At 70.1% G+C, this 56144-nt stretch carries 53 protein-coding genes; 16 read left to right on the top strand and 37 right to left on the bottom strand.

Features of this window, described 5'->3' with window-relative positions; translation table 11 throughout:
- Positions 1 to 396: 396 nt before the first annotated feature.
- The 3 genes from ABZT06_RS22800 to ABZT06_RS22810 form a co-directional block, all read right to left on the bottom strand.
- Positions 397 to 1185, bottom strand: a complete 789-nt coding sequence (locus tag ABZT06_RS22800; protein ID WP_355743656.1) for a methyltransferase domain-containing protein — start codon at positions 1183 to 1185, stop codon at positions 397 to 399.
- A gap of 109 nt (positions 1186 to 1294) precedes the next feature.
- A complete protein-coding gene (locus ABZT06_RS22805; RefSeq protein WP_355743659.1) occupies positions 1295 to 2167 on the bottom strand; it encodes an LLM class flavin-dependent oxidoreductase in 873 nt (290 codons plus the stop codon).
- Between the two features lie 41 nt (positions 2168 to 2208).
- A complete protein-coding gene (locus tag ABZT06_RS22810; RefSeq protein ID WP_355743662.1) occupies positions 2209 to 2790 on the bottom strand; it encodes a dihydrofolate reductase family protein in 582 nt (193 codons plus the stop codon).
- 99 nt (positions 2791 to 2889) lie between these two features.
- On the opposite strand from ABZT06_RS22810, the gene ABZT06_RS22815 reads away from it, so the two are divergent.
- Positions 2890 to 3252: a DUF192 domain-containing protein gene (locus tag ABZT06_RS22815; RefSeq protein WP_355743665.1), complete on the top strand. Its 363-nt coding sequence runs from the start codon at positions 2890 to 2892 to the stop codon at positions 3250 to 3252.
- Between the two features lie 273 nt (positions 3253 to 3525).
- Here ABZT06_RS22815 and ABZT06_RS22820 read toward each other — a convergent pair whose 3' ends face one another.
- From ABZT06_RS22820 to ABZT06_RS22830, 3 genes are all read right to left on the bottom strand, one after another.
- Complete coding sequence (locus ABZT06_RS22820; RefSeq protein WP_355743668.1) at positions 3526 to 5031, bottom strand: S1 RNA-binding domain-containing protein; 1506 nt, start codon at positions 5029 to 5031, stop codon at positions 3526 to 3528.
- 1 nt (position 5032) lies between these two features.
- Positions 5033 to 5527, bottom strand: a complete 495-nt coding sequence (locus tag ABZT06_RS22825; protein WP_355743671.1) for a recombinase family protein — start codon at positions 5525 to 5527, stop codon at positions 5033 to 5035.
- Between the two features lie 134 nt (positions 5528 to 5661).
- Positions 5662 to 6282: a hypothetical protein gene (locus ABZT06_RS22830; protein ID WP_355743674.1), complete on the bottom strand. Its 621-nt coding sequence runs from the start codon at positions 6280 to 6282 to the stop codon at positions 5662 to 5664.
- 260 nt (positions 6283 to 6542) lie between these two features.
- On the opposite strand from ABZT06_RS22830, the gene ABZT06_RS22835 reads away from it, so the two are divergent.
- Positions 6543 to 6884 (top strand): DUF4333 domain-containing protein, encoded by a 342-nt coding sequence (locus tag ABZT06_RS22835; RefSeq protein WP_355743677.1) that lies wholly within the window; start codon positions 6543 to 6545, stop codon positions 6882 to 6884.
- A 42-nt stretch (positions 6885 to 6926) separates the two neighbouring features.
- Here ABZT06_RS22835 and ABZT06_RS22840 read toward each other — a convergent pair whose 3' ends face one another.
- The 17 genes from ABZT06_RS22840 to ABZT06_RS22920 form a co-directional block, all read right to left on the bottom strand.
- On the bottom strand, positions 6927 to 7433 hold the full coding sequence (locus ABZT06_RS22840) for a hypothetical protein (protein ID WP_355743680.1): 507 nt from the start codon (positions 7431 to 7433) through the stop codon (positions 6927 to 6929).
- A gap of 48 nt (positions 7434 to 7481) precedes the next feature.
- The gene (locus ABZT06_RS22845; RefSeq protein WP_355743683.1) at positions 7482 to 7979 is read right to left on the bottom strand and encodes a hypothetical protein; all 498 of its coding nucleotides are present in this window, start codon (positions 7977 to 7979) and stop codon (positions 7482 to 7484) included.
- A gap of 75 nt (positions 7980 to 8054) precedes the next feature.
- On the bottom strand, positions 8055 to 9386 hold the full coding sequence (locus ABZT06_RS22850; protein WP_355743686.1) for a hypothetical protein: 1332 nt from the start codon (positions 9384 to 9386) through the stop codon (positions 8055 to 8057).
- 771 nt (positions 9387 to 10157) lie between these two features.
- Entirely contained in the window at positions 10158 to 10790 is a 633-nt protein-coding gene (locus ABZT06_RS22855; protein ID WP_355743689.1) for an OmpA family protein, read from the bottom strand.
- Between the two features lie 8 nt (positions 10791 to 10798).
- Positions 10799 to 11380, bottom strand: coding sequence for a hypothetical protein (locus ABZT06_RS22860; RefSeq protein WP_355743692.1), 582 nt, complete (start codon positions 11378 to 11380; stop codon positions 10799 to 10801).
- A 16-nt stretch (positions 11381 to 11396) separates the two neighbouring features.
- Positions 11397 to 11948 carry a pilus assembly protein TadG-related protein gene (locus tag ABZT06_RS22865; RefSeq protein ID WP_355743696.1) on the bottom strand — a complete coding sequence of 184 codons (552 nt, stop codon included), beginning with the start codon at positions 11946 to 11948 and terminating at the stop codon, positions 11397 to 11399.
- 56 nt (positions 11949 to 12004) lie between these two features.
- On the bottom strand, positions 12005 to 12166 hold the full coding sequence (locus ABZT06_RS22870; protein ID WP_167368204.1) for a hypothetical protein: 162 nt from the start codon (positions 12164 to 12166) through the stop codon (positions 12005 to 12007).
- Between the two features lie 112 nt (positions 12167 to 12278).
- Positions 12279 to 13079, bottom strand: a complete 801-nt coding sequence (locus ABZT06_RS22875; protein ID WP_355743700.1) for a response regulator transcription factor — start codon at positions 13077 to 13079, stop codon at positions 12279 to 12281.
- A 29-nt stretch (positions 13080 to 13108) separates the two neighbouring features.
- Entirely contained in the window at positions 13109 to 14302 is a 1194-nt protein-coding gene (locus ABZT06_RS22880; protein WP_355743872.1) for a histidine kinase, read from the bottom strand.
- 167 nt (positions 14303 to 14469) lie between these two features.
- The gene (locus ABZT06_RS22885) at positions 14470 to 15357 is read right to left on the bottom strand and encodes a DUF5936 domain-containing protein (protein WP_355743875.1); all 888 of its coding nucleotides are present in this window, start codon (positions 15355 to 15357) and stop codon (positions 14470 to 14472) included.
- Between the two features lie 16 nt (positions 15358 to 15373).
- Positions 15374 to 16318: a type II secretion system F family protein gene (locus tag ABZT06_RS22890; protein ID WP_355743703.1), complete on the bottom strand. Its 945-nt coding sequence runs from the start codon at positions 16316 to 16318 to the stop codon at positions 15374 to 15376.
- Positions 16319 to 16339: 21 nt separating this feature from the next.
- Complete coding sequence (locus ABZT06_RS22895; protein WP_355743706.1) at positions 16340 to 17677, bottom strand: CpaF family protein; 1338 nt, start codon at positions 17675 to 17677, stop codon at positions 16340 to 16342.
- A gap of 14 nt (positions 17678 to 17691) precedes the next feature.
- Positions 17692 to 18063 carry a TadE/TadG family type IV pilus assembly protein gene (locus tag ABZT06_RS22900; protein ID WP_355743709.1) on the bottom strand — a complete coding sequence of 124 codons (372 nt, stop codon included), beginning with the start codon at positions 18061 to 18063 and terminating at the stop codon, positions 17692 to 17694.
- Position 18064: 1 nt separating this feature from the next.
- Positions 18065 to 18388, bottom strand: a complete 324-nt coding sequence (locus ABZT06_RS22905; protein WP_355743878.1) for a pilus assembly protein — start codon at positions 18386 to 18388, stop codon at positions 18065 to 18067.
- A gap of 80 nt (positions 18389 to 18468) precedes the next feature.
- On the bottom strand, positions 18469 to 19719 hold the full coding sequence (locus ABZT06_RS22910; protein WP_355743712.1) for an AAA family ATPase: 1251 nt from the start codon (positions 19717 to 19719) through the stop codon (positions 18469 to 18471).
- Positions 19720 to 19728: 9 nt separating this feature from the next.
- A complete protein-coding gene (cpaB, locus tag ABZT06_RS22915; protein ID WP_355743715.1) occupies positions 19729 to 20436 on the bottom strand; it encodes a Flp pilus assembly protein CpaB in 708 nt (235 codons plus the stop codon).
- A gap of 67 nt (positions 20437 to 20503) precedes the next feature.
- Positions 20504 to 21385, bottom strand: a complete 882-nt coding sequence (locus tag ABZT06_RS22920; RefSeq protein WP_355743717.1) for a hypothetical protein — start codon at positions 21383 to 21385, stop codon at positions 20504 to 20506.
- A gap of 256 nt (positions 21386 to 21641) precedes the next feature.
- Here ABZT06_RS22920 and ABZT06_RS22925 point away from each other — a divergent pair, with 256 nt between their 5' ends.
- Entirely contained in the window at positions 21642 to 23342 is a 1701-nt protein-coding gene (locus ABZT06_RS22925) for a glycoside hydrolase family 18 protein (RefSeq protein WP_355743720.1), read from the top strand.
- Positions 23343 to 23855: 513 nt separating this feature from the next.
- On the opposite strand, the gene ABZT06_RS22930 is transcribed toward ABZT06_RS22925, so the two are convergent.
- Positions 23856 to 24287 carry a hypothetical protein gene (locus tag ABZT06_RS22930; RefSeq protein ID WP_355743723.1) on the bottom strand — a complete coding sequence of 144 codons (432 nt, stop codon included), beginning with the start codon at positions 24285 to 24287 and terminating at the stop codon, positions 23856 to 23858.
- A 126-nt stretch (positions 24288 to 24413) separates the two neighbouring features.
- Between ABZT06_RS22930 and ABZT06_RS22935 the strand changes: the two genes are divergently transcribed.
- Complete coding sequence (locus ABZT06_RS22935; RefSeq protein ID WP_355743726.1) at positions 24414 to 24920, top strand: SigE family RNA polymerase sigma factor; 507 nt, start codon at positions 24414 to 24416, stop codon at positions 24918 to 24920.
- Positions 24921 to 24972: 52 nt separating this feature from the next.
- Positions 24973 to 26220 (top strand): hypothetical protein, encoded by a 1248-nt coding sequence (locus tag ABZT06_RS22940; RefSeq protein WP_355743729.1) that lies wholly within the window; start codon positions 24973 to 24975, stop codon positions 26218 to 26220.
- Here ABZT06_RS22940 and ABZT06_RS22945 read toward each other — a convergent pair.
- From ABZT06_RS22945 to ABZT06_RS22960, 4 genes are all read right to left on the bottom strand, one after another.
- Entirely contained in the window at positions 26217 to 27533 is a 1317-nt protein-coding gene (locus ABZT06_RS22945) for an Nramp family divalent metal transporter (RefSeq protein ID WP_355743732.1), read from the bottom strand. The two genes, ABZT06_RS22940 and ABZT06_RS22945, sit on opposite strands and share 4 nt — an antisense overlap.
- 57 nt (positions 27534 to 27590) lie before the next feature.
- The gene (locus ABZT06_RS22950; RefSeq protein ID WP_355743735.1) at positions 27591 to 27998 is read right to left on the bottom strand and encodes an ATP-binding protein; all 408 of its coding nucleotides are present in this window, start codon (positions 27996 to 27998) and stop codon (positions 27591 to 27593) included.
- A gap of 162 nt (positions 27999 to 28160) precedes the next feature.
- Entirely contained in the window at positions 28161 to 29051 is an 891-nt protein-coding gene (locus tag ABZT06_RS22955) for an MEDS domain-containing protein (RefSeq protein WP_355743738.1), read from the bottom strand.
- Positions 29052 to 29095: 44 nt separating this feature from the next.
- Entirely contained in the window at positions 29096 to 32167 is a 3072-nt protein-coding gene (locus ABZT06_RS22960; RefSeq protein ID WP_355743740.1) for a LuxR C-terminal-related transcriptional regulator, read from the bottom strand.
- A 342-nt stretch (positions 32168 to 32509) separates the two neighbouring features.
- On the opposite strand from ABZT06_RS22960, the gene ABZT06_RS22965 reads away from it, so the two are divergent.
- Positions 32510 to 33853 (top strand): M14 family metallopeptidase, encoded by a 1344-nt coding sequence (locus ABZT06_RS22965; protein ID WP_355743742.1) that lies wholly within the window; start codon positions 32510 to 32512, stop codon positions 33851 to 33853.
- Between the two features lie 13 nt (positions 33854 to 33866).
- Here the strand turns inward: ABZT06_RS22965 and ABZT06_RS22970 are convergent, their stop codons facing one another.
- The 5 genes from ABZT06_RS22970 to ABZT06_RS22990 form a co-directional block, all read right to left on the bottom strand.
- Entirely contained in the window at positions 33867 to 34406 is a 540-nt protein-coding gene (locus tag ABZT06_RS22970; RefSeq protein ID WP_355743745.1) for a hypothetical protein, read from the bottom strand.
- Positions 34407 to 34636: 230 nt separating this feature from the next.
- Positions 34637 to 36121, bottom strand: coding sequence for a gluconate:H+ symporter (locus tag ABZT06_RS22975; RefSeq protein WP_355743748.1), 1485 nt, complete (start codon positions 36119 to 36121; stop codon positions 34637 to 34639).
- 112 nt (positions 36122 to 36233) lie between these two features.
- Positions 36234 to 36644: a RidA family protein gene (locus ABZT06_RS22980; RefSeq protein ID WP_020119606.1), complete on the bottom strand. Its 411-nt coding sequence runs from the start codon at positions 36642 to 36644 to the stop codon at positions 36234 to 36236.
- Complete coding sequence (locus ABZT06_RS22985; protein ID WP_355743752.1) at positions 36641 to 37411, bottom strand: IclR family transcriptional regulator; 771 nt, start codon at positions 37409 to 37411, stop codon at positions 36641 to 36643. Before ABZT06_RS22985 ends, ABZT06_RS22980 begins: the two co-directional genes overlap by 4 nt.
- Positions 37408 to 38613 (bottom strand): sugar kinase, encoded by a 1206-nt coding sequence (locus ABZT06_RS22990; protein ID WP_355743755.1) that lies wholly within the window; start codon positions 38611 to 38613, stop codon positions 37408 to 37410. The genes ABZT06_RS22985 and ABZT06_RS22990 overlap by 4 nt, the downstream gene beginning before the upstream one ends.
- A gap of 112 nt (positions 38614 to 38725) precedes the next feature.
- Here ABZT06_RS22990 and ABZT06_RS22995 point away from each other — a divergent pair, with 112 nt between their 5' ends.
- Positions 38726 to 40009: an amino acid deaminase gene (locus ABZT06_RS22995; protein ID WP_355743758.1), complete on the top strand. Its 1284-nt coding sequence runs from the start codon at positions 38726 to 38728 to the stop codon at positions 40007 to 40009.
- Between the two features lie 35 nt (positions 40010 to 40044).
- Positions 40045 to 41655, top strand: coding sequence for a D-aminoacylase (locus ABZT06_RS23000; RefSeq protein ID WP_355743761.1), 1611 nt, complete (start codon positions 40045 to 40047; stop codon positions 41653 to 41655).
- A 58-nt stretch (positions 41656 to 41713) separates the two neighbouring features.
- Here ABZT06_RS23000 and ABZT06_RS23005 read toward each other — a convergent pair whose 3' ends face one another.
- Both ABZT06_RS23005 and ABZT06_RS23010 read right to left on the bottom strand, forming a co-directional pair.
- A complete protein-coding gene (locus ABZT06_RS23005; protein WP_355743764.1) occupies positions 41714 to 42646 on the bottom strand; it encodes a serine protease in 933 nt (310 codons plus the stop codon).
- A 201-nt stretch (positions 42647 to 42847) separates the two neighbouring features.
- The gene (locus tag ABZT06_RS23010) at positions 42848 to 43528 is read right to left on the bottom strand and encodes a hypothetical protein (protein WP_355743768.1); all 681 of its coding nucleotides are present in this window, start codon (positions 43526 to 43528) and stop codon (positions 42848 to 42850) included.
- A gap of 126 nt (positions 43529 to 43654) precedes the next feature.
- Here ABZT06_RS23010 and ABZT06_RS23015 point away from each other — a divergent pair, with 126 nt between their 5' ends.
- The 3 genes from ABZT06_RS23015 (at position 43655) to ABZT06_RS23025 (ending at position 46859) form a co-directional block, all read left to right on the top strand.
- Complete coding sequence (locus ABZT06_RS23015; RefSeq protein ID WP_355743771.1) at positions 43655 to 44866, top strand: pyridoxal phosphate-dependent aminotransferase; 1212 nt, start codon at positions 43655 to 43657, stop codon at positions 44864 to 44866.
- An 85-nt stretch (positions 44867 to 44951) separates the two neighbouring features.
- Positions 44952 to 45374: a hypothetical protein gene (locus ABZT06_RS23020; RefSeq protein WP_355743774.1), complete on the top strand. Its 423-nt coding sequence runs from the start codon at positions 44952 to 44954 to the stop codon at positions 45372 to 45374.
- A gap of 210 nt (positions 45375 to 45584) precedes the next feature.
- Positions 45585 to 46859 (top strand): glycosyltransferase, encoded by a 1275-nt coding sequence (locus ABZT06_RS23025; RefSeq protein WP_355743777.1) that lies wholly within the window; start codon positions 45585 to 45587, stop codon positions 46857 to 46859.
- Positions 46860 to 46983: 124 nt separating this feature from the next.
- Here ABZT06_RS23025 and ABZT06_RS23030 read toward each other — a convergent pair whose 3' ends face one another.
- Entirely contained in the window at positions 46984 to 47955 is a 972-nt protein-coding gene (locus ABZT06_RS23030; RefSeq protein ID WP_355743780.1) for a hypothetical protein, read from the bottom strand.
- A gap of 615 nt (positions 47956 to 48570) precedes the next feature.
- On the opposite strand from ABZT06_RS23030, the gene ABZT06_RS23035 reads away from it, so the two are divergent.
- The 4 genes from ABZT06_RS23035 to ABZT06_RS23050 are packed head-to-tail and all read left to right on the top strand — an operon-like array spanning position 48571 to position 52980.
- Positions 48571 to 49635: a hypothetical protein gene (locus ABZT06_RS23035; protein WP_355743782.1), complete on the top strand. Its 1065-nt coding sequence runs from the start codon at positions 48571 to 48573 to the stop codon at positions 49633 to 49635.
- A gap of 15 nt (positions 49636 to 49650) precedes the next feature.
- Complete coding sequence (locus tag ABZT06_RS23040; protein ID WP_355743784.1) at positions 49651 to 50826, top strand: toxic anion resistance protein; 1176 nt, start codon at positions 49651 to 49653, stop codon at positions 50824 to 50826.
- Complete coding sequence (locus ABZT06_RS23045; protein ID WP_355743787.1) at positions 50823 to 52379, top strand: VWA domain-containing protein; 1557 nt, start codon at positions 50823 to 50825, stop codon at positions 52377 to 52379. The genes ABZT06_RS23040 and ABZT06_RS23045 overlap by 4 nt, the downstream gene beginning before the upstream one ends.
- Positions 52366 to 52980 carry a hypothetical protein gene (locus tag ABZT06_RS23050; RefSeq protein WP_355743790.1) on the top strand — a complete coding sequence of 205 codons (615 nt, stop codon included), beginning with the start codon at positions 52366 to 52368 and terminating at the stop codon, positions 52978 to 52980. Before ABZT06_RS23045 ends, ABZT06_RS23050 begins: the two co-directional genes overlap by 14 nt.
- 187 nt (positions 52981 to 53167) lie before the next feature.
- Here the strand turns inward: ABZT06_RS23050 and ABZT06_RS23055 are convergent, their stop codons facing one another.
- Positions 53168 to 55009, bottom strand: a complete 1842-nt coding sequence (locus ABZT06_RS23055) for a phosphoenolpyruvate carboxykinase (GTP) (protein ID WP_355743793.1) — start codon at positions 55007 to 55009, stop codon at positions 53168 to 53170.
- A gap of 337 nt (positions 55010 to 55346) precedes the next feature.
- Here ABZT06_RS23055 and ABZT06_RS23060 point away from each other — a divergent pair, with 337 nt between their 5' ends.
- Positions 55347 to 56060 (top strand): hemolysin III family protein, encoded by a 714-nt coding sequence (locus tag ABZT06_RS23060; RefSeq protein ID WP_355743796.1) that lies wholly within the window; start codon positions 55347 to 55349, stop codon positions 56058 to 56060.
- The last annotated feature ends 84 nt before the right edge of the window (positions 56061 to 56144 follow it).

Genomic DNA, 56144 nt, shown 5'->3' on the forward strand with positions numbered 1-56144 from the left:
CTCCGGAGTCGGGCGGCGACGGCGCGGTGGTCGGTCGAAGCCCTGTTCATGGGGGTTTCGTGGCCGAATCGCGGCGGAACCATGGGGACATGGGGCATCGCCCGCGTGGGTGACTCCGGGTCGGAACGTTTCTTTGACGCCGGGAAGTGGGCGCGGCACAGCGCAGCCCCCTCCTCTGCGCGGTGCCACCGCGCAGCTTTGCTGGCGCGAATTGCCTCGCCTTGAATTTACGTCAGCCGAGACCCGGATACGAGCCGCCTGGGATAACAATGTGGAAACCCCGTGAAGACCATGGATATGCGGGGCAGATCGGCCCATGATGCGCTCATTGTCCGCTTTACAGCTGTCTGGGGCCTCACCCGCGGGCACTCCTCGGAGGGCCCGCGGGTGGGCACGTCAGGCGAGCGGCTTGCGGGCCTCGAAGAGATGGCGGCTGGTGTGGGCGACGAAGGCACCCTCGGCCTCGATCCGCTCGTGCAGCGACCGCAGTCGGGGTTCGTACTTCTCCACGGTGAAACCGGGGACCATCCACACCACCTTGCGCAGGAAGTGCACGACGGCCCCGATGTCGTGGAACTCCATCCGCAGCCGCTCGGCGCGCAGGTCGACGATCTCCAGACCGGCGGCCTCGGCGGCGGCGCGTTCGCGGTCGGGATGGCGGTCCGAACTCTGTGCCGCGGGCTGCGGGCCGAGGAAGTGCTCGACGAGTGCGAAGACACTGCGCGCGCCGACGTGCTGGGCGAAGTACGTCCCGCCGGGCTGCAGCACGCGCGCGATCTCCGCCCACTGGGGGCTGACCGGGTGCCGGCTGCTGACCAGGTCGAAGGTGGCGTCGGCGAAGGGCAGCGGCGCGTCCTCCGCCGCGGCCACGACCACGACGCCGCGGGGGCGCAGCAGGGCGCTGGCCTTGGTGACGTTCGGCGGCCAGCCTTCGGTCGCCGCGGCGAGCACGGGTGTCCTGCCCCCCTGCCCGAGGGCGAAGTCCATGACCTCGCCACCACCGGTCTGGATGTCGAGCGAGGCGGCGGCGTCGGCCAGCCGTCCGGCCAGTGAGCGCGCGTACCCCCACGAGGTCCGCGCCTCGGTGGCCCGCCCCTCGAACCACGAGAAGTCCCAGCCCTCGGTCGGCACGGCGGCGCCCTCGGCGACGAGGTCCTCGAATGTGCGGGTGCGGTGGGAGGTCATGCGAGTGATCGTCGCAGAGGGATGCGGGCGAGCGCCGCTCAATATTTTCCGCCCCCTCCAGAATTCCGGCCGCGTCAGGATGACCCGCGGATCCACTCCCTCCAGGCGGTCAGAGCACCAGCGGCCGGACGTCCTCCGCGGCGAACCGCACGAAACCCTCCGGGTCGGGTTCGTCGGCCGTCGGCTGGAGGACGACCGTGTCGGCACCGGCGTCGGCAAGCCGCTGGACGGCCTTGGCGACCGCCCCCGCGTCCCCGGCGACTCCGAGGCCGGGGACGTCGGCGAGGCCCTCGCCGGTGAGTTCGGCGCGCAGCCTGGCGGCCGCGTCCGGCCCGGTGGCGGTCAGGAGGTAGACGATGACCCGGTGCGGATCCGTCCGCCCCGCCTTGTGCCGTCCCTCGTCGATGAGCAGGCGGGCCCGGCGGACACCCTCGGGCGGGGTGCCGGCGGTGAGCACCGTGCCGTCGGCGGCCTCGCCGGCCAGGCGGAGGGTGCGCGGGCCGGTGGCCCCGGTGAGCACCTCTACGGGACCGTCGGGCGGCCAGTCGAGGGCGACGTCGTCCAGCGAGACGTACCGCCCCCGGGTGGTGACGCGTTCGCCGCCCAACAGGGCCCGCAGCGCGGCGAGATACTCGCGCAGCAGGGCGAGCGGCGACTCCGCCCGCGCTCCCACCTGTCCCATCCAGTCCTGCACCCCGTGGCCGACGCCGATGACCGCCCGCCCCGGGAACATCCGGTGCAGGGTGGCCGTCTCCATGGCCGTGACGGCGACGTTCCGCAGGGGGACCGGAAGCAGCCCGACACCGATCCGCACCCGCTCGGTCCACGCCAGGGCGGCAGCGGCGGTCGAGATCCCGCCCTCCAGGAAGCAGTCCTCCCACAGCCAGAGCTCTTCGAGCCCCGTCTCGTCCGCGAGCCGGGCGAGGGCCCGCAGCCGCTCGGGAGGGAGCTGGGGACGGAACACCGCGCCGAGTCCGGTCATGCCGTCCTTCCTACCCATGGGGCAGGCGCGGGACAACTTCTTTACGTCGCCGTGCTGCTGTCCGTTTCCGGTTGGTACCGCAGCAGTACGACACCGTTGCCGAAGGTGTGCGACTCGACGAGCCGGAGCGAGGTCAGCGTGTCGATGTGCGGGAAGAGGGGCCTGCCCCGGCCGACGAGCACGGGGTGGACGTAGATCCGCAGCTCGTCGACGAGGCCGTACCGCAGAAAGGACTCCCCCAAGCCGGCCCCGCCCAGCGCGAGATCACCGCCCGGCTGCTCCTTCAGCGCGCGCACCTCTTCCGGTACGACCTCACGGACGAGGGTCGAGTTCCAGTCGACGTGTGTGAGGGTCCGGGAGTAGACGACCTTGGGGAGGTCCCGCCAGATCGGGGCGAACTCCCTGACGGAGGCAGGGGCGTCGGGGTCGGCGTCGGCGGTGGGCCAGTAGTCGGCCATGAGCTCGTAGACGACCCGGCCGTGGAGCAGCCCGCCCATGGACGCGATCGTGGCGTTCATGTGCGTGTGCAGCTCGTCGTCGACCCTGTGCCAGCTGATGTCGCGGTCGGGGCCCTCGATGTAGCCGTCGAGGGACATGCCCATCATCAGGACGATTTTCCGCATCGGACACCTGACCTCGGCAGTGGAGAGACGATCGACTCCCACGGTAGCGGGGACGACGGGGACGGCGTGGGAACGCCATGACGGAAAGGTGGCTCCGGGATGGGGCGTTGGCAGGACGGTCGCGGAAAGCTGGTCGTGCACGGCGAGCGGGGGGAGGTCGCCGTACCGCTGGAGATCGCCTCCTCCTACCGCGCCCGGACGAAGGGACTGCTCGGCAGGGACTCCGTCGACGGGGCCCTGCTCCTCTCCCCCGCGGGCAGCGTGCACACCTTCCGCATGCGGTTCCCCATCGACGTCGCCTACCTCGACCGCGGGCTCCGCGTCATCGCCGTACGCACGATGAAGCCGGGACGGCTGGGGCTGCCGCGGGTGCGGTCGCGGCATGTGCTGGAGGCGGGGGCGGGGGTGATGGAGGGGTGGGGGGTGGGGGTGGGGGTGCGGGTGGAGGTTGTTGTGGAGTGAGGGTGCGTGGCGTGAGAGTGGTGGAGCTGCCTCAGCCGAACGCGCTGACGCCGAGTTCGGAGGCCGGGATCCGCATGGCGGGGCGACTGCCTGTGCTGATTGCGACGTAGCAGCCGAACAGTCCCTTGACCAACTCGCCCCCGTTCATCTCCCGCAACTGCCGGTCGAACGGTTGCCTCGGGATGGGCCAAGGAGACTATGTGCGAGGTCAACTCACCTGATTCAGCACCGGACTTGTACCTCTGCTCCTTGCGTATACGGGCAGTCGTTTCGTCAGGAATGGCGATCTCCCCCGCGGCGCGGTGTACGAGCCTGCGTCTGAGACAGGGCAATGCGACGCCGCGCGAGATCGACATCGATGATCTTCACAGTGAGAGCGTCACCGACCCTGACGACGTCCCCGGGCGACTCATCCAGCTCGCTGGTGTGCACGAGCCCGTGGAAGCCGTCCTCTCGGTCTTCGATGCGGACGAAGACACCGAACGGGAGAATATTGGTGACCGGTCCGGTGACCACCTGCCCGATCCGCTGTGCTACCTGCGGCAAGGGGTCTTCCTGCACTGATCGAAGCGACAGCGGCACTCGCTCCCGGATCATGTCGACGTCGAGGACTTCGGCTGTGATCTCCTGGCCTACGCCGACGACGTCGGACGGGTGGTTGATCGGCCGCCAGGACAGCTCCGGAATGTTGATCATCGCGGTGAAGCCGCCGATGTCCACGAAGGTGACGCCGAAGCTGGCGATGGTCGTCACCGTGCCGGTGACGACCTGGCCGCGCCGCAGGGTCTTCAGGAATACCCAGTCCCGGTCGCTGGGCGTCGGCTCGGTCTGCCAGCGTGCGCGGAGAATACCGTCGCTGTCGGGCAGTACAGCGGTGAACAGCGGGTGCCGCTCATCGGCAGCCAGGGACAGGACGCCGGCAGAGGACGCGCCGACGAGCTGGGAGGTCACTGCCTCGAACTGCGTCTCGTCCGCGACCGTGCTGGTGATCCGCCCGTCCTCGTCCTCCCAGATGATTTCCACCAGGCCCTCGTCGGGCAGAGAAGCCATGGCCGCGTCGACGTCGGTGAGCGGTTCTGGCCAGACCGCCAGCTGCGCGCGAGGGGTCAGCTGGGCGCGCACCGCCTTGAGGTTGTCACGGGTGAGGCGGTGCCATCGGGAGGCGTTCGCGGCGTAGGTCTCCTCCAGGAACGTGGCACGGTGGGCGCTGACCGCCCAGTACAGGCGGCCCCAGAAGTCGGCATCGGCCGGACGCTGCACATGCTGTGGGTCGTCGGGGGCAAAGTCGTACGGCGATGCGTGCAGGCGTTCCGGAAACAGGCCGAGCGAACGGGTGCGGTTCAGCGCCGCGTCGCAGGGGCTGCTACTGCCCACATAGAGGTACTGGTCCCAGCCGACGTGGACCGCGAACGCTCCCCCCGCCTCCAGGCGGCACCAGGCGCCGTTGTCGCGGAGCATGGCCCGGACGAGTTCCAGGCCGACAGCGATCGGCACCAGAGCACCGTCGTGGAATCCGGTGAGGCCGGCCGGGAACAGGCCGGCCAGGCCGTAACCGTCGACCGGTGGCTCCGAGCCGAAGTGGGCGAAGCCGCCGATCTGCGGCTCACGGATGGCCAGCCAGCTGACACCGGTTTCCTCGGCGAAGGCGGCGACGGCCCGCAGGTAGGCGGCTTCGACCGGTCCGTGATCGCCGGTCGCTGGCTCGCCGCCGGTGTAGTGGCCGTACTCATCGCGGTCGGCAGGGTCGTACTTGGTGACCCGGTAGACGTAGGGCAGCACGTCACTGCCCCACAGCCGGCGAAGGCGCCGGTGCGCTCTGGTGGCGTTCGGTGAGCTTGGGCTGCTTCCCCTCGAGTTCGACCTTGGCCCCCGCCACCGCCATGCCTTCGCGGGCGCGCATGCGCAGGAGGTCGACCTCGAACTCGGCGAAGGTGGCCAGGATGTCGAAGAACGTCCTGCCCATCGAGTCGGCGGGGTCGTAGAGGGTGCCGCCGAGCGAGAGCTTGACGCCGCGGGCGGTGAGCGAGTCGCCGATGTCGCGGGCGTCGGGAACTGAGCGTGCGAGGCGGTCGAGCTTCGGAACGACGAGGGTGTCGCCGACCCGCACGGCCGCGAGGGCCTGGGCCAGGCCGGGCCGGTCGCGGTTGGTTCCGGTCAGTCCGTGGTCCAGGTAGATCCGGTCCCCCCGGACGTGCAGGCTGAGCAGGATCTCGCGCTGGGCGGTGAGGTCCTTCTTGTCCAGACCGCATCTCGCGTAGCCGACGCGTTCGCTCACGTCCGGCAGCGTACGGTAAGCCCCCGTTCAACGTACACAGGTCGATCATCCCGGCCAAGCAAGATCACATTGATCGACGAGGGTTCTCCTGACGTACGCCGGCGGACGATCCCGCAGGGAGTGCCCAGCATGTGTCAGGGCCCAGGCGAGTTGGTGAAGTACTCGCGGGAGTCCCCGCGCATGGAGCGCGCCAGCTCGGCGATGTGCCTTGCCTGGCCGACGGAGAGGCGTCGTGCCTCCCACAGCAGAGCCGCGGCCTCCACCGCCTCCGGGGTCGGAGGTGGTGGCATCTCACGCAGGTAGACGCTGGTCAGCGCGGCCAGTTCTCGGGCGTCGATCCCCAGCAGGGCTGCGAAGTCCGTCACCATGCGGGGCGTCAACTCCTGGCGGCCGAAGCCGATCGCACTGTACGTGGACGCAGACAGGTAGGTGGGCGTCACCACGGCCAGGAGCTTTCCCATGCCCGTCCAGCCCAGATTGCGGTACTGGAGCATGCGTATGACCCAACCGCCCGGATGAGCAAGGGGCGCGAGTCGCTTCGGGGTGAAGACGGAAATTCGCTCCTCCTGCGGCAGTGCGTGGATGAGCTGCCGGAGTTCACGCCGTTGCGGAACAGGGAGGTGCAGCGCATCCAGCACGATGTGCGGTGCCCACCGCTCGGCCGCGGCGTCCAACGGCGCCAACTCGTCCGGGACCGCCAGCCCGGCGAGGAAGCGCCTACGACTGCTGGGCGGTTCCCCGTGTAGGGACGGCATTACGGCCGACGGCAGGACCACTGTCAGGCCGTACGGGGCGTAGGTAACTAGAGTGGTGCCGGACCAGGTTGGATACACCAGGTGTCGTTCGGTAGTGGCGTTCCGTGGGCGGGCGTGTTCTGAGCGGCTGGTGGCGCGAGCCGAGCGCAGGTGACAACGGGGAGTCGGGCATGGCAGCAGCCCGCCCCACCCCCACAGCCCTTGGCCACCCCCGGGGTAGAAGACAACCAATTCACATGATGGGAATTCACTAGAACATGATGAGACTGCCCGCCGGGACTTCCATTCTTACAACCGTAGCGGTCGGCGCTCTGCTAGCCGGATGCTCGGCCTCGGTCGACTTTGGAAAGTCAGAACCGAAGATGTCTGCGGAAAAGCTGGCCACTCTGGTTTCCGAAAAGCTCGCCTCCACGACGGGACAGCCGAAGCCAAACATCAGCTGCCCCGGAGATGTTGTGGGCAAAGTCGGCAATACCACCCGGTGCAAGCTGACAGCCAACGATGGAAGCACCTTGGGTGTGACGGTCACTGTGACTTCTGTCGACGGAGACCAGATCAACTTCGACTTCGAGGCCGATGCCACGGCTTCCCCCGCGAGTTGACCACTCGAAGAGGTTCCTGCGCGTCTCCCAGAAGCTGCGCTTTCACAGTCGGCCGGAGATGACTCCCCGCCAGGTCCAGCCGGACTTCAGGACCACTTCCTGGAGCGGATCCTTGAGGTCGCCGCTGTCGAAGCTGAAGGTCTCCTCTCGATTGCCGTCCTCGCCCCGGCTCAGCGACCATTGCTTCGAGACGGTCTTTACCTGACCGCGCTGAGCTTCGGACGACAACGAGAGCCTGGGGGTGCCACCGAGCCACTCGACCTCGAATTGCTGGTCAAGGCCACGGACTTCGCTCTTCTCGGGAACCAGGCGCATATAGACCTTGAACACTCGGCTCAACTGGCTGCGCAGGAAGAAGGTGCGCCAGGCCGGCTCCAGGACACGCCATTCGGCCACCAGATCCGCACGTTCTTCCCGGCCGCCCCGAATGACGTATGGAACGTCAGCGCTGTTGAGGCCGAGCAAAGCAGCGCGTACCTCATCTGCCGACAGCGGAGCAATGTCGTCAGCCGGACGCTTGGTTCCGGTCAGTTTGTCGAAGAGTCCCATAGCCGCAACATATGAGGCCACAGGTTGCAAGTGCAAGGTCGGTCCGGGCTATGACGCTGTATCAGTGCGCGGCCGGACCGTGCGCACGAAGCCCTCGAAGTCGTCCAGAACTCTGCAGTGTTGGGCAGCAGTAGACGTCAGCACCAAACGGATCACCACCCGATTGTGCGGATCCGCGGTGTCCAACAGGGACAGGTAGACCTGAGTCTGAACGATGTCACGGGGGGTGCCGCCCACAGCGGTCGAGACGGCCAGTTTCTGGAGGAGACCGGGAGCCTCGGCGGACCCCATTTCGCGTCGATCAGTGAGGACGACTGACGCACCCGCCTCACGCAGCCGTTCCAGCGACCCGTCAGCCATCTCGGGAAGCGCCGCCAAGTCCGGGCGATACTCGCCGTCGATCGTGATGTTGGCGGTGAAACCAGCATCCGGTTGTGGATGCAAGGCAATGAACGCCGCTCCCGGCGCACCGACCTCGTCCGGCGGTGCGGCACTCCAGCCCTCCGGCAGCTCGAACTCGATCGATACCGGCAGAGTCGTGGCCATCTCGGTCTCTCCTTGCTCCTGTTGTGCGGCCACCGGGGCACGCGTACGCCTCTGACGACGATGCGGAATCCTGCGTCAGATCAGGCTGCCGATCCCGTCGGCGATATCGCCGACGGTGTCTGCGACCTTTCCCGGGTCGACGGTGAACTCAAAGCCGACGGCGCCGCCGAGTCCGAAGGCGAGACCAGTGTGCGTCGTGACCTTCCACTTGCCGTCTTCAGCCTTGCCGAAGGTCGCTTCCCCCTCTGCCCCGGCACCGGCCCAGCCTTCAGCCGACGCACCCGCTCCGACACCCCCGACGTCGGCTCCTCCTGAGACGCTGCCCTTCGCCCCGGCGAACGCATCTCCCCCCACGGCCAAGCCATCCCGGTTGGCGGTGGTTGTACTGCTTGCCTCAACGCCGCCCAGGCCCTCGGTCCGTCCGTAGAGGCCGACAGGGCCGAGATAGGCGCTGCCTTTGGCCGAGGCCTCGCCGCCGGCGAAGGCGCTGCTCTGACCCTGGAGGCCCTCGTTCGTGCCACTGCCGCTCACCGACGCCTTGGCCCCGGCGTACGCCTCGGCTTCTCCGGCAAGCTGGAACGAGCCGTTGGTCAGGGTGCCTTCAGCCAGTGCGCGGCCAAGGTCAGCATGAGCCTCGGCCTCTCCCAGTTTGCCGTCCCCGGTATTGGGCCCGGACGCCGATACTCCGACTCCGAGCCCGGAGACCTCCGTCTTGCCTTCGGTGACCCACCCGTATGTCTCTGTCTTGGCGTCTTTCTTCTTCAACTCGGCCGCACGGGTGGCGCGGGCGTCGTCGAGAGACGTGACGACCTTGCTGTTGAAGTCACTTCGGCTTGCGCCGCGGTCCCGGCGCAGAGCCCAGCACGCGGTCTCGTCGGCGTCGGCTGCGCGTTGCAGGACTGCTTCGATACGGCGGACGAAGGCGTCGCAGGCCTGTTGCTGCTCGCGGACGAGGGCCTGGCTGTCGGGGTCGTGGCGGGCGCCGGGGTTCTGGGAGAGGTCGTTGCGTGGGGTGACCGTGCCGGTGGCGCCGACGTGGAAGCCTTGCTTCTCAGCCTCGACTGCGGCGAGGTGGTGGAGGTCGGCCTTGGCCTTCTTCAGCGCGGCGTGCAGGGTGGTGAGGACACCGAAGATGCCTTCGGCTTCCTTCTGGGCGTCCGCGAATCCTTGGTGGGCGGCCCGTACATCGTTGTCCGCCTTGGCGGCAGTCAGCAGCGGCCGCCGCCAGCCGGCCTTCCTGAAGGGCCCCGCGACCTCGTCGCCGAACGCGGCGTGCAGGCCCTTGAACTTGCCGACCGTCTCCTCCCAACGGTCAGCCGCTGCTAGGAGATTGCTGAGGTTGAGGTGGTAGAGCTGCTCGTACGTCGGCATGACGCTGTGGATCCCCCGTGAAGTGGTGTGGCTCATCAGACGGCGGTTGCCCTAGGAGGGTGGCGAGTTGGAGCTGTTCAACCGAAAGGCGAGTGCTGCGCAGACAGAGAGCTCATGGTCTGCGTGTTCACCGGTTCGGTGTTCCGGTACAGCATTCCTCAACGCCCGGCCGAGCTATGCCGAGCGGGTCTCGTCCATAGGATGCCCGCCACTTACGTGTCCGTCCCGCGATGTCCTGCGCGCCGGTGCCCGCGCGATTCAGGGCTGCCGGATCTTCGATGTCCGTGCCGCCAGACATGTCCCATCCCCCCATGCTTTTCCGCTCCGTGCGGGGCGAGGCTTTCGATATGAAGCAAATTCGTCGGCGACGCGCCAGCAAAATTATCACCTGGACGCTTGGCCTCCCGAAGCCCTCGAACGGAGTTCTGGCTCTGAGCGGGCGAAGGGGAGTGAGGACATCCGGCCTCCCTGCGCCCCACGTCCTTTCGGCGCCGCACAGCTCACGAGGCGCTCCCAACCCGCGTCCGGCCTGGGTGATGAGGTCGTGGATGTACTTGGCTTCGCCGATGGCTGGAAGCAACGGTTTTCGCGCCCTCCGCGATGCCGATGACAGTTACGTCGGGGTCGGCGTGGTGGAGGGCCCAGTTTTGCGGCAGATCTGTTCGAATTGGGGGCCCAGGACGTTGCTGGTGAAGCGACGGCAGCTGGCCTTCCAGACACGGCCGGCGCTGCAGGGGCCTGGATAGAGAAGTACGCCTCTATAAAACGTATCTCTGCATCCCAGGCCCTGCTCCGCGCTCGCCTGCGTCAGCTCTCCCCCCGCGGGAACGACACCTCCACCCGGCGGTTCTTCTTGCGGCCCGCCTCTGTCGTGTTGGAGGCGATGGGGTAGTCCTCGGAGTAGCCGCGGACCTCGTAGGTGATGCCCGAGTCCTTGAGCTCCTGGTCGAGGACGTCCTGTACGGCGTTGGCGCGGTTGCGGGAGAGGGTGAGGCCGTGGGCGTAGCTGCCGAGGTTGTCGGTGAAGCCGAAGACGCGGATCTGGGTGGCGTTCTGGTTCTTTATCTCCGCCGCGATCGCGGAGATACGCGCCTTCGCCTCGCCGTTCAGCTTCGCGCTGTCCTTGCTGAACAGGACCTCTGCCTGGAGGGCGAACTTCACGTCCGCGTTGGTGTCCTCACGCCGTTCGTCTCCGCTCTGGTCCTCCACGACCTGCTTGATGTCCAGGACCTTCGGCTCGGCGAGGGTGGCGCCTTCCGGGAGCTTCAGGTCCGGGTCGTTGGGGTCCACCTCGACGGGCGCGGTGGCGGAGGGTTCGGTGCCGGGCGGGACGCTGGGTCCGCCGTCGTCGGCCTGGGCCGGGGTGAGGGTCAGGGCCGCCATCAGTGAGGCGACGGTGATGGTCAGGGCCAGGCGGGGTGGGGTTCGGGTGGCGGTCATGGTGGGCGTCATCCGGAGATCTGGATGGTGGCGGAGGCGAAGGTGGGGAGCTGGAAGGTGACGTCGGTCGTGCTGGTCGGCGGGGCCGGGAACTGGACGAAGACGGCCAGGGATTCGCCGGGTTGCAGCGACGAGAAGCCGGTCGTCGTCAGCGGTCGTCCGTCCGTGTCGCGCAGCACGTAGTAGCGCTTCTTCGACGTGGCGTCCACCAGGGTCGCGCCCCCGAGTGACATGCCGTGCCGGAGGATCTCCGTCTCGTCTCCGCGCACCGCGGGGGGGATGGTGATGCGCTTGGAACCGTCGTTCTTCAGGTTGCCGTTGACCGTGACGAAGCCGCCGGCGTCGCGCGTGGCCGAGGTGATCTGGAGCAGCAGCCCGCTCGAACCCTTCAGCTCCGCCATCGGCTCGTCGGACTCGCCTTCCTGAGTACTCGGGTCGGAGCCGCCCGTGCGGGAGGCCGACGCCGGCGTCTCCGGCTTCTTGTCGTCGTCCCCTCCACCACTGCAACCGGCCACACCGACGGCCAGTCCGGCCACGATCGTCAACGCGACCATCCCCCTGCGGGCCTTCGCCGTGAACCGAATGCTCATCACTCCGCTTCCTTCGTCACTCGTCGTTCGCTTGTGCCAGGTGGACGTCGAAGAGGTCCTCCGGTCCGGGCAGATCCGTTAGGTCGTGCGGGTCCAGGGTCCACTCGACGTCGCCCTTGCAGGTGAGCTTTGGCAACGCTTCCGCGTCTTCGCCAGGCGGTTTGAACCCGCAGATCGGTTCTATGACCGCCGTGGCGGACTGGGTCGACTGCTTGCCCTCGACTCCGGGGACTATGGAATCACCGACGGTCTTGTTCGTCTTGACATCGACCTTGTAGCCCGGAAGCAGCCCCGGGAGCGATTGGCAGTCCACAGTGGTGGCGTCGTTCTGCGCGGCCAGTTCGTCTGCCCGTGCGCAACCGTCGAAGTCCACTCCCACGCCGTCGAAGATGTCCTGCCACTTGGTGGGATCGAGGACGTTCTCCACCCACTTGTCGGTGAGCTTGTCCCGCGTGTCCAGGGCCGCTGCCAGCGCCGCGGCGTCGGCCGCCGTCTGGGCGCCGTTCCGGTTGGCCGCGGCCTGTCCGACCGCCAGGAAGGCGAACGCGAGAAAGAGCAGGCCCGCCACCACCGTGATGTAGATGGGGAAAGCCTGCCCTGCGTCGTCGTGACTGCGAAGCCCGGTCAGCCGCTGATGACTTCGTTGACCTTGTCCACGATCGCGGTGTAGATCGTGTTGCCGATGTCCGTCCCCGTGATCGCCAGCACGATCGCCACCACCACCGCGATGATGCCCAGGTACTCGACCGCGGTCTGACCCTTGTCGTCGTTGAACCGGTTGCTCATCGTGTGACCCTTCGGTGTCGCCGCCATCGACCACCGGAACGTAGACCTGCGGATCCCGATCGGCGCAGGGCCCCTGGGCCCAAATCCGGGCCCAACCTCGCATCGGCACGGCTCACCCCACCCCTCGGCCCGGACTCGGCGCCGTGCCCAGCCACTTGGCGGCGGCCTCGGAGCGGCTCGTGCTGTGGAGCTTGGCGAAGATGCGGTTGATGTGGTTCTTGACCGTCTTCTCGCTGATGAAGCAGGCGGCGGCGATCTGCTGGTTGGTCATGCCGGATGCGATGAGGTCCATGATCTCCGCCTCCCTCGCGCTGAGTTGGAAACTCGACCTGTCCGATGATGACGACTGTGCCATAGATGGTTGCAGTTGCGAAAGCCCTTTGAGGGGAATTGGCTTTGCAGGTAAGGGGAGATGGGGTGCGGCGTGTGCATTCGCATCGCGTAGGTGGGTCAGTAGGGCGCCCGCCGCCGTGGGGGTGAGGTGGGTGCGGCCCCGCGCGGTGTCCCGTACGGCCGAGGCGAGCTGGTCCGCCGTGAACTCGCCGTGGACGAGGTAGCCGTCGGCTCCCCTGCGCAGCGCCTCCCGGACCGTCTCCGGTTCGCCGCTGTACGTGAGCATCAGCACCGGGGCGATCGGCACGAGGTACGGGAGCGCCGAGATGCCGTCCACGCCCGGCATCCGGACGTCGAGGAGGACCACGTCCGGGTGGTGCAGGGTCGCGGCCTCGTAGGCTTCCCGGCCGTCCGCCGCCTCCGCCACGACCGTGATGTCCGGGCGGCCCGAGAGGAGGGCGGTGAGGCCCGCTCGGACCACCGGGTTGTCGTCGGCGACGACGATCCGGACGGGGGTGGCCGGGGCCGTCGGGAACAGCGCGATCGGCGGGGTGGAGGAGTGCTGGGGGTCGTCCGGCATGGCACGGCCTCCTCTCGTGGGGTGGGGGGTCATCGGTTCGACTTCTCGGGTGACAGGGGCAGTTGCAGGAGCACTTCCGTGCCCCTGGCGTCCGCGCCCTCGCCGATGTGGAGACGGGCGCCCACCGACTCGGCGCGTTCCACCATGCCGACCAGGCCGAAGTGGCCGGAGCGGCGGAGTGCGTCGAGGGTGGTGTCCGGGGGGAGCCCGCGGCCGTCGTCCCGGACGCTGATGCTGAGCAGTTCGTGGTCGGGGTCGATGTCCGCCGTGACGTCGACGCGGGTGGCCTCGGCGTGCCGGTGGGCGTTCTCCATCGCCTCCTCGGTGATGGAGAGGAGTTGGCGGGCCACGGGGTGGGGGACGGCGAGGGTGGGGTGAGGGCGGGTGGGGGGCCGGTAGGTCGCGGGGATGGTCGTACGGGCGCTGAAGTCCCTTGTGCGGGCGGCCAGTTCTTCGAGTACGTCCGTCGTGGGGGCCGTGTCCCGGCGCAGGTCCGTGAGGAGTTCGCGGGACTCCGTCGCCGCTCTGCGGGCCGCCCGGGCCACGAGTTCGGCCTGCTGTTTCAGCAGGTCCGGGTCCGGGGTGGGGGCTGCCGCGGAAGCTGCCAGGCCCTCGGCCGCCAGGGCCACCCCGTGGAGGGTCTTCGCCACCGAGTCGTGCATCTCCCTCGCCAGACGCGCCCGTTCCTCGCCGATCGCCTCCGTCACCGCCAGGCGTGCCTTCATCGCGGTGAGGGCCTGGGTCGCGGTGCCGAAGCGGAGCAGGAGGTTGCGCAGGGTGGAGCCGACCGCGCCCGTGATCACGCAGAAGCCGGGGAGGAGAAGGAAGTCGGCGGGGGTGGTGTTCGGGTGCGGGAGGGCCGTCTGGGCCAGCAGAAGGATCAGTGACTGGAGGGACGCGAAGACCGCGGCGCCCCGCCAGCTGTACGCGATGCCGGCGAGGAGGGGGGTGCAGACACTGACGTAGGCGAGCGTGGTGTCGGGGCCCGCGGAGATCAGCAGGAGGCTGGCGAAAAGGGTGTCCGCGGCGAGCAGGGTGGGGTGGCGCAGGAGGAGGGGGCCGAAGCGTTCCCAGTCCCTGAAGAGGGCGTACGAGACCATGAAGGTGACGACCACCGCGGCGCCGACGAGGCGGGTGCCGAGGCCGGGGTTGGCGTTGAGGAGGGCGGCGGGCGCGGCCAGGGCGATCATCGCCAGACGGAAGCCGAAGACCTGGCGGCACATGGCCTGGAGGGCGTTGACCTGGATGTCCAGTGTGGGTGCGGGTGGCCCCGTCACCGGCTGAGCACCATCGGCGGCCGCGCCTCCGATCGAATGCACCGGCCTTCGCACCACCCCGCCGGGCCGTCGCCCCACCCTCCGCGCACCCGTCATGGACACCCCCCGCCCCCCTACTTCCCCGTGACCGAGCCGAAGTCGGTGCCCGAGCCGAGCAGGAGCCCCGCGGCCAGCAGGAGCATCGTGGCCGGGACCATGAAGGTGGTGATCATCATGGTGGCCTTGGGGACCGCGCGGGCGGCCTTGCGGCGGGCGTTCTGGGCGTCCGTGCGGCGCATGTCCTTGGCCAGGGAGACCAGGGTGTCCACGATGGGCGCGCCCAGTTCCTCGCCCTGCTGGAGTGCCGTCACGAACATCGCGACCTGTTCGGAGTCGTTGCGGCGGCGCAGCTCCGCGAAGGCCTGGCGGCGGCTCATGCCGAGGTCCATCTGGCGGAGCGTGATGCGCAGTTCGTCGGCCCAGGGGCCCTCGTACTTGGAGGCCACCCGGTCCAGGGCCTGGCGGAAGCCCAGGCCCGCGCTCACCACCACCGCCAGCACGTCCAGGAAGTCGGGGAGCGTGCGCTCGATGACGTCCTTCCTGACCCGGATCGCCGACCAGATGCCGACCTCCGTCCAGAACGCCCCGAAGGCCAGGAGCAGCAACGCCACCAGCACCTGCCCCCGCAGCAGGAACACCAGGAAACCCAGGGCGCCGAGGAAGCCGTACACCGCCCTGCGGGCCGCGTAGCGGTTGATGGTCAGGCCGCCCGGGTTGCCCGCCAGGTCGATCTTGCGGCGGTACTTCGCCACCTGTTTGGGGCCCATCAGGCGAAGGACCGCGGGGGCGTAGCGCATGCCCATCCGGTCGATCAGGGAGTCGACCGCGCCGGTGCGGGTCGAGCCGACCTCCAGTGCCAGGACCAGGTCGCTGGGCAGTTTCGCCTCCGCCCGGTACATGCGGAGGCCGGCGAAGACGCCCCACACGCTCACGGCCATCAACAGGGCCAGCCCGAATGCGATCACAGCCACCCCCTCCTCAGACGTCGATCCGTGACAGGCGGCGGATCAGGATGAATCCCACCGCGTAGAGCGCGAACGCGATGATCACCGCGCCCTGGCCGAGCGGCGAGCCCGTCATCCGCTCCAGCGCGCCGTCCTTCACGCCGTTCATCAGGAACAGCGAGCCGATGCCCAGGACCGGGACCGCGTACGACGTCATGTTCACCTGGGAGAGCTGGGTGCGGACCTCGCGCCGCGTCTCCTTGCGCTCCTCCAGGGTTTCGGTCAGGTTGCGCAGGGCACTGACCACCTGTCCGCCGGCCCGGTTCGACAGCACCAGGGTCGTCACCAGGACCACCAGTTCCCGGGACGGCAGCCGCTTCGCCATCTCGTCGAGCGCGTCCTCCATCGCCACACCCACCGCCAACTGGTTCGCCACGTTCGCCAGTTCCTCCCCGGCCGGCGCCTCCAGCTCCTCCGCCGCCATGCCGATCGCGGTGCGCAGGGCGAGGCCGGCGTGGGTGGCGTTGGCCAGGATGCGGGCCAGTTCGGGGAGTTGGTTGATGAACTTCTCGATGCGCTTCTGGCGCTGCCAGTTGAGGAACTGCACCGCCGCCCACACGCCCGCAAGGCCGGCCAGCGGGCCGAAGAAGGGCGCCAGCATCGCCTGGCCGATCAGCCACAGGCCCCCGACGAGCCCGATCATCGCCGCGAAGAACTCGCCCGGCGTCACGTCGAGACCCGTCGCCGCCAGCCGCAGTTCCAGCTCCCGGCCGAGCCGGGTGCGGCGCAGCCGCCGGTCCAGGTCGCGGAAGTGCCTGCGGCGGCCGGTGTACGGCACCTGGCCCGCGGCCGACAACCGGTCGACCAGTGCCGCCCGCTGCGCCCGCCCCCTGGCGTAGAAGTGGACGCCCACGACGGCGAGCGCGCACGTCAGCAGCGTGACGCCGATGGTGAGCGTGACTAGGGTCTGCAGGTCCATGAGGGTGCGTCCTACCTGTTCCTACCTGGCTTCTCGGATGGCCAACTGATTCGCGGACTGGGCCACCCCGAAGGCCTGGGGGGTGGGCTGGCTCGCCATGTAGAGGCGGTCGACGGTACGGCGCGGAAGCGGGAAGTACTCGAACCGGCCGTAGATCCGGCCGTCCGCCGCCATGGGCTGGGCGTCGAAGCGGGCCACCGTCACCAGGCGGTACGGCTCGCTGCCGTTGCTCTCGAGCAGGGCGATCTCGGTGATGCGGCGGGCGCCGTCGGCGAACCGGGTGAGCTGGATGATCACGTCGACGGCGCTGTTGATCTGGTCGTGCAGCGCCTCGAAGGGGATCTCCACCTCCGACATCGAGGCCAGGGTCTTCAGCCGCATCAGCGCGTCCTCCGCGCTGTTGGCGTGCACGGTGGCGAGGGAGCCGTCGTGGCCCGTCGACATCGCCTGGAGCATGTCCAGGGACTCGCCGCCGCGGACCTCACCGACCACGATCCGGTCGGGGCGCATGCGCAGGGAGTTGCGGACCAGGTCGCGGATGGTGATCCGGCCCTGGCCCTCCACGTTCGGCGGGCGCGACTCCAGACGGACCACGTGGCGTTGCTGGAGCTGGAGTTCGGCGGAGTCCTCGATGGTGATGATCCGGTCGCCCTCCGGTATGAGCCCGGACAGGGCGTTGAGCAGGGTCGTCTTTCCGGTGCCCGTGGCGCCCGACACGATGATGTTGAAGCGCGCCTGCACCAGGCCGGCCAGCAGGTACAGCATGTTCTCGTCGAGCGAGCCGAAGCCGACCAGCTCCTGCAGTGTGTAGGAGCGGGGGAAGCGGCGGATGGTGAGGATCGCGCCGGTCAGGGAGAGCGGCGGGATGATGACGTTCACGCGCTCGCCGGACGGGAGGCGCGCGTCGACCATCGGGTTCGTCTCGTCCACGCGCCGGTTGACCGTGGAGACGATGCGCTCGATGGTCTGCATCAGCTGGTCGTGGGAGGGGAAGCGCAGCGGCAACTGCTCGACACGGCCGGCGCGTTCGACGAAGATCGAGTCGGGGCCGTTGACCATGATCTCGGTGATGGACGCGTCTTCGAGCAGCGGCTCGAGGATGCCGAGGCCCAGCGCCTCGTCTACCACCCGACGGATCAGCTGGGAGCGTTCGACCGTCGACAGGACCGGACCCTCACGGCTGATGATGTGCCCGAGCACCCGCTCGAGGCGGGCCCGGCGCTCGGCCGCCGCCAGCGAGCTCATCTCCGCGAGGTCGATCTCCTCGAGGAGCTTGGCCCGGTAGGAGGAGACCATGTGGCCGTCCTCACCCCGGCTGCCGTTCTCCTCGGGGGTGTTGATGCGGGACCGCAGGCTCATGGGGGGCACCTCGTTCAGTGGTCGAGCGGCATGGTGGCGGTCTTGACGGCGGGGTCGAAGCTCCAGCCGGGGACGATCGACGGGATCTGGACGGTGGCGGTGACGGTGACCGAGTCGCCGCCCCCGCCCTCGGCGCAGCCGACGGACAGCCAGTCACTGATCGCGTTCACACAGCCTTCCTGCGCGCTCAGGTCCAGCGAGGCGGCCCGCGCCCCGGCCCTGGCCGCCGTACCGGCCTGCTGGGCGGTGTAGGCGATGAGCCCGATCTGCACGCCGGCCATGGCGACGAGGATCAGGATCGGGATGAAGCCGAGGTATTCGAGGGCGACCTGGCCGCGGTCCCGGTTCCGGTCGCGGTGTGCTCGGTTCTCTCCGGAGTACGGCATCTCAGTCCCTGTCCTCCTCCACGGCGCCCGCGTGTCCGTCGACCTGGAAGGGGAAGGCGATCGTGCCCGGGAACAGGACGGGGACGTCGAGGTGGACATCGGCCGTGACGTATCCGCCGCCGGTGCTGCAGCTGACCCGGCCGCTCCAGGCGCCGGGCAGCTTGTCGAGTCCCGCCTGTTCGCACGCGGCCTCCCGCTCCCCCGGCGCCGCCGCCGTCGCGGCCCGTACCGCCTCGTCCGCAGCATTCCCCGCCAGCGTGAAGGTGTACCCCAGCAGCACGAACTGCCACAGCAACACCAGCGTGATCAGGATCAGCGGGGTCATCCCCAGGAACTCGATGGTCACCTGGCCGTCGTCCCGCCGGAACCGCGGAAACCGCCGGAACCCCCGGAGATCCACCGCGCTCACCTCCCCAGCTCCCTGCGCCGCCGGAAGGCCAACGCCCCCCGCTCCCGCCCCCCGTTGCGATGGGAGTTCGCCTCGGTGCCCTTGACCAGGCCCAGTTCACCGGCGAGCGTCCACAGGGCCTGCTTGACCGTGCCCTTGGCGTCGAGTTCGTGGACCCGGCCCGCGTCCACCGCGCCCTGGAGCTCCTTGAAGTTCGCCGGGACCACGGTCGCCGCGACGCCCGTGCCGGTGATCTTCTGGATGAGCGCGGGCTGGATCTCCGTACCGCGGCTGTGGCGGTTGACGACGACGGTGGTCTCCTCGGCCTTGCGGACCTGGAGCCGGTCCCACATGCGTACGGCACGCTTGGCGCCGCGTACGGCGACCACGTCCGGCGTGGTGACCAGCAGGGCCGTGTCGGCCATCTCCACGACCGCGGCGCCCGCCCCGCTGAGCTGGGCCCCGCAATCCACGACGACGACCTCGTAGCGGGAGCGCAGGGCGCTCACGATCTGGCGGGCGGCGCGCTCGGTGACCTCCTCGCCTCGTTCGCCCTCGCCGGGGGCGAGCAACAGCGCGAGGCCGGTGTCGTGGGCGAACACGGCGTCGGCGAGGACGCGCGGGGAGATGTCGGTGATGGTGGCGAGGTCGGCGACCGAGCGGCGGAACTGGACGTCCAGGTAGGAGGCGACGTCGCCGGTCTGGAGGTCCATGTCGAGCAGGGCGGTGGCGCGGCCGGAGGCCTGGGCGGCGAGGGCGAGCTGGATGGCGGTCGTGGTGGCGCCGACGCCGCCCTTCGCGCCGCTGACCGTGACGACCGTGCCGCCGATGCCGGTGAACACGTCGGTGGTGGCGCCCAGGTGCCGTCGTACGCCCGTCGACCACTGGGCGACGGCGTGCACGCGGGTCGCGAGCTCCTCGTAGCCGAGCGGGAGGGAGATGAGGCCGCGGGCGCCGTAGTCCATGGCGGCCTGGAAGAGGCCGGGGCTGACGTCGGAGGTGACGAGGATGACGCCGACGGCCGGGAAGCGCAGGGCGACCTCGCGGATGAGCTCCAGGGCCGGGACGGGACCGATGCGCTCGTGGACGACGACCACTTCCGGCAGCTCGTCGATCGACTCGGACGCCAGGCGGGCCAGGGTGTCGATGAGCTGGGTGGAGTCGGTGACCGGGGCGACGGGCTCGGCGTCCGGGAGCTGGCTGAGCAGCGTGGTGAGGGAGCGGACCGCGTCCGCGTCGCCGACGGCCGGAAGGATCCTCGTGGGCATGGCGGCCTCTCACTTGTCCTTCGCGAGTTCGTACGTGCGCTGCCGCTCGGGCACGGTCCCGGTCTCGCCCGGCGCGACCAGCGCGAGCCGGACCCGCTTGGCGAACGACTCGGCGTACGTGATGCGCTGGGCGTCGAGGGCGGAGAGGGCGAAGGTGATGGGGACGGCGTCGGTGGCCGCGCGGGTGCGCTCGTCGGCGTCGGGCTGGAGGGCCGTGATCTCCCCCACGTCGAGGACCCGGGCGTTCGTCACGATGATCTTCGACTGGTCGGGGTCGCCCTCCTTCTGTCCCTCGAAGGTGGCGTACACGTTGACCGCGGAGCCCGGCGTGATCTTGCCGGCGACGCCGGTCGCCGCGTCGATCATGATGGCGACCTCCTGCTGCCCGGGCTGCAGGGCGGGCTGGTCGACGATCATGTCGCTCTGCAGCAGGGAGCCCTTCTTGAGGGTCGTCACGGCGATCTTGTCGCGGAGGGCGGCGAGGTCGGTGACCGCGTTGGCGGACAGCCAGCGCTCGGGCATCTCGGTCTTCTCGAACTGCGCCGCGGTGAGCCGGGTGTAGGGCTGGATGTCCGCCTTGACCTCGTACGCCGTGACCTCGGGGCCGACCTTGGACTTCACGTCGTCGATGACGGAGAGCACGCCGGCGAAGGCCGCGAGGGCGCCCAGGACCGACAGGAGCAGGAGTATCACGCCGCGGCGCTGACGGGAGTTCATGAACCGTGGACCTCGTTGGGGGGCTCGGTCGAGCGGAATCGGGGACGGGGGCGATCCGGCGTACGGCTCACCCGGCGGGCAGTTGGTGCCGGTGCTGCTGAGGAACGGTCGTCATCGGTGCGGTGGCCGAACAGAAGACGCAGCGGTCTCCGATGACGTCGATACCGCACCAGTGACAGATGTTCTGCCGTACCGAGGTGACCAGTTGGTAAAGGACGGACAGGTCGGGCAGGAAGGTGCAGAACTCGATCAGCTTGCCGGTGCCCCACCACGGGGCGGACTCGGCGGGCAGCGGGGTCTCGCGCAGCCCCTGGATCCGCCAGGACTTGGCCAGGTGCCCGGAGACCCAGTCGGACTGCAGCTGGCCGCGGGCGACCAGCATCGAGGTGGCGAACTCCGGACCGGCGAGGGTGGCCTCCGGGGTGATCCTGACGAGCTGCGGCTGGGGGTGGGCGAGCACGGCGAACTGGCTGCCCGGCACCCACGACTTGGCGTGCGACTTGAGCCCGACGGGGACCCGGTCGAGCTTGGCCACCGAGCCGAGGAGCGCGCCCGCGTGGAGGTAGTGGGTGAGCAGCCGCCCCGCCGAGGCGAGGACGCCGGGGCTGAGGTCGCAGGAGGCGAGCTGTCTCAGCTGACGGGCCAGGACGGCGATCGCGAGGGGTGGCAGTTCGGGCTGGAACAGGGCGATGCGGTCGCTCTCGAGGAGGGACCGCACGGTGCGCAGCCGCTGGTCCACCGCAGGGGGCACGGCTCGGGAGTACACGACGATCACATGGCCGTGCTGGTCGATCAGCGTCTGGAGGGCGGCGAGCGAGTGGTCGAGCGGCTGCCGGTCGAGGCCGTCGAGCACGACGGCGGGCAGGGTCCGCTCGTCCTGTGCCGGCAGCGCCATGTCGGCGCCGGTCACTGCGATGGCAGTTGGCACGCGCAGCTCCCCGTATCCCATGCCCGAGGGTCCGACGGATCACTCCGGCGCACCCGGTCGACTTCACTGCGTGACTACCTGAGCACTGTAACCACGGGTCTATGGCCGGAGAACAGCGATTCTGTGACTTCCTGGCCTGCCTGACGGATCAAAAGCGGGCGATTACCGCCCAGATGGGGCGCACTTGCCACGTGCGCGGGCCAGAGAAAGGCCAGTTGTGCATCCATCCTCGACATCCTCCTTGACAGCGGGATTGGTCTGGACCAACTCTCTTGTCATGCCCATACTCAGCAGAAAACCGGCGCGGTTCCGGACCGCGGTCCTCACCGCTGCCCTCGCCCTGGGCGGCGCCCTCGGCGTCGCGGGACCGGCGTCCGCCGCGGACGTCAACAACGCGAAGAACGCCGGCTTCGAGTCCGGCCTGACCAACTGGACCTGTTCGGCGAGCAGCGGCACGACCGTCTCCTCCCCCGTGCACGGCGGCTCGGCCGCGCTGAAGGCGACGCCGGCCGGACAGGACAACGCCCAGTGCGTCCAGACCGTGGCCGTGAAGCCGAACGCGACGTACACGCTGAGCGCCTGGGTGCAGGGCGGCTACGCCTACCTGGGCGCGACCGGCACCGGCACGACGGACGTGTCGGCCTGGACCCCGGACTCCGCCTCCTGGAAGCAGCTGACGACCACCTTCACCACGGGCGCCTCGACGAGCTCGGTGACGGTGTACACGCACGGCTGGTACGGCCAGGCCGCGTACCTCGCCGACGACGTGTCGGTGTACGGCCCGGACGGGGGCGGCGGAGGTGACCCCCTTCCCACGGTCCCGGCGGCACCGGCCGGCCTCACCGTCTCCGGCACGTCCTCCTCGTCCGTCTCCCTCGCCTGGAACACGGTGTCGGGCGCGACGGGCTACAACGTGTACCGCAACGGCACGAAGGTCACGGCGGTGACCGGGACGTCGGCGACCGTGACGGGGCTGGCCGCGTCGACGTCGTACAGCTTCCAGGTCACGGCGACCAACTCGGCGGGTGAGTCCGGTAAGTCGGGCGCGGTGACGGGGACGACGACCCCCACTTCGGGCAACGGAGGCGGCGCGCTGCCGAAGCACGCGGTCACCGGGTACTGGCAGAACTTCAACAACGGGGCGACGGTCCAGAGGCTGTCGGCCGTGCAGTCGCAGTACGACATCATCGCGGTCGCCTTCGCGGACGCGACGACGACTCCGGGTGCCGTGACCTTCACCCTGGACTCGGCCGGGCTCGGCGGGTACACGGTCGACCAGTTCAAGGCGGACATCAAGGCGAAGCAGGCGGCGGGCAAGAAGGTCGTCGTCTCCGTGGGCGGCCAGAACGGCACGGTGTCGGTGAGCGACCCGACATCGGCGGCCAATTTCGCGAACTCGGTGTACGCGCTGATGCAGACGTACGGCTTCGACGGCGTCGACATCGATCTGGAGAACGGGCTCAACCCGACCTACATGTCACAGGCGTTGCGATCGCTCGCGGCAAAGGCGGGGTCGGGTCTGATCCTCACGATGGCACCCCAGACGATCGACATGCAGTCCACGTCCAACGCGTACTTCCAGACCGCGCTGAACGTGAAGGACATCCTCACCGTCGTCAACATGCAGTACTACAACAGCGGTTCGATGCTGGGCTGCGACGGCAAGGTCTACTCCCAGGGCTCGGTGGACTTCCTGACCGCCCTCGCCTGCATCCAGCTGGAGGGCGGACTGGCCCCGTCCCAGGTCGGGTTGGGTCTGCCGGCGTCCACGAGCGGGGCGGGCAGCGGCTATGTCTCGCCCTCCGTGGTGAACAACGCGCTGGACTGCCTGACGAAGGGCACGGGTTGCGGCTCGTTCAAGCCGTCGAAGACCTACCCCGACCTCCGCGGCGCCATGACCTGGTCGACGAACTGGGACGCGGCGGCGGGCAATGCCTGGTCCAACACGGTGGGACCGCACGTGCACGGATTGCCGTAGCCGGGGGTCAGGACGCGGCCGGGTTGCCGCCCTGGAGGACCGGCATGACCTCCCGGCCCGTCACGCCCCCTCGGGCTCCGCGTGTGCCCGCCCGTGCCCTGAGGAGGCACGGGCCGGTCGCGCGGTCCGGGTGGTCGTGGCTCCCGATGCGGCTGCGCGGTGAGAACCCGCGGCCCTGCACGAGGTGGCTGGGAGGACCGAGAGGCGGTGATCCCGGACGCGGGACGACGTCACCCTCGGCCCCCGGGTGACGCGGACCGGCGAGAAGCGGGCGCCAAGGCGGACCGGACACGGAGGCAGCCCACGACCACCGTCACCTCCGACACGCGCCTGATGGCCCCGGAACCCTCGCGTCCACCCTCACGCCAAAGGCTTGTAGTACCCCAGGACCGGCGCCGGCCCCGCGAACCAGCGGTCCATAGTGTCGCGGGTCTTCGCGCCGACGAAGGAAGCGCACGACCACCGTCACCTCAGACACGCACCTCGTGGCCCAGGAACCCTCGCGTCCACCCCTCACACCAACGGCCGGTAGTACCCCAGGACCGGGGCCAGCCCCGCGAACCAGCGGCCGAGGGTGTCCCGGGTCTTCGCGTCCACGACGCACTCGTAGAAGCGGCCGTCGAGGTGGATGACGGCCACCATCAGGGTCTTGCCGTTCGGGCCGGCCTTGTAGTGGACGCTGCGGATCTCGTGCCAGGGGAACTCGGCGGAGTGGCCGTGGTCCTCGAAGGCGACGCCCGCGGAGTCGACGACGACGGAGTTGTGGCGGTCGACGGCCATGAACTCCGGGCCCTCGGGGGGCGGGGGCGGCGGCGGGTAGCCGTAGCCGTACTGCGCGGGCGGCGGGCCGAAGCCCGGTGGCGGCGCGGTCGGCGGGGCCGGGGGCGGAGGAGGGGGCGGGGGCTGGTCGCCGTAGGGCCGGCCGGGCGGTGGCGGGGTGGTCATCGGTGTCCGTCCCCTCGCGTCGCGGACTGTCTCCAGGTCATGTGAAACATTCTCCCCGCCCCACAGCGTCAGTTGAAGTGAGGACCTCTTCCACGGCCGGGGCGCACAGCACCAGGGGGAACGCACATGAGACAGGCCCGCGCGGACGAGTACGCGGAGTTCGCCGCTGCCCGGGCCGGACATCTGTACCGGTCGGCTTGTCTGCTGACCGCGGGTGACACTCATCTCGCGGAGGACCTGGTGCAGGAGGCGCTCGGGCGGATCTACGTCCGCTGGAGCCGGATCTCCGGCGTCGGCAACCCCGCGGCGTACGCGCAGACCGTCCTGGTCCGGGTGTTCCTGACCCATCGTCGCCGCCGCAGCAGCAGAGAGCGCGCGACCGACGTCCTGCCGGAGGTGGCGGCCGCCGGTGTCGACACGCCCCTGCGGCTGACGCTGCTCGACGCCCTCGCACGACTGCCCGCCAAGGACCGGGCCGTGGTCGTCCTGCGCTACTGGGAGGACCGCTCCATCGAGGAGACCGCCAGTGTCCTGAACGCCAGCGCGGCAGCTGTCCGCACGCGCTGCACCCGAGCCCTCAAGCAGCTGCGCGCGCTCCTCGGCGAGGACATCGGCGCCTACGCCCGGCCCTGACCGGCCCCCTTACTTCCCTTTCGTCCGACCGAACCCGAACGGTGGGTGCCCCATGTCCGCAGACCAGCACTACGACCCCTTCGAGGAGCGGCTCGCCGTCGCCCTGCACGAGACCGGCGGCGGGTTCGAGACCGACCGCACGGCCCTCGCCGCGCGCGGCGCGGTGCGGGGCCGGCGCAAGCGGCTGGCGCGGCGGGCCGCCGTCGCCGGGGGCGCCGCGAGCGTCGTGCTCGCCTGCGTGGGCGGGGCGCTGGTCCTGCATCCGGGCGGTACGGCGGCCGAGGCCGTGCCGTCGTCCGTGACAGCGTCCACCAAGCCGAAGCCGAGCGCCACGGCCACGCCCACGACCGGCGAGCAGATGATCGAGACCTTCAAGAGCCTGTTGCCCAAGGGCCACTTCAGCGACGAGCGCGGGCAGGGCACCGAGTCGACCGACGACCGGAAGGTGGCCGCGCCGTCCGCCGGGCTCGTCTTCGACGACGGCGACGGCGCCGCGGCCATCGGGGTCACCGTGGGCCGGGTGCAGCCGGGCGGTACGGAGGCCCGGCAGGCGGCCCAGTGCCCCGACCGGGTGTACATCCCCTACGACGCCTGCAGAACGAGCCGGCTCGCCGACGGCTCCGTGGTAACCGTGCTCCAGGGGTACGAGTATCCCGACCGCCGGGTGGACACCAAGCTCTGGACCGCCGAGCTGGTCACCCCGGTGGGTCAGCACATCACCGTGCACGAGTGGAACGCGTCCGCCGAGAAGGACAAGCCCGTCACCCGGACCGATCCCCCGCTGAGCCCGGCTCAACTGACGCGGCTGGCGGCGGCGAAGGAGTGGCGCACCGTGGCGAACGCCCTCCCCGAGCCCCAGCCCGAGCCGGAGCTCCCCGGCTCCGACCTGCACGCCCGCACCCACCTGCTGGCCCTGCTGCCGAAGGGACTGAAGGTGACCGGCAAGAGCGGCGACGACGGCGACTTCGCCTACGCGGTGGTCGACGACGGCAAGGGCGAAAGCCTGGTCCAGGTCAATGTGCAGCCCGACATGCTGGACTCGGCCGGTGACCTCTTCGGCTCGGACTCCGAGACCCTGGCCGACGGCACCCGGGTCGCCGTCAAGCAAGGCCCCGGCGACAAGGGCAACGACCAGGTCATGTGGACCGTCGACACCATGCGCGCCGACGGCAGGCGCGTGGTGATCAGCGCCTTCAACGCCGGTACCCAGAACGAACCCGCGACCCGTCAGGCCCCCGCGCTGACCATCGCCCAGATGCGCGCGATGGCGCTCGACGCCCGGTGGTGGAGCGGCAGTTAGAAGAACTCCGACCACGGCTGGTCCCAGATCTGCTTCACGCACAGGACCAGGAACAGCAGGCCCGCGATCGCCAGCATGGCGTTGCTCAGGGGACCGTTGCGCCACTGCCTGGGCGTGCGGGAGGTGTTCAGCAGCCACATCAGGGTGCCGGCCAGGAAGGGGAGGAAGGCCGCGCCGAGGACGCCGTAGACGATGACCAGGCGGAAGGGCTGGCCCTGGAAGAGGAGGACCATCGGCGGGAAGGTCAGCCAGAGCAGATACGCCCGGAAGGGCCAGGACCGCTCGCGCGAGCCGGACGCGACCTGTTGGCCGGAGGCCGCTGCCCCCTCGCGGTCGCGGTAGCGCGCCACGAAGTCCGCGAACATCAGGCTCACCCCGTGCCAGACGCCGATCAGCGAGGTGAAGGACGTGGCGAAGAAGCCGATGAGGAAGAACGTGGCGGTCGCCGAGCCGTACTCGTCCTCCAGGATGTCGCTCAGCTGGATGAGCCCCTTGTCGCCGCTCGCGATCGCCACGTTCGCCGAGTGCAGCAGCTCCGCGCCGACGAAGAGCATGGCGACGACGAAGACGCCGGTGGTGAGGTAGGCGACCCGGTTGTCGAGGCGCATCACCTTCATCCAGCCGGTGTTCGTCCACCCCTTGGCGTTGACCCAGTAGCCGTACGCCGCGAGCGTGATCGTGCCGCCGACGCCGCCGATCAGGCCGAGGGTGTTGAGGATGGAGTCCTTCTCGTCGGGCAGGACGGGAAGGAGGCCGGCGAAGGCGTCCGGCAGGTTCGGGGTGACCCTGATCGCCAGGTACACGGTCACCACGAACATGACGCCCACCAGGACCGTCATGACCTTCTCGAAGACCGCGTACTTGTTGAACCAGACGAAGACCAGGCCGACCAGACCGCAGGCGATGGCCCACCATTCGAGGTCCATCACGTCGGGGAACAGGGCCTGGAGCGGCAGCGCGCTCGACGACATCGCCGCCGCGCCGTACACGAAACCCCAGATCACCACGTAGACGGCGAAGAACCAGGTGGTCCAGCGGCCCAGGCTCGCCCAGCCGTCGAACAGGGTGCTGCCGGTGGACAGATGCCAGCGCCCCGCGGCCTCCGCGAGGGAGATCTTGACGAGACAGCCGATCACCGCGGCCCACAGCAGGGTGTAGCCGAAGTTGCTGCCCGCGATGAGCGTGGCGACCAGGTCCCCGGCGCCGACGCCGGTCGCCGCGACGACGATCCCGGGGCCGATGTGACGCCAACTGGACTTGCGGGGTACGGAGTTCGCCTCACCGGTCACTGTCTTGTCCGTGGTGTCCGCCATGAAGGTCAAGAAACCCTAAAGATCGCGGCCCGGCAAGAGGGCGTGCCGTGAAGGAAGTCAGAGCACCCCGGGGAGGCGTCCACCGCAGCCGCCGGCCCCGCAGGTGCCCAGTTCGAACCAGACCGTCTTGCCCGCCCCGTCCTGGTGACAGCCCCAGCGCAGGGCGAGCGCCGCCACCAGGAACATCCCGCGGCCGCTCTCCTCGACCCCGGCGTCCAGCACCTGCGGGGTACCGCGGTCGGAGTCGGCGATCTCGCAGCGCAGCACGCCGTGCGCGGCGGACAGGGTGAGGGTGAAGCGGCTCGTCGAGTGCAGGAGGGCGTTGGTGGCCAGTTCGCTCACCAGGAGTTCGGCGGTGTCCACCAGGTCGTCCCGCTCCGTGAGCCCCCACCCCTCCAACTGCTTGCGCACCTCGGCGCGGGCCTCGCGGACGGCGGACGGACGTGGGTCGTACTCGACACTCAAGTGACCTGCTCCCAGTGGGGGTTGGGGATAGGCGGCGTATCGAGGGTCGGGGTCCGGGAGGTGGCCCCCGGAGAGTTGCAGCATGTTCTCAGGGTGACCCGTGCGGGGTCGGGGCACACGGGGAGTACTACCTGATTCCATACCTGCACCACACCTGTACGGCTACGCGTACCGCAGTCGAACGGTCGCCCCGTCCCGGTGGTCGCGTACGTCGACGTACGCACACACCTGACGCGCGTACCAGAGCCCCTGCCCGGGTTCCAGGTCGGTGGCGTCCGGCGGGACGAACCCGGCGAGGGGATCGTCCACCCGGCGCCGCGAGCGCAGTTCGCAGACGCAGTGCCTGTCCTGTCCCCACAGCAGCGCGGTACCGGTCCGCTGTCCCACGGCCTCCGCCGCCTCGGCGACGGCCGTCGCGAACAGCTCCGCGTCGGCGGGCGCCAGACCCCGGGCCTGCGCTTTCAGCCGTACGGCGTCGGGGGCCAGGTCGGTGAGGAGTTCCGCGTCCGGCGGGGGCGGCGCGAGGGGCACGGCGTCCAGTTCGGCGGTGAGGCGTACGGGGTCCTCGTACACGCCGGTGCCGGGGTGGGCCCTGCGGGCCGCGTCGATGATCGCGGGGCCCGCGGTGCGGCTGTCGTAGGCGCACAGGGCGGTGGTGGCGAGCGGCGCGAAGAGGAGGTTGGCGAGTGCTTCGTAGCGGATCCACTCGGTGGTCTCGCGGGGGGTGCTGCCGGCCCTGCCGTTCCAGACGGGTTCCATGAGGAGGTGGATACGGCCGCCGGGCCCGGCGTGCGCCGCGAGGTAACCGGCGCCCTGCGCGACCGCGTTCGCGGCGGAGCCGGTGTACCAGTCGGTGTGGTCGATGAGGGTGACGTGCTGGGCGTCCGTGCCGAGGGCGTCCCGGAGCAGGGTGAGGTTGTGGGGGGAGGCGATGGCCGTGGGCGGGGGTTCCTCGGGGGTGTCGAGGGCTTCGGCGAGGAAGGGCAGGGCGGCGGCGAGGAATTCCTCGTCGGTGCCGTAGCCGGCCATGCGGTGGTCGAAGGCGGTGGTCATGGAGGGTCCTTCGGTGGGGTGGATGGGTCGGGCGACGTACGTCCTCAGCGCTGAGCCGTCACCCACGTGGCGATCTGCGTTCTCGTGTGGAAGCCGAGCTTGTTGAGGATCCGTTCGACATGGCCCTCGGCGGTGCGGCGGGCGATGACGAGGCGGTCCGCGATCTGCTGGTTGGCGAGTCCTTCGGCGACGAGTTCGGCGACCTGGGCCTCCCGGGGGGTGAGGCGGACCTGGGGCCGGTCCGGTGCGGGCGGGGGCGTCACGTCGGGGAGCCCGGGTTCCTGGAGCGCGTATCCGACGAGTTCGGTGAGGGTGAGGCCCGCGCCCCGGTCGTACCCGGCGCTGAACGCGGTCGCGCCGAGGGCCCGCCCGGCCCGGCACTCCGTGTCCCGCCGCACGGAGTTGAGTGCCTCGGAACCCCATCTCCCCTGGTCGACTGCGGCCCAGGCCCGGTCGGCCCCGCCGAGGAGCACGGCCGCCCGCTCGTGCTCCGAGCGCTCGGTGGCGATGCGGGCCGTGAGGTCGAGGGTGAGGGCGAGGCCGATGAGGTCGTTGACGGCGAGTTTGAGCCGCAGGGCCTCGCGGGCGTACTGCTCGGCGCGCGGCCAGTCCTGTTTCACGGTGTGGGCGAGGGCGAGCATGCGCAGCACGTAGGAGCGGACCCATTCCTCGCCGTGCTCGTGGCAGAGCCGCAGGGTCTTCTCGCAGACCTCGACGGCCCGGTCGGCGTGGCCCAGGAAACCGAGGGCGCAGGCGAGTTCGACCTGGTCCAGGCCGACGAGGCTGAGGTGCTGGCCGGGTACGGGGCCACGGGCGACACCGGCCTCGAAGTGGGCGAGCGCGGCGGGGAGTTCGCCGGCGAAGAGCCGGATGACGCCGATGACGTACTCGGCGTGGGCGGCTTCGGCGGCGTCCCCGAGACCGCGGGCCAGCTCCCGCGCGTCCTCGGCCCGGCGCAGTCCCCGGGTGAGGTCCTCGGGACACCCGGCGAGCAGCCCGGCCACCCAGAGCCCGCGGGCCCGTTCGGAAGTCGGCTCCGGGTTCGCCTCCAGGGCCCGCTCGAGCCAGTGACGGCCCTCGCGGGGAGCCCCGCAGGCGTGCCAGTAGAACCAGAGGGTTCCGGCGAGCCGCAGCCCGGCGAGGGCGTCGGCGGGGGTCGGAGCACCGCCCTCGCGGGGCTCGGAGGGGGCGGCCGGCGAGGTGGGGCGGGGCACGGCGGCGAGGCCGGACGCTGAGTGGGCCTCCGCGACGGGGGCTCCGGCGCGCAGCAGCCCGGCGGGAGCGTCGGCCGGGGGCGGCAGAACACCCTCGCGGGGCTCGAACGGGGCGGCCGGCGGGGCGGGGCGGGGCACGGCGGCGAGGCCGGACGCTGAGTGGGCCTCCGCGACGGGGGCTCCGGCACGCAGCAGCCCGGCGGGAGCGTCGGCCGGGAGCGGCAGAACACCCTCGCGGGGCTCGAACGGGGCGGCCGGCGGGGCGGGGCGGGGCACGGCGGCGGGGCCGGACGCTGAGTGGGCCTCCGCGACGGGGATTGCGGCGCGCAGCAGCCCGGCGGGAGCGTCGGCCGGGAGCGGCAGAACACCCTCGCGGGGCTCGAACGGGGCGGCCGAGGGGGAGGAGGCAGCGGCGGGGCCGGCCGTGAAGTAGGACGGTGACCAGGCCTCTGCGACGGGGTTTCCGGCGAACCGTGGCTCGGCGGGGGACGGCACGACACCCTCGCCGGGCTCGAACGGGGTGGCCCGCGCGGAGGGCTGGTGCACTGCGCCGGGGGCGGACGCGAAACGGGGTGCTGCGGCGGCGTGGGCCGTGGAGCCGGGCGCGGAGTGGGACTCGGAGGGAGCGTCCGCGGCGGGTCCTGCTGTCATGCGGGCCGTTCCGCCCGGCGCGTCCTCGTCGTGAGCCCCTCCGAGGACCGCCGCGGCGGGCCTCGGCAGGCTGAAGTCCAGTGCCGCCCGCAGGTTGTCCTGGTCCGCGCGGAGCCGGGCGACGATCTCCCGCTGACCGGGACCGAACCAGGCCCGTTCGCAGGCGGCTGCCCGCCGCAGTATCCAGTCCCGGTGCCGGCGCCGGGTGGCGAGCTCCTCGCCCGCCATGTCCCGCAGCCGCTCCAGGCCGTAGTGCCGCAACGTGTCCAGGAGCCGGTACCGCACCCCGTCCGGCCCGGGCTCCCGGAACAGTACGGACTTGTCCACGAGCCCGGCGACCGCTTCCAGGACGTCGGCGCCCTGGACGAGGTCGCCGTCCGCGCACACCGCCTCCGCCGTCTCGAGGTCGAAGCCGCCGGCCGGGACCGAGAGCCGCGCCCAGACCAACTGCTCTCGCCCGGTGCACAGTTCGTGGCTCCAGTCGACGGCGGCCCGCAGGGTCCGGTGGCGCGGCAGGGCCGCGGGGCTGCCGGAGGTCAGGAGGCGGTAGCGGTCGTCGAGGCGTTCCAGGAGCTGTTCCACGCCGAGCACGCGCATGCGTACCGCGGCGAGTTCGATGGCGAGCGGCAGTCCGTCGAGCCGCCGGCACAGACGGGCCACGGCGGCCCGGTTGCCGGCGGTGAGCGCGAACCCGGGGACGACCGCGGCCGCCCGGTCGGCGAACAGGGCCAGCGCCGGGTAGCCGTCGGCCGCGGACAGGTCGCCGTCCGGATCGGGGGCCGGCAGCGGTCGTACGTCGAGGAGGTTCTCCTCGGTGAGACCGAGCCGGTGCCGGCTGGTCGCGAGGATCCGGACCCCCGTGGTGCCGTGCAGCAGCGCCGCCGCGAGGTGGGCGCAGGCGTGCAGCAGGTGTTCGCAGTTGTCGAGGACCAGCAGCACCTTGCGGTCCCGTACATGGGCGACGAGTGCCTCCGACGGCGGCCTCGCGGAGTGGTCGTGGAGGCCGAGCGCGTCGGCGACGGCGAGCGGGACCAGTTCGGGGTCACGCAGCCCGGCGAGGTGGACGAAGCGGACTCCGTCGGGGAATGTGCGTTCCGTGCGGGCCGCGAGGCGTGCGGCGAGGCGGGTCTTGCCGACGCCGCCGGGGCCGGTCAGCGTGACCAGGCGGGCGCGGGTGAGCAGTTCGCGACCCGCGGCCTGTTCACGGCGCCGGTCGACGAAACTGGTCGTCTCGACCGGCAGGTGCCGCATGATCAGCCAGTCCTCCGGGGTGTGGTCGGAGATCCCACTGTGATCCCGGCTCTCACCTATATGCACGCATCGCTCACACCCGCGGGTGTACTTCTCCCGGGACCACGCGGTGGCGCACCGGTCCGCGTACACTGCGCGGCCCCTACGGCACGTCAAGAACCCACAGGGAACGCACAGTTCACGCCAGGACGACTTTATTCACTCTTGACCTGCTCATGCCACAAGCCCACGATGGGCGGGCCACCCGCACCGGCAGCACGTCGCAGAACTCGCTGAAACACCCCCCGCTCCACTCCCCCACTTCCGGAGATCCCGGAAAACCCGGAGAACACAGGAGACTTCATGCGACTTCGCACACGCGGTTCAGGCGCCCGCGGCGGCACCCGCTACGCCACCCTCGCCGCCGTCGCCTCCCTCATGACCCTCGCCCTCGCGGCCCCGCTCTCCGCGAACGCCGACAGCGCCCCGAAGGCGGCACCGAGCACCGAGGACGTCCGCCAGTACGAGATCCACCAGCACACGACACCCGTGACCCGTACGGCGATCCAGCAGACGGGCGTGACGGTGGACGAGGCCGACGAGGAGACCGTCGTGGTCTCCGGACGCGCCGACCAGATCAGGAAACTGCGGCAACTCGGCTACGAGGTCTCCGAGTCGGGGACCGCCCCGGACCGGACCGCGCAGGACGGGGCGCGGCTCTACGACTTCCCCTCGGCCGACTCGCGCTACCACAACTACGCCGAGATGAACGCCGAGATCGACCAGCGCCTCGCCGCCTACCCGAACATCATGAGCAAGCGGGTCATCGGCACGTCGTACCAGGGCCGGGACATCGTCGCCATCAAGATCAGCGACAACGTGGGGACCGACGAGGCCGAGCCCGAGGTGCTGTTCACCCACCACCAGCACGCCCGCGAACACCTCACGGTGGAGATGGCCCTGTACCTGCTGCGCGAACTCGGCGCGGGCTACGGCTCCGACTCCCGGGTCACGAACATGGTGAACAGCCGCGAGATCTGGATCATCCCCGACCTCAACCCGGACGGCGGCGAGTACGACATCGCCACCGGTTCCTACCGCTCCTGGCGCAAGAACCGGCAGCCCAACTCCGGTTCCTCGGCGGTCGGTACCGACCTCAACCGCAACTGGGCCTACCGCTGGGGCTGCTGCGGCGGCTCGTCCGGCTCGACGTCGTCCGAGACCTACCGGGGTCCGGCCGCGGAGTCGGCGCCCGAGGTCAAGGTGGTCGCGAACTTCGTGCGCAGCCGGGTCGTCGGCGGGGTCCAGCAGATCAAGACGAACATCGACTTCCACACGTACAGCGAACTGGTGCTGTGGCCCTACGGGTACACGTACTCCGACACGGCGACCGGGATGACGGCGGACGACAACGCCGTGTTCAAGGCGGTCGGGCAGAAGATGGCCGCGAGCAACGGTTACACGGCGGAGCAGGCGAGCGACCTGTACATCACCGACGGGTCGATCGACGACTACCTCTGGGGCACGCAGAAAATCTTCTCGTACACCTTCGAGATGTACCCGTCGTCCAGCTCCGGCGGCGGCTTCTACCCGCCCGACGAGGTCATCGAGCGGGAGACCTCGCGCAACCGGGACGCCGTGCTGCAACTGCTGGAGAACTCCGACTGCATGTACCGGTCCATCGGGAAGCAGGCCCAGTACTGCTGAAGACCCCGCGCCCCTAGGGAGTCTTCTCGGACGCCTCTTCGGACGACTCTTCGTCCGTCTCCGGCGTCTCGTCCTCGAAGTACTCGTCCATGACCGCGTCGAGCTGTTCGTCCCACTCGGCGAAACTCGCCCTCGACGCGGCCTCGATCTCGATCGGGTACCAGCGCCGGTCGGGAGTGTGCACCGTGATGGTGAACCGCTTGCCGAAGCGCGGGGACTCCGTCTCCACGGCGCCGATCTCGTCCCAACGGAACTCGCAGGCCTGGTCGTCGAGGGAGAGGCGGACGCCCCGGTGGTCGGCGACGATCTTCGCGCGCCGGTCGGAGGCCTCGAAGACAGGGCCGTCGGGGGTTTCCTCCCCGGCGGTCTCCTGGGCCTCCTCGGAGGCCTCCGCCGTGGCCGTGGGCTCCGGGGTGTCGGCGGCCTCGACGGCGCCCGCCGGCTCGGTGTCCTCCGTCTCGCCGGACACGGGTGAGGTGAGCCCGGGGACGAAGGCCGGGTCGAACCCGGCGCCTTCCAGGGGCTTGCTGCTCGAACCTATGCGCTGCTCCACAGCGGGCAGTATGGTCGACGATCCTGTGCCCGGCACACCCGGCCCCAACATCGTTACCGGACGCCTACATGGGGCTACCGCACCACCACGGACACACGTGGCCCCACCGCCCCCACGAACTCCACCGCTGACGTGGGGCGAGGCCAAAGTCCGCCGCTGCGGGCAGTCGCGGCGGACGAGGCCCGCCGGGTCCCGCCCGCAGCAACGGTCCGCGCAGCCTCCGGGACCACCTACACGAAGACACTCAGTACGGCGGCCATCACGAACCCCGCCACCGACAGCACCGTCTCCAGCACGGTCCACGTCTTCAGTGTGTCCCGCTCGCTGATGCCGAAGTACTTGGCCACCATCCAGAAGCCACCGTCGTTGACGTGCGAGGCGAAGATGGAACCGGCCGAGATCGCCATGATGACGAGGGCCACGAAGGCCTGGGAGTGCTGGCCCTCGGACAGCAGGGGCGCCACGATGCCCGCCGTGGTGACGATGGCGACCGTCGCAGAGCCCTGGGCCACCCGCAGGACGACCGAGATCAGGTAGGACAGCACGAGCACCGGCAGGCCGACGTCGTTGAAGGTGTCCGAGAGTGCCTGGGCGACCCCGCTGGCCTTGAGGACCGCGCCGAAGACGCCGCCCGCGCCGACGACGAGCAGGATGTTGCCGACCGGCTTGAGGGAGGCGGTCGACACCGTCTCCAGTGACTTGCGGGACCAGCCGCGGCGGATGCCGAGCAGGTAGTACGCGAGGACCAGCGCGATGGTCAGCGCCACGAAGGGGCTGCCGAAGAACTCGATCACCGAGCGGCCCGTCGAGGGGTCGAGCGCGATCGAGGAGAAGGTGGCGGCGAGGATCAGCACCAGGGGCGTACCGATGATGCCGAGGACCGTGCCGAGGGGGACGGGGTCCTCGCGCGGTACGACACCCTGCGACCGCTGCTCCTCGATCACTGCCTGCTTGGCCTCCGCGGCCGCCTCCACCATGTCCTGCGGCACGGCGACGAAGATGCGGCGGCCGACCCACGCGGAGTACACCCATGCGGCCAGCACCGCCGGGATGCCGCAGACGATGCCCATCAGGATCACCCAGCCGAGGTCCACGTGGAGCAGACCGGCGGCCGCGACCGGGCCGGGGTGCGGGGGCAGGAAGGCGTGGGTCATGGAGAGGCCCGCCAGCAGCGGCAGACAGTAGAGCAGGATCGACTTGCCGCTGCGCTTGGCCGCCGCGTACACGATCGGCGCGAGGACGAAGATGCCGACGTCGAAGAAGACCGGGACACCGAAGATCAGACCGGTCAGGCCCATGGCGAGGGGCGCCCGCTTCTCCCCGAAGAGATTGAGCAGCCGGGACGCCAACACCTCGGCTCCGCCGCTGACTTCGAGGATCGCCCCGAGCATGGTGCCCAGGCCGATGATGATCGCGACATGGCCGAGGATGCCGCCCATCCCGGACTCGATGGTGGACACCGCGTCCGACCGCTGGACCGTGCCGAAGAGTTCGGTGACCGAGAGACCCGCGAGCAGGCCGACGGTTATGGAGACGCCGAGCAGGGCGACGAAGGGCTGGAGCCTCGCCTTGATGATCAGGAAGAGCAGCAGGGCGATGCCGATGGCGGCCACGGTCAGCAGACCGGCGGTGCCGTCGATCAGGAGGAGCAGGCCACCGGTGTGGGGTGGTGCCTCGGGGGCGGTGGCGGCGAGCGGAAGCGGATAGGACGACATGGGGGTCCTCTGGGTATGGGGGAGTGCATCCGGCTTTCGGGCAGGGGAGAGCGCGGTACCGCACCGCGTGGGGCGCCGTACCGTCGTACCGTGTGCGGGAGTTGAGGGAGCGTCAGCCGAGCACGGCGAGCGCGTCGATCTCGATGAGGAGCCCGGCGGGGAGGCCGACGTAGACCGTCGTGCGGGCGGCCGGGGGCGCGGTGAGGCCCTGCTCCTCGAAGTAGGTGTTGTAGATCGAGTTCATCTCGGCGAAGTGGTCCACGTCCGTCAGATAGACGCGGATCATCATCACGTCGTCCCAGGACGCGCCGCCCTCCTCCAGGATCGCCTTGACGTTGGCGAGCGTCTGGAGGGTCTGCTCGCGCAGGGTGGGACCGGCGGGCGTCGGGGCTTTGCCCTCCTCGGCCGGCAGGAAGCCGACCTGTCCGGCGACCTGGAGGATGTTGCCCTTCCGCACCCCGTGGGAGAACTTGGCGGGCGGGGTGGTGTGGGTCTTGGGGGTGAGCGCGATCTTGTCCGTCATACGGGTTCCTTGGAGTCCTTTGCTGTGGTTCTGCCGGAGTACTCGCCGCTGATGGCATCGGCCGTACGGCGGACCTGCGGGAGGAGGGTGAGGAGTTCCTCGGCGGTGACGACGACGTTGGGAGCGGAGACCGACATCGCGGCGACGACCCTCCCGTCGGCGCCGCGGACGGGGGCCGCGACGCAGTTGATGGATTCCTCGTGGCCACCGAGGTCGGTGGCCCAGCCCTGTTCGCGCACCCGCTCCAACTCCTTGAGGAAAGCGGGGGCGTTGGGTGTCGAACGGGCCGTGTACAGGGGGTATTCGAGCTTGTCCGCGAGTGCGTGCCGCTCGGCCTCGGGAAGATCGGCGAGCAGCAGCTTGGCGACCGCGGCGACGGTGATGGCGACCGGTTTGCCGATCCGCGAGTACATCCGCACCGGGTAGCGGCTCTCGACCTTGTCGATGTACAGCACCTCGTCCTCCTCGTACACGGCGAGGTGGACGGTGTGACCGCACTGCTCGTTCAGCCGTACGAGGTGGGGGTGGGCGATCTCGCGGATGTCGAGGTTCTCCATCGCCTCCTGGGCGAGGGCGATGAGGCGGGCGCCGAGGCGGTAGCGCTGGTCGGACTGCCGGTAGACCATGCCGTGTTCGTGGAGGGTGCGCAGGAGTCGCAGCGCGGTGGACTTGTGGACACCGAGGCGCTCGGCGACCTGGCCGAGGTCGGCCGGGCCCTCGGCGAGCAGCGGCAGGATGCTCAGTGCGCGGTCGACGGTCTGGCTCATGGGGTGCGTACCTCCTCCGGGGCCGTGTCGGCTTGCGTCCAGCCGGGGCCGAGTCGAAGTGTCCCCCACGCGGCGTCTCCGACGGCGGCGAGGCGGTCGGCGTGTGCCCGGGTGGGGGGTACGGCGAGGTCACCGGGGGCGGTGAGGGCGGCGGCGGCCCAGAGGTGGCCGTGGCGCAGGCGGTCACGGAGGGGCAGTCCCCGGAGGGTCGCGGAGAGGAACCCGGCGGCGAAGGCGTCACCGGCTCCGGTGGTGGCTACGACGTCTACGGCGAGGGCGGGTACGAAGGTGGACGTCGGCTGTGGCTGAGCGGGGGGTGTTGCCGCTTGCCCGCGCTTGCGGGGTGCCGCTCTCTGTGGGTCGGGAGCCGCCCCAGCGGCACGACTGCCCGCAGCGACGACGCGCCCCTTCAGGGGCGCGGGGCTGCATCGATTTGCGGCTCCGCCGCGGGGCGCGGCCGGCCCCCACTCGGCCGCAGCCGACACGAACGCGGTCGCCCCCTTCGCCCCTTGTTTCACCACCAGCACCGAAGGTTCGGGCAGCACCGCGCGTATCGCCGCGGGGCCCCCCGCAATCCTCCACGCCTCCTCCGCCTCGTCCTCCCCCACGAAGACAATGTCAGCCCTGCGGGCCAGCTCCAGCAGCACACCGGGCCCCTCGGCATCCCGCCACAGCCCGGCCCGGTGATTGACGTCGAAGGAGACGAGCGGACGATCCGGCCGGGGCGCCGTCAGTTCATGCATCAGCGAGAGACAGGTGTCCGACAACGCCGCCGTGATCCCCGACAGGTGCAGCACCTGTGCCGCCCGCACCGCCGACAGGTCCACGTTCTCGACCGACATCGCCGAAGCCGCCGACCCGGCCCGGTAGTACGCGACTTCATGCGCGTCCGTGGCCCGGTCTCCCGCCGTACGGAAGTACACCCCCGTGGGCCGCGAGGGATCACGCCCCACCGAGGAGACATCGACCCCGTACCCCCCGATCGCCTCGACCAGGTGGTCCCCGAACCCGTCGGCCCCGACTCGGCTGACCCACCGGACCGCGAAGCCGGCGGCAGCCAACCCGCACGCCACGTTCGACTCCGCCCCACCGATCGCCCGGTCGAAGGACGGCACGTCGGCGAGCCGCCCGGGCCGGCTGGGCAGGAACGTGACCATGGATTCGCCGAGCGCGACGACGTCCACGGCGTCGTGGGCATTCACGATGGTCGTAGCTCCTTCATTGACCCGGCGTTGGCCTGGATGTTAGACAGCAGTAAGCGACATACGCAATGGCTGTTGCAGATACTGCAACCGACCTGATCAGGGAGGCCCCGTGTCCCTCGGCACAGGCACCGAAGCGCTCGCCCGCCTCGCGGAGGACCGCGTCGACCACCGCTTCAAGGGCCTCCCCCCGGACGCGGACGGCCTGACCGTCGCCGAGCTGACCGCCCAGCGCCGCAACCTCTTCACCGACGGGTTCACGACCCCCGTACTCGCCCTCTCCGCCGAGCGCCTCGAGCACAACCTCGCGCTCATGGAGACGTACGCCGCCCGCCACGGCCTCGCCTTCGCCCCGCACGGCAAGACGACCATGGCCCCCCAGCTCTTCCAGCGTCAGATCGAGCACGGCGCGTGGGGCATCACCCTGGCCGTGCCCCACCAGGTGCGGGTCGCGCGGGCGTACGGCGTCCAGCGGGTCTTCCTCGCGAACGAACTGGTGGACCCGGCGGCCCTGAGGTGGGTCGCCGGCGAACTGGCGAGCGACGAGACCTTCCGCTTCGTCTGCTACGTGGACTCCGTCCGCGGAGTCGAGCTGATGGACGCGGCCCTCCGGGGCACCGCCCGCCCGGTGGACGTGGTCGTCGAACTCGCCGCCGGCGAGAGCGCCCGCACCGGTGTCCGCGCCGAGGCGGAGTGCGCGGCCGTCGCCGACGCGGTCGCGGCCACCGGGACGCTACGGCTGGTCGGCGTCGCGGGATACGAGGGCGAGGTCCCCGGGGCGAACCCGGAGCGTGTCCACGCCTGGCTGCGCCGGCTCGTCGCCCTGGCCGCCGACTTCGACAAGGCGGGACGGTTCGCCGCGGCGGCACCGGACGGGATCGTGATCAGCGCCGGCGGCAGCGCCTGGTTCGACGCGGTCGCCGACGTCTTCGCCGAGATCCCCGAACTCTCCCTCCCCGTCCTGAAGTTGCTCCGCTCCGGTGCCTACGTCTCGCACGACGACGGGCACTACCGCAAGGTGACCCCCTTCAACCGGATCCCCGAGGAGGGCGCCCTGGAGCCCGCGTTCCGGCTGTGGACGCAGATCGTCTCCCGCCCCTCCCCCGACCAGGCCTTCGCCAACGCGGGCAAGCGCGACGCGGCCCACGACCTCGACCTCCCCTTCCCCCAGGTGGTCCGGCGGGGCGGTACCGAGCGCCCGGCCACCGGCATCGAGGTGACCTCGCTCTCCGACCAGCACGCCTGGCTGGCCACGGCCCCCGGCGCCGACCTGGAGGTCGGCGACTGGCTGGGCCTCGGCCTCTCCCACCCGTGCACGTCCTTCGACAAGTGGCAGCTGATCCCCGTGGCGCAGGCCGACGGCACGGTCGTCGCATACATCCGCACGTTCTTCTGAGACTCGAACCTCTGAGACCCGAAGGGAGTCCGGCGATGGAAGAGCTCGTCATCAGGGACGCGGACGTCGTCGACGGCAGCGGCGCCCCCTGGTACCGCGCCGACGTGGTGGTCGACCGCGGCCGGATCGTCTCGATCGTCAAGGAGGCCGCCGACGCCGGGTGCCAACGCCCCAAGGCGCGAAGGGAGTTGGACGCCGAGGGGCTCGTCCTCTCCCCCGGCTTCATCGACATGCACGCCCACAGCGACCTCGCCCTCCTCCGCGACCCCGACCACAGCGCCAAGGCCGCACAGGGGGTCACGCTCGAAGTCCTGGGCCAGGACGGGCTGTCGTACGCCCCGGTCGACGACCGCACCCTGGAGGAGGTCCGCCGCGCCATCGCCGGCTGGAACGGCTACGGCGACGACATCGACTTCGACTGGCGGTCGGTGGGCGAGTACCTGGACCGCCTCGACCGCGGGATTGCCGTCAACGCGGCCTATCTGATCCCCCAGGGCACGCTCCGCGCGCTCGTCGTCGGTTGGGAGGACCGCGGGGCGACTCCTCAAGAGCTGGACCGTATGCGCGAGTTGGTCGCGGACGGCATGGAACAGGGCGCGCTCGGCATGTCGTCGGGGCTGACCTACACCCCCGGCATGTACGCCAAGGACGCCGAACTGACCGAACTGTGCCGGGTGGTGGCCGAGTACGGCGGCTACTACTGCCCGCACCACCGCTCGTACGGGGCGGGTGCGCTGGAGGCGTACGAGGAGATGGTCGCCCTGGCCCGGGAGGCGGGCTGCGCCCTCCATCTCGCCCACGCCACCATGAACTTCGGCGTGAACAAGGGCCGGGCGCCTGAGCTGCTCGCCCTCCTGGACGAGGCACTGGCCGCGGGCGCCGACATCAGCCTGGACACCTACCCCTACACGCCCGGCGCCACGACCCTCGCGGCCATGCTGCCGAGCTGGGCGAGCGAGGGGGGTCCGGAGGCGGTGCTCAAGCGGCTGGCGGACGACGGCACCGCCGAGCGGATCCGGCACCACATGGAGGTCGTCGGGGCGGACGGCTGCCACGGCGTGCCCATCGAGTGGGACACCGTCGAGATCTCGGGCGTCGGCGACCCGGCCTTCTCGGACTTCATCGGCCGTACGGTCGCGGAGTCGGCCCGGTCCCGCGGCGAGAGCCCCTGGACGACCGCCCGCGGGCTCCTGCTCGCCGACCGGCTGGCCCCGTCGATCCTCCAGCACGTCGGCCACGAGGAGAACGTCCGCACGATCATGCGGCACCCGGTGCACACCGGCGGCTCCGACGGCATCCTTCAGGGCGCCAAGCCGCATCCGCGGGCGTACGGCACGTTCCCGCGGTATCTCGGCACGTACGTGAGGGAGTTGGGCGTCCTGTCCCTGGAGGAGTGCGTCGCGCATCTCACCTCGCGCCCGGCGTCGCGGCTGCGCCTGCCGGACCGCGGTCTGGTCCGCGAGGGGTACCGGGCGGACCTCGTGCTGTTCGACCCCGCCACCGTGGCGGCGGGTTCGACCTTCGCCGACCCGCGCCGGCTTCCGACCGGCATCCCGCACGTCCTGGTCGACGGCCGCTTCGTGATCGAGGACGGCCGGCGCACGGATGTGCTGGCGGGGCGGGCGGTCCGTCGCAGTCCCATGTGACGGAACGCCTCGCGCCTTACCGGTCGCGCCTTACGGATGGGGCCTAAAGGACGGGGCCTTACGGCTTGGGCAGGGTGCAGGTGCTCGCGTTCAGGTTGAGCTGGTTGCCCGTCGTGAAGCAGGCCGGGATGTTGTAGATCTCCTGGGCGTAGTTGATGCCCTCGCGGACGGTGACGTTGCCGTTCGCGTCGACCTCGCACGGGTTGTTCTCCGTGCAGCGCTCACCGTCCTCGTTGCCGGTGTTGTTGACGGCGACGACCTTGCCGGTGGACTGGTCGATGACGGGCGAGCCCGAGGTGCCGCCGATGGTCTGGCAGGCGGAGGTGTAACGGACCGAGTCCTTCCAGGTCCAGTCGCCCTCCTTCAGCCGGTACGCGAACCCGTCGATGTTGCAGCTGTAGAGCCGCTTCCAGTAGCCGGAGGCCACCGTGATGGCGGTCCCGGCGGTCGGGTGGGTGTCCTGCACGGTGAGCGCGGAGATGCCGTACGAGCTCTTGATCGACGCGTACGTGCTGGTGAGCTGGTAGATCGAGACGTCCGTGTCGGTCATCGTGCCGTAGGCGAGCTTGCTGGCGCGCAGCGTGGCGACCTTGGTGCCGGAGGAGTTGAGCAGCCCGAAGGTCCGGCTGGAGGCCTGGTTGGTGAGCACCTCGCCCGGCTCGGGGAAGCCGGTGGTGAGGCAGTGCCCGTTGCTGAGCACCAGCGCCGGGTCGGTGTCCTGGGAGTTCGGGAACCGGATGACCGAGCCGGAGCAGTTGCTCAGCGAGACGGTCCCGGCGAGGGTCACGGCCTTGAGCTGGGGCGACGGTGACGTGAGCTGGGACAGGGTCGCGGTGGCGGACGTGACCACGTCCTGGACCACGGAGACGGGGGTGTTCGTGTCCACGCTCTTGCCGACGCCCGGTGCTGCGGGCGCGGCGGCGACCGCGGGTGCCGCGCCTATCCCGGCCAGGGCCAGGGCGCTGAGCGCGGCGACGAGAGGCTTTCTCATGTGGGGGTCCCCTCTTGCGACTTGGGCGACCGGAAATCTTCCGGCCGCCCGTGAGTTTGTCATGGACATTGTGAAGAAGGGTGGTCGCTGGGGCAAGAAGTTGTGCCGAGCCCGCGCCTCTCGACGGACGACACCTGCACATCCGGCACAGCGGGCACACCCCGGCTCCGACCCGCGAGGTCAACTTACCCAGTCGGAGGGCTACTTGGGCTTCTTCGCGCCGCCCTGTCCGCGTCCCTTGCCGTCGGAGTTCCCAGGACCGCCGGCGGTGGCCGTGGCCGTGCTCGCCGACGGATCGGCCGAGGCGCGGGAGGATGCCTGGGTCGAAGGACTCCCGCTCGTCCGCGGAGCCCCGGACGCGTTCGCGGTCGCAGTCGCCGAGACGCTCGCGCCGGATGCGCCGTCGCCGGCCGCCGGCCCGCCGGAGGCCGGCGCACCTGGGGCCGCCGGGAGCATGGAGGGGGCCGGGTCCGTGGCGCCGTCCGTCCCCGCGGAGGCCGAGGCCGCACCGCCCCCCGGGTTCCGCTCGGGCCCGGAGGAGGAGCCCGACAGGGACAGTCCCGCGATCAGTGCCGCCGCGCCGACGCCCCCCACGGCCACGACCACCCGACGCGAGCGCCGGCCGCCCCGGCCGCGGTCGGCCCGTCGCCGGGCGGCCCGGCCGGGGTAATCCGCAACAGCCGGTTCCCGGCCGCCGGACGCCGGGCCGCCGGACTCCGGGCCGACGGGCTCGATCCGGGGGAGTTCGGCCGTCGCGTCGTACCCGGTCTGCCAGCCGTGCGCCGCCGCCGGGTCCGTGTACTCCTCGTACGCCGGGGCCGGTGCGGGCTGCGGCTGGTAGACGTTCGGCGCCCCGGACTCGTACTCGACTGGCCTCGACATGGCGACGAATTGTAGAGACGGATGAGGCAGCTGGGACAGCTACCGGCGATAACAGTCCAAACCGACACGTCTCACGTGGCGGAAAACACGACCCGCCACGCGTTACCGGGCCGTAAGCTCCCAGACATGCAGGTGATCCAGTCGACCAAGCTCGCCAATGTCTGTTACGAGATCCGGGGCCCGGTTCTCGAGGAGGCGATGCGCCTGGAAGCAGCCGGGCACCGCATCCTCAAGCTGAACACGGGCAACCCCGCGGCCTTCGGGTTCGAGGCGCCGCCGGAGATCCTGGAGGACGTCCTCCGGAACGTCTCGACGGCCCACGGGTACGGCGACGCCAAGGGCCTGCTCGCCGCGCGCCGGGCCGTCGTCATGCACAACCAGACCATCGGCATCGAGACCGACGTCGAGCACGTCTTCATCGGCAACGGCGTCTCCGAGCTGATCGTGATGGCGATGCAGGGCCTGCTCGACGACGGCGACGAGGTCCTCGTACCGGCGCCCGACTACCCGCTGTGGACGGCCGCCGTGTCGCTGTCCGGCGGTACGGCCGTCCACTACCGCTGCGACGAGCAGGCGGACTGGATGCCCGACCTGGCGGACGTGGAGCGGAAGGTCACCGACCGCACCAAGGCGATCGTCATCATCAACCCCAACAACCCCACGGGCGCGGTCTACGACGAGACCATGCTCAAGGGGCTGACCGACATCGCCCGCCGGCACAACCTGCTGGTCTGCTCGGACGAGATCTACGACAAGATCCTCTACGACGGCGCCACGCACACCCCGACGGCGTCGATCGCCCCGGATCTGCTCACCCTCACCTTCAACGGCATGTCGAAGGCGTACCGGGTCGCGGGCTACCGGGTGGGCTGGATGTCGATCTCCGGCCCGCGCGCACACGCCGACTCCTACATCGAGGGCCTGACCATCCTGGCCAACATGCGCCTGTGCGCGAACATGCCGGGGCAGCACGGGGTGGTCGCCGCGCTCAGCGGACGGCAGTCGATCAAGGACCTGGTGCTGCCGGGCGGACGGCTCGTCGAGCAGCGGGACCTGGCGTACGAGCTGCTGACGCAGATCCCCGGCGTGAGCTGCGTGAAGCCGAAGGGGGCGCTGTACCTCTTCCCCCGCCTCGACCCCAAGGTCTTCAAGATCAAGGACGACCGGCGGATGGTCCTGGACCTGCTGCGCCAGGAGAAGATCATGGTCGTCCAGGGCTCCGGCTTCAACTGGCCCGAGCCCGATCACTTCCGGGTGGTGACCCTGCCGACGGTCGCGGACCTGCGGGACGCGGTGGGACGGATCGGGAACTTCCTGGACGGATACGGGCAGCCGTAGGCCCTGGATACGGTTGTTTCAGCTCGCTCAACTTTAGACGGAATCTAAGCTAGGATGGTTTCCTGACCGCACAGGAGGCCATCCCATGTACGAGCCGATCCGCACCAAGTCGGTCCACTCCACGATGGCCGACGCCCCCACCGACTTCCCCCACCGCTCCCGTGAGGAAGAGCTGGACATCCAGCTCGCGGGCCATCTCGCCGCGCTGCTCGCCGTCACGGACGAACTGCGCGCACTGGCGCCCTCCGCCGACCTGGACACCGCTGCCGAACGGCTCGCCGAGCAGGTGGCCCGGCTGCGGGGCGGCGGCGCACCGGCCCGCGCGTCGCTGACCTCGGTCACCTCGCAGCCGCGCCTCGCCGACCTGCACCGCCGCGCCCACGCGGTGGCCGGGCGCGCACTGCTCGTGGCGGCGTCCCGCGCGGACACGGCGGCGGCGATCCTGGCGGCGGAGCGGATGGACTCCCACGCGGCGGCCCTGGAGCCCCGCGAACTCGCCACCCACTGAGCCGTACGGCTCCACTGAGTCATACGGCTCCCTCAACGGCCCCGGTCCGCGCGCATCCGTAGCGACGTGCGGACCGGGCGCCATGTTTGTCAGAAGATCTCCCTGCGTACATTCGGGTGGACCGCGCGCCCCATGCTCCCGCCAAGCAGCGGCAAGGTCGCCACGGCCTCGTAACGTCGATGGACATGGCACTCGTCCAGGGAGCATCAGTTGACGCCGACCACGACACCCAGGTTCTCCGTCTTCACCCCCAGCCACCGGCCCCGTTTCCTCGATGAGTGCCTGACGACCCTGCAGGCGCAGACCTGTTCGGACTGGGAGTGGATCGTCCTGCTCAACAACGGCGCCCGATGGCGGCCGGAGCAGCCCGACGACAGAGTCCGAGTGGAGATCGCCGACGAGATCGTCGGTGTCGGAGCGGCGAAGCGCAGGGCCTGCGAACTGGCGCGCGGCGAGATCCTCGTGGAACTCGACCACGACGACCTGCTGGCGAAGGCGTGCCTGGCGGAACTCGGCAAAGCCTTCGACGCGCGTCCCGACGTCGTGTTCGTCTACAGCAACACCGCGCAGATCACTGAGGACGGCAAGCGCGACGACAGCCGTTTCAACGAGACGCACGGCTGGCACTACGAGGACGTGCGCGTGGACGGGCGCAAGCTGCTGCAAGTCAGGTCCATGCCTCCGACTCCGCACAACGTCGCCTACATCTGGTACGCGCCCAACCACGTACGTGCGTTCCGCAAAGACGCCTACGACAAGGCCGGAGGGTACGACGCGGCTCGCACGGTCCTGGACGATCAGGACCTGATGTGCCGTCTCTACCACATCGGCGACTTCCACCACATCCCCCGCTGTCTGTACCTCCAGCGGATGCACCCGGCGAACACCCAGCGCGACCCGGAGATCAACGCGCACATCCAGCGCGAGACGGTCGCCCTCTACGACAAGTACATCGAGGCCAACGCCCTCGCCTGGACGTACCGGAGGGGACTCGTCGCGCTGGACCTCGGCGCGGCCCGCCGCAAGCCGCCCGGCTACGTCGGCGTGGACAAGTACCCGGCGGAAGACGTCGACATCGTCGCCACCCTGCCCGGCAAAGTGGACCTGCCCGACGACTCCGTCGGCCTGGTGCGGGCCGTGAACTTCCTCGAGCACGTGCCCGCGAAGGTGCCTCTGATCAACGAGCTGTACCGGCTGCTGGCACCGGGCGGCATGCTCCTGACGGTGACACCCAGCTCCGACGGCAGGGGCGCGCACCAGGACCCGAGTCACGTCGCCTACTACAACGAGAACTCGTTCTGGTACTACACGGACGACCACTACCGCGCCTTCGTGCCCGACCTGGAGGCGCGGTTCCAGAGTTCACGCCTTGCCACCTTCTTCCCGTCCGAATGGCACTCCGAGAAGAACATCTCGTATGTGCTCGCCAACCTCATCGCGATGAAGGACGGCGCCGAACGGTGCGGCGGCCCGCTGCTGGTCTAGGGACACGGCGCCCATGGTTCTCGGAGCCTGCCTCCGCCCCGTGGTACGCCGGTCGGGTTCGAGGTGCCATCACTGAAACGGTGCCCCCGCGGCCGAAGCCTCGGGGGCGCCGCTCAGAGGGGAGTTACGGGGTCACATCAGCGCAGACCACGTACGCGGTGATGGGGCTGCCTGCGGTGGTGATGCCCTGCCATCCATTGGGAGGCGTCGTCGGGGTGCCGCCGAGCGGGTAGCTCCCGGTGAGGGGCGTTGAGGTCAGAGCCCCGCCTCCGGTGGCGACATCGGTGCCGTTACAGCTGACGGTCGCCGTCCCCAGGGCGGTGGCGGTGATGACGTAGGAACTGCCGACCGAGCCCTGCGCGCCCTGAGCTCCCTGAGCTCCCTGAGCTCCCTGGGCACCCTGAGCTCCCTGCGCGCCCTGGGCACCCTGGGCACCCTGGGCACCCTGCGCACCCTGGGCACCCTGAGCTCCCTGCGCACCCTGGGCACCCTGCGCACCCTGAGCGCCCTGAGCGCCCTGAGCGCCCTGAGCGCCCTGAGCGCCCTGAGCGCCCTGGGCACCCTGCGGCCCCTGAACGCCTGGGACACCCTGCGCACCCTGCGCGCCCTGCGCGCCCTGAGCGCCCTGCGCACCCTGCGCACCCTGAGCGCCCTGCGCACCCTGAGCGCCCTGCGCACCCTGAGCGCCCTGCGCACCCTGAGCTCCCTGCGCACCCTGAGCTCCCTGAGCTCCCTGGGCACCCTGCGCACCCTGAGCTCCCTGAGGGCCACGCGGACCCTGCGCGCCCTGGGCACCCTGCGGGCCACGCGGACCCTGCGGACCCCGCGGGCCCTGCGGACCCCGCGGGCCCTGCTTGCCCTCGGAGTTGTGGCCGTTGCCCTGGATGCTGCGACGGTCAGCGCCGTCCTGATGCACTGCCGCCTGCCCGTCGGAGCCGGCCCGGCGGATCGCGTCGGCGATGGCGCCGGTGGGGGCGTTGTTCGGGCGCAGGTGCGGCACGGCGCGGTCGGCGCTTGACCCCTGCATCGCGTCGGCGACAGCGACCGTGCTCGGGACGACGCTGAGCGCCACGGCGACGGCACCAACCGACACCATCGTCGCTGATCGCAGGCGCGAGATTCTGATCGTTCTGCGGTTCAAGAGAACCTTCCTTACGAATGAGAGGGATCAGACCGTAAGCGCACACTCTGTGCGTCTTGTTCTACTTGCGCGTCTCATCCCTTATGGGTGCATACGAGGCATGTCTTCCCCCTTCGTGAAAAAATGATGATGTATCCGCCCTTCCCGCGGACAAAGGTCACCCAAGCGGCGTCGATACCGTTGGCACCCGTTCACGACACCGCCGAACGGGTGACACTGCCCGGAGGTCAGGGTCGCCGCAGGTGTTGAGGTGGCCGGGGACCAGGGCGACCTTCTCGCGCCAGACCTCCTTGCCGACGCTGAGCAGGAAGTCCAGGCCGACTCGGGAACCCGGTCCGCGCGCATCCGCAGCGACGCGCGGACTGGGCGTCATGGCACTGCGTTGGGTTGAGCTGGGCCGCCTGTGCGCCGTGGGGGTTCGCGTGGTCCTGCGACTGCAGGGGCTTCGCGGCCTGTCGCGCGGTGCCCCGCGCCCCTGCGGGGCGCCCGTGTCGATCCGGGACCGGTACTACACCTCCCGTTCACCCGGATCGCCCAGGAACTTACCGTTCCGGGAGCACGCTCCCCGGCGTGAGACGAATCGCAGGGATCGTCCTCGCGGTCCTGCTGATCGGCGGCGTGGTGGCAGCCGTCGTAGCGGGCCGGGAAGCGGACGACAAGGGCACGGCAACGAAGACCGTGCGTGGAGTGATCGGATCGGAGAAGGCGGAGTTCTTCGAAGATCCCGATGTGGTGAAGGCCCTCGCCGCCAAGGGCTACACCGTGAAGGCCGAGACCTCCGGGTCCTGGGCCATGGAGGGCCTCGACCTGGACGGGTACGACTTCGCCTTTCCCTCCAGTCAGGCCCCGGCCACCGAGCTCGCCGCGAAGTACAAGGTACGGGGGACCCTCCCGCGCCCCTTCTACTCGCCCCTCGTCGTCGTGGCGCACAAGAGCGCCGCCGGGGTCCTCGCGGGCAACGGCCTGGCCAAGCTGGACGCGGAGCACCGGGGCACGCTGAAGATGGCCGCCTATGTCGACGCGGCCCGCGAGGACCGCACCTGGCAGCAGCTCAAGGGAGCCGACAAGTACGGGGAGTTGACCGGCACCCTCTACTTCTCCAGCACCGACCCGGAGACCTCCAACTCCGGCGCCCTCTACCTCGCCGCCGCCTCCTACGTGGCGAACGGCGGCAAGGTCGTCGCGAGCGACACGGAGGTCAAGAGGACAACTCCCCTGCTGCGCAAGCTGGTCAGCGTGCAGGGCGCCCAGCAGTCCAGCACCGACGCGGCCTTCCGGGACTTCGTCAGCGGCGCCGGCAACCCGCTCGTCCTGGTCTACGAGTCCCAGGTCGCCTCGCTCCTCGCGGACGGGCAGCACCCGGACGACCTGGTCGTCCTCTACCCGGACACCACGGTCAACAGCGACCACACGGTCGTACCGCTGACGGACGACGGCACGGCCCTCGCCGAACTCCTCTCCGCTGACCCGCAGTTGCGGAAGCTGGAGGTGCGGCACGGGTTCCGGCCGCAGGGCGAGGCCACCGAGTTCGCCTCGGCCACCACCTATCTCAAGCAGGAACTGACCGGCGTCCGCCAGGCGCCCGTGCCCACCTCCGCGGTGCTGCACGAGCTGGCGCGACGGGCGCGCGGATAACGGGGGACACCAGCCATGACATCCATGAACAACGACGACACCTTCCTGCTCACTCCGCCCGAACCCGTGGTCGCCGTGCCGCGCGAGAAGGCCGGCGGGCTCGTCCCCGTCGACGACTCGGTCCGTACCGACATGGCCAAGAAGGCCTCCGCGTACGTCGAGGGGCTCGCGACGCTCGACGCCCGCTCGCCCGAGTTCGCCGGCAAGGTCGGTGAGATCACCGGGCTCGGGGCGGGCGAGATGCGCAGCGCCGCCGCGCAGTCCAACCGGATGCTGGAGCGGACCGTGCGCAGCCTGCCGGACAAGGGCGGGGACGCCCAGTCCCAGGTGGCGGGCTCGCTCGTCGAACTGCGGCGCGTGGTGGAGGACCTGGACCCCCGGGACCTGCCTGCCTCCAAGGGGCGCAAGTTCCTGTCCCGGCTCCCCGGCGGCAACAGGCTGCGCGACCACGTCGCCAAGTACGCTTCCGCGCAGGGCACGTTGAACAGGATCGTGGGCTCGCTGCGCGGCGGCCAGGACGAACTCCGCCGTGACAACGCCGCGTTGCAGACCGAGCGGGTCCGCCTGTGGGAGACCATGGGCAAGCTCCAGGAGTACGTCGTGCTGACCGAGGCCCTGGACACGGCCGTCGAGGGGCACATCACCGCCGTAGGAGATCCCGAGGCCGCCGACACGCTCCGCGCCGACGTGCTCTTCCCCGTCCGGCAGAAGCACCAGGACCTGCTCACCCAGCTCGCCGTGTGCGCGCAGGGCTACCTCGCGATGGACGTCGTACGCCGCAACAACGAGGAGCTGATCAAGGGCGTCGACCGGGCCGCCACGACCACCGTGTCGGCGCTGCGCATCTCCGTGATGCTGGCTTCCGCGCTCGACAACCAGAAGAAGGTCATCGAGCAGGTCAACGCCCTGCGCGGGACCACCGAGGACCTGATCCGGGGTAACGCCGAGATGCTCGCGACCCAGAGCGGGGAGATCCAGCGCATCGCGGCCGACCCGGCGGTGGGTGCCGAGACCCTGCGCAACGCCTTCCAGCAGATCTACCGCACGCTGGACGCGATCGACACGTACAAGGTCCAGGCGACCGAGGCGATGGCGGCGACCGTGGAGTCGCTGACCACCGAACTCCAGCACGCCAGCGGGTACTTGGAGCGCAGCCGGTCCCAGGGCGCCCTGGAAGGGGGCCTCGGATGAGACGACGCGCACTCGCCGTCTGCCTCGCGGCTCTCGGCCTGCTCACCGCCTGTACGACGCAGAAGAGCCCGGAGATCGACGTCTCGACGTTCGGCGTTCCCGGGCCCGCAAAGCCGGGCACGCTCCGCGTCCTCTCCTCCAGCGAGCTGAGCGACATGACCCCGGTCCTCGACCAGGTCGAGAAGGACACCGGCGTCAAGGTCAAGCTGAACCCCATCGGCACCCTCGACGCCGTGGACATGCTGGCCGAGGGGACGACCGACGGGCAGTACGACGCCCTGTGGCTGTCCTCGAACGACTACCTCCGGCTGCGCCCCGACGCGGCGAGGAAGGTCGTCTCCGAGACCCCGGTCATGTCGAGCCCGGTCGCGATCGGCGTGAAGTCCGCGAAGGTCGAGGCGCTCGGCTGGAAGCCCGCCGACGTCACCTGGTCCCAGGTCGAACAGGCCGTCCAGGACGGCAAGCTGACGTACGGCATGACCGACCCGGCCCGCTCCAACTCCGGCTTCTCCACGCTGGTCTCGGTGGCCTCCGCCCTCTCCGGCGCCCAGTCGGCGCTGACGGACGCGGATGTCGAGAAGGCCACCCCTCGCCTGAAGAAGTTCTTCAAGGGCCAGAAGCTGACCTCGGGTTCCTCGGGCTGGCTGGCGGGCGCCTACGACCGGCGCGGCGACATCGACGCCCTGCTCAACTACGAGTCCGTCCTCAAGGGCATCCCGGGCCTGACCGTGATCCGCCCCCGCGACGGCGTGATCACCGCCGACTACCCGGTCACCTCGCTCAAGTCCACGAGCGCGCGGACCCGCGAGGACGTCCGCCGGGTGACGGAGGACCTGCGCACCGAGAAGATCCAGCGGCTGATCACCGAGCGCACCCACCGCCGCCCGGTCGTCGCCACGGTCCCGCCGGCGAGCGGCCTGGACACCACCCGCCGCCGCGAGCTCCCCTTCCCGGGCACCCGTTCGGTCGCCGACGGCCTGCTCGACTCCTACGAGAACGAGCTGCGCCGCCCGTCGAGGACCGTGTACGTCCTGGACACCTCGGGCTCGATGGAGGGCGACCGCCTGGACCGCCTCAAGACTGCCCTCACCGACCTCACCGCGGACTTCCGCGAACGCGAGGAGGTCACGCTGATGCCGTTCGGCTCGCAGGTGAAGAGCGTACGGACCCACGTGGTCGACCCGCAGGATCCGCGGGCCGGTCTGGCCGCGATCCGCGAGGACACCTCGGGGCTCGCCGCCGACGGCGACACCGCGATCTACACCTCGCTGGAGAAGGCGTACGACCATCTCGGCGCCGGCCGCGACACGTTCACGTCGATCGTGCTGATGACGGACGGCGAGAACACGGCCGGGGCCGGGGCGAAGGACTTCGACGCCTTCTATGCCCGCCTCGGCCAGGAGGCCCGGGACATCCCCGTCTTCCCCATCCTGTTCGGCGACTCCGACCGCTCCGAACTGGCCCACATCGCCGACCTGACCGGCGGCCGCCTCTTCGACGCCCGGCAGGGCTCGCTGGACGGCGCCTTCAAGGAGATCCGTGGCTATCAGTAGGTACCTGGAGTCCCGCAAGAACATCGCGGGAAGCGCGTGCGGGCTGGTCGGCCTGGTGCTGACCTTCACGGGGGTGGCGGGCCCGTACTGGCCGGTGGTGGTGGCGGGTCTGTACGGCGCGGGCGCCCTGATCGCACCGCCGGAACGGCCCGCGCTGCCGGACTTCCCGGACCCGTCGGCCCAACTCGACGAGCTGCGGGGCGACTTCGAGACGCTGCGGGTGTATCTGACGGACATCGAACTGTCGGTCACGGCGGCGGCCCGGCTGCGCGAACTCACTGAACTGCTGAGCGCGTTGCTCGACCAGGGCTGGAGCAAGGAGCTGCTGGCGCACGACCCGGAAGGTGTGCACTCGCTGTCCCGGATCGTGCGGCGCGACCTGCCCGAGGCCGTCGACAGCTTCGTACGGACACGGTGGTGGACGCGGATGACCCCGGGCACGGAGTCCCCCGAGCTCCACCTGGAGCAGCAGTTGGGCCTGCTGAAGCGGGACGCACAGCAACTGGCGACGATGCTCCGGGACACGGAGGCCCGCCGTCAGAAGACCCACACCCGGTACCTGGAGGACCGGGGCGGACAGCACGGGGTCATGGGCAGCTGAGGTGACTGGACGCACTGTCCAGAGGAAGGACCGGTGGCAGCACGCCCCGCACGCCATTGTGCGGGGCCGGTTCGTGACTCAGGGCCTGTCCGGTGGACCTGCCCTCGTGCCGCCACCCACGGCCGGCCCATGACGATCATGGGTCAGGCTCCCATCGGGGCCGGTCGCAGGGGTTCTCGGGGGGGCGTCAGCCCAGGCGCTGCACCAGCGCCCGGTACTCGTCCCACAGTTCCTTCGGCGTGTGGTCACCGAAGGTGTTGAGGTGCTCGGGAATCAGGGACGCCTCCTCCCGCCACACCTCCTTGTCGACCGTGAGCAGGAACTCCAGGTCGGAGTCGGCCAGTTCGAGGCCCTTGGTGTCGAGAGCGTCCTTGGCCGGCAGGATGCCGATCGGCGTCTCGACGCCCTCGGCCCTGCCCTCCAGCCGCTCCACGATCCACTTCAGGACGCGGCTGTTCTCGCCGAACCCGGGCCAGACGAACTTGCCCTCGTCGTTCTTGCGGAACCAGTTGACGTAGTAGATCTTCGGCAGCTTCGACTGGTCCTTGTCCTTGGCCACGTCGACCCAGTGCCCCATGTAGTCGCCCATGTTGTAGCCGCAGAACGGCAGCATGGCGAAGGGGTCGCGGCGCAGCTCGCCGACCTTGCCCTCGGCGGCGGCGGTCTTCTCGGAGGCCACGTTGGCGCCGAGGAAGACGCCGTGGTTCCAGTCGAAGGACTCGGTCACCAGCGGTACGGCGGAGGCGCGGCGGCCACCGAACAGGATCGCCGAGATCGGCACGCCCTTGGGGTCCTCCCACTCGGGCGCGATGATCGGGCACTGCGCGGCGGGGGTGGTGAAGCGGGCGTTGGGGTGGGCGGCGGGACGGTATCCATTCGCTTCGCGGGCCGACTCGGGCGTCCAGTCGTTGCCCTTCCAGTCGGTGAGGTGCGCCGGAGTCTCCTCCGTCATGCCCTCCCACCAGATGTCGCCGTCGTCCGTCAGCGCCACGTTGGTGAAGACGGAGTTGCCCCACAGCGTCTTCATCGCGTTGGCGTTGGTGTGCTCACCGGTGCCGGGCGCGACACCGAAGAAACCGGCCTCGGGGTTGATCGCGTAGAGACGGCCGTCCTCGCCGAACCGCATCCAGGCGATGTCGTCGCCGATGGTCTCGACGGTCCAGCCGGAGATCGTGGGCTCCAGCATGGCGAGGTTGGTCTTGCCGCAGGCGGACGGGAACGCGGCGGCGACGTACTTGGACTCGCCCTGCGGCGGGGTGAGCTTCAGGATCAGCATGTGCTCGGCGAGCCAGCCCTCGTCGCGGGCCATCACCGACGCGATGCGCAGGGCGTAGCACTTCTTGCCGAGCAGGGCGTTGCCACCGTAGCCGGAGCCGTAGGACCAGATCTCGCGGGACTCCGGGAAGTGCGAGATGTACTTGGTGGAGTTGCACGGCCAGGGAACGTCTGCCTGACCCTCCTCCAACGGCGCCCCGAGGGTGTGGACGGCCTTGACGAAGAAGCCGTCGTCGCCGAGTTCGTCGAGGACCGGCTGTCCCATGCGGGTCATGGTGCGCATGGAGACCGCGACGTAGGCGGAGTCGGTGATCTCGACGCCGATCGCCGAGAGGTCCGAGCCGAGCGGGCCCATGCAGAAGGGGACGACGTACATCGTCCGGCCCTTCATCGAGCCGCGGAAGACGCCCTTCTCCCCGGCGAAGATGTCCCGCATCTCCCCCGGTGCCTTCCAGTGGTTGGTCGGCCCCGCGTCCTCCTCCTTCTCCGAGCAGATGAAGGTGCGGTCCTCGACGCGCGCGACGTCGGTCGGGTCGGAGGCCGCGTAGTAGGAGTTGGGGCGCTTGATGGGGTCGAGCTTCTTGAAGGTGCCCTTCGCGACGAGCTCCTCGCACAGGCGCTCGTACTCCGCTTCGGATCCGTCACACCAGACCACGCTGTCCGGCTGGGTCAGTTCGGCGATCTCGTTCACCCACGAGATCAGTTCCTTGTGCTGGGTGGGGATGACGGGGGGAGCCGCGATGTCGCGCGCCACGATTGCTCCTAGATGAGGGATTTTTTGTTTGGAGGCCCCGTGGGGGCTGCGACCCGGATGCTTTCGCGCCTTTTGGTGGTGACCTTGGCGCTCATCCGGTGCCGACCGCACTCATATGATCATCCGACTCGCGCGCCCATCTGTCCAGAGGGCATCACAGGTGAGCGGAGTGAGGATCGCCACGCTTTCTTCGTGCACAGCGCGTTTATTTGCGTGCACGTAGCGTTCAGCCGACCGTTTCTTTACTGGTCAACGCCCGTGAGATGATGGCCACTCCGGGCCGTCGGGCACGCCGCACTCATGCATAACCTACGGTCCCGTAGGTACGATGCCGGGCATGACGCCGCCCGCCCACGACGCCGATGCGCCCTCCCTGCCCCACCAGATCAAGCAGCACGCCCAGGACCTGGCCGAGCCCATCAAGCCGAAACTGCGGGGCTGGCTGCACCTCGGAATGTTCCCGGCCGCGCTCGTCTCAGGACTGGCGCTCACCGCCCTCGCGGACTCCACCAGAGGCCGGATCGCCTGCGGGATCTACGCCCTGACCGCCTGCCTGCTGTTCGGCGTCAGCGCGCTGTACCACCGGGGCACCTGGAGCCCCCGCATGGACGGCGTCCTGCGACGACTGGATCACGCCAACATCTTCCTGATCATCGCGGGCACCTACACCCCGCTGACCATGCTGCTCCTGCCGGACAGCAAGGGGCGGTGGCTGCTGTGGGGCATCTGGGGCGCCGCGGTGGCCGGCATCCTCTTCCGGGTCTTCTGGGTCGGCGCCCCGCGCTGGCTCTACACCCCCTGCTACATCGCGATGGGCTGGGCCGCCGTCTTCTTCCTGCCCGACTTCATGCGCGCCGGCGGTGTCGCGGTCCTGATCCTGGTCGTCATCGGCGGCCTGCTCTACAGCGCGGGCGGCGTGATCTACGGCCTCAAGCGGCCGAACCCGTCGCCGCGCTGGTTCGGCTTCCACGAGGTCTTCCACTCCCTGACCGTGGCGGCGTTCGTCGTCCACTACGTCGGCATCTCGCTGGTGGCGTACCAGCACACGTAGACCGTCCCGCGCCGTCTAGGGCCACAGCTTCCGAGCTGTGGCCCTTTTTGCATGCCGAAGTCGATTGACAGTCCATATCTTTTG

It is taken from the genome of Streptomyces sp. NPDC005483, from assembly GCF_040606035.1.
Classification (GTDB): Bacteria; Actinomycetota; Actinomycetes; order Streptomycetales; family Streptomycetaceae; genus Streptomyces.

What these genes read in the sequence shown, in the direction of transcription:
- ABZT06_RS22800 (WP_355743656.1), bottom strand. Translation starts at nt 1,185, where the DNA reads ATGACCTCCCACCGCACCCGCACATTCGAGGACCTCGTCGCCGAGGGC.
- ABZT06_RS22805 (WP_355743659.1), bottom strand. Translation starts at nt 2,167, where the DNA reads ATGACCGGACTCGGCGCGGTGTTCCGTCCCCAGCTCCCTCCCGAGCGG.
- ABZT06_RS22810 (WP_355743662.1), bottom strand. Translation starts at nt 2,790, where the DNA reads ATGCGGAAAATCGTCCTGATGATGGGCATGTCCCTCGACGGCTACATC.
- ABZT06_RS22815 (WP_355743665.1), top strand. Translation starts at nt 2,890, where the DNA reads ATGGGGCGTTGGCAGGACGGTCGCGGAAAGCTGGTCGTGCACGGCGAG.
- ABZT06_RS22830 (WP_355743674.1), bottom strand. Translation starts at nt 6,282, where the DNA reads ATGCCGTCCCTACACGGGGAACCGCCCAGCAGTCGTAGGCGCTTCCTC.
- ABZT06_RS22835 (WP_355743677.1), top strand. Translation starts at nt 6,543, where the DNA reads ATGAGACTGCCCGCCGGGACTTCCATTCTTACAACCGTAGCGGTCGGC.
- ABZT06_RS22840 (WP_355743680.1), bottom strand. Translation starts at nt 7,433, where the DNA reads ATGGGACTCTTCGACAAACTGACCGGAACCAAGCGTCCGGCTGACGAC.
- ABZT06_RS22845 (WP_355743683.1), bottom strand. Translation starts at nt 7,979, where the DNA reads ATGGCCACGACTCTGCCGGTATCGATCGAGTTCGAGCTGCCGGAGGGC.
- ABZT06_RS22850 (WP_355743686.1), bottom strand. Translation starts at nt 9,386, where the DNA reads ATGAGCCACACCACTTCACGGGGGATCCACAGCGTCATGCCGACGTAC.
- ABZT06_RS22855 (WP_355743689.1), bottom strand. Translation starts at nt 10,790, where the DNA reads ATGACCGCCACCCGAACCCCACCCCGCCTGGCCCTGACCATCACCGTC.
- ABZT06_RS22860 (WP_355743692.1), bottom strand. Translation starts at nt 11,380, where the DNA reads ATGAGCATTCGGTTCACGGCGAAGGCCCGCAGGGGGATGGTCGCGTTG.
- ABZT06_RS22870 (WP_167368204.1), bottom strand. Translation starts at nt 12,166, where the DNA reads ATGAGCAACCGGTTCAACGACGACAAGGGTCAGACCGCGGTCGAGTAC.
- ABZT06_RS22875 (WP_355743700.1), bottom strand. Translation starts at nt 13,079, where the DNA reads ATGCCGGACGACCCCCAGCACTCCTCCACCCCGCCGATCGCGCTGTTC.
- ABZT06_RS22880 (WP_355743872.1), bottom strand. Translation starts at nt 14,302, where the DNA reads ATGTGCCGCCAGGTCTTCGGCTTCCGTCTGGCGATGATCGCCCTGGCC.
- ABZT06_RS22890 (WP_355743703.1), bottom strand. Translation starts at nt 16,318, where the DNA reads ATGGACCTGCAGACCCTAGTCACGCTCACCATCGGCGTCACGCTGCTG.
- ABZT06_RS22895 (WP_355743706.1), bottom strand. Translation starts at nt 17,677, where the DNA reads ATGAGCCTGCGGTCCCGCATCAACACCCCCGAGGAGAACGGCAGCCGG.
- ABZT06_RS22900 (WP_355743709.1), bottom strand. Translation starts at nt 18,063, where the DNA reads ATGCCGTACTCCGGAGAGAACCGAGCACACCGCGACCGGAACCGGGAC.
- ABZT06_RS22905 (WP_355743878.1), bottom strand. Translation starts at nt 18,388, where the DNA reads ATGACCCCGCTGATCCTGATCACGCTGGTGTTGCTGTGGCAGTTCGTG.
- ABZT06_RS22910 (WP_355743712.1), bottom strand. Translation starts at nt 19,719, where the DNA reads ATGCCCACGAGGATCCTTCCGGCCGTCGGCGACGCGGACGCGGTCCGC.
- cpaB (WP_355743715.1), bottom strand. Translation starts at nt 20,436, where the DNA reads ATGAACTCCCGTCAGCGCCGCGGCGTGATACTCCTGCTCCTGTCGGTC.
- ABZT06_RS22920 (WP_355743717.1), bottom strand. Translation starts at nt 21,385, where the DNA reads ATGGGATACGGGGAGCTGCGCGTGCCAACTGCCATCGCAGTGACCGGC.
- ABZT06_RS22925 (WP_355743720.1), top strand. Translation starts at nt 21,642, where the DNA reads ATGCCCATACTCAGCAGAAAACCGGCGCGGTTCCGGACCGCGGTCCTC.
- ABZT06_RS22930 (WP_355743723.1), bottom strand. Translation starts at nt 24,287, where the DNA reads ATGACCACCCCGCCACCGCCCGGCCGGCCCTACGGCGACCAGCCCCCG.
- ABZT06_RS22935 (WP_355743726.1), top strand. Translation starts at nt 24,414, where the DNA reads ATGAGACAGGCCCGCGCGGACGAGTACGCGGAGTTCGCCGCTGCCCGG.
- ABZT06_RS22940 (WP_355743729.1), top strand. Translation starts at nt 24,973, where the DNA reads ATGTCCGCAGACCAGCACTACGACCCCTTCGAGGAGCGGCTCGCCGTC.
- ABZT06_RS22945 (WP_355743732.1), bottom strand. Translation starts at nt 27,533, where the DNA reads ATGGCGGACACCACGGACAAGACAGTGACCGGTGAGGCGAACTCCGTA.
- ABZT06_RS22955 (WP_355743738.1), bottom strand. Translation starts at nt 29,051, where the DNA reads ATGACCACCGCCTTCGACCACCGCATGGCCGGCTACGGCACCGACGAG.
- ABZT06_RS22960 (WP_355743740.1), bottom strand. Translation starts at nt 32,167, where the DNA reads ATGCGGCACCTGCCGGTCGAGACGACCAGTTTCGTCGACCGGCGCCGT.
- ABZT06_RS22965 (WP_355743742.1), top strand. Translation starts at nt 32,510, where the DNA reads ATGCGACTTCGCACACGCGGTTCAGGCGCCCGCGGCGGCACCCGCTAC.
- ABZT06_RS22975 (WP_355743748.1), bottom strand. Translation starts at nt 36,121, where the DNA reads ATGTCGTCCTATCCGCTTCCGCTCGCCGCCACCGCCCCCGAGGCACCA.
- ABZT06_RS22980 (WP_020119606.1), bottom strand. Translation starts at nt 36,644, where the DNA reads ATGACGGACAAGATCGCGCTCACCCCCAAGACCCACACCACCCCGCCC.
- ABZT06_RS22985 (WP_355743752.1), bottom strand. Translation starts at nt 37,411, where the DNA reads ATGAGCCAGACCGTCGACCGCGCACTGAGCATCCTGCCGCTGCTCGCC.
- ABZT06_RS23000 (WP_355743761.1), top strand. Translation starts at nt 40,045, where the DNA reads ATGGAAGAGCTCGTCATCAGGGACGCGGACGTCGTCGACGGCAGCGGC.
- ABZT06_RS23005 (WP_355743764.1), bottom strand. Translation starts at nt 42,646, where the DNA reads ATGAGAAAGCCTCTCGTCGCCGCGCTCAGCGCCCTGGCCCTGGCCGGG.
- ABZT06_RS23010 (WP_355743768.1), bottom strand. Translation starts at nt 43,528, where the DNA reads ATGTCGAGGCCAGTCGAGTACGAGTCCGGGGCGCCGAACGTCTACCAG.
- ABZT06_RS23015 (WP_355743771.1), top strand. Translation starts at nt 43,655, where the DNA reads ATGCAGGTGATCCAGTCGACCAAGCTCGCCAATGTCTGTTACGAGATC.
- ABZT06_RS23020 (WP_355743774.1), top strand. Translation starts at nt 44,952, where the DNA reads ATGTACGAGCCGATCCGCACCAAGTCGGTCCACTCCACGATGGCCGAC.
- ABZT06_RS23030 (WP_355743780.1), bottom strand. Translation starts at nt 47,955, where the DNA reads ATGGTGTCGGTTGGTGCCGTCGCCGTGGCGCTCAGCGTCGTCCCGAGC.
- ABZT06_RS23040 (WP_355743784.1), top strand. Translation starts at nt 49,651, where the DNA reads ATGACATCCATGAACAACGACGACACCTTCCTGCTCACTCCGCCCGAA.
- ABZT06_RS23045 (WP_355743787.1), top strand. Translation starts at nt 50,823, where the DNA reads ATGAGACGACGCGCACTCGCCGTCTGCCTCGCGGCTCTCGGCCTGCTC.
- ABZT06_RS23060 (WP_355743796.1), top strand. Translation starts at nt 55,347, where the DNA reads ATGACGCCGCCCGCCCACGACGCCGATGCGCCCTCCCTGCCCCACCAG.